General features: G+C 51.6%; 10 protein-coding genes. All 10 read left to right on the top strand.

Annotated features, from left to right (window positions below; translation table 11 throughout):
• On the top strand, window positions 1-4,270 hold a 4,270-nt coding region (locus tag PBN151_RS29440; RefSeq protein ID WP_072732143.1), incomplete at its 5' end, for a non-ribosomal peptide synthetase.
• Window positions 4,267-5,535, top strand: coding sequence for an ACP S-malonyltransferase (fabD, locus tag PBN151_RS29445; RefSeq protein ID WP_072732144.1), 1,269 nt, complete (start codon window positions 4,267-4,269; stop codon window positions 5,533-5,535). The genes PBN151_RS29440 and fabD, both read left to right, overlap by 4 nt.
• A gap of 15 nt (window positions 5,536-5,550) precedes the next feature.
• Window positions 5,551-9,444, top strand: coding sequence for a type I polyketide synthase (locus PBN151_RS29450; protein WP_072732145.1), 3,894 nt, complete (start codon window positions 5,551-5,553; stop codon window positions 9,442-9,444).
• A complete protein-coding gene (locus PBN151_RS29455) occupies window positions 9,432-17,432 on the top strand; it encodes a non-ribosomal peptide synthetase (protein ID WP_072732146.1) in 8,001 nt (2,666 codons plus the stop codon). The genes PBN151_RS29450 and PBN151_RS29455 overlap by 13 nt, the downstream gene beginning before the upstream one ends.
• 16 nt (window positions 17,433-17,448) lie before the next feature.
• Window positions 17,449-23,232, top strand: a complete 5,784-nt coding sequence (locus tag PBN151_RS29460; RefSeq protein ID WP_072732147.1) for an SDR family oxidoreductase — start codon at window positions 17,449-17,451, stop codon at window positions 23,230-23,232.
• Window positions 23,233-23,327: 95 nt separating this feature from the next.
• Complete coding sequence (locus PBN151_RS29465; RefSeq protein WP_072732148.1) at window positions 23,328-25,001, top strand: carbamoyltransferase family protein; 1,674 nt, start codon at window positions 23,328-23,330, stop codon at window positions 24,999-25,001.
• Window positions 25,002-25,042: 41 nt separating this feature from the next.
• Entirely contained in the window at window positions 25,043-25,993 is a 951-nt protein-coding gene (locus PBN151_RS29470) for a GNAT family N-acetyltransferase (protein ID WP_072732149.1), read from the top strand.
• Window positions 25,990-29,742, top strand: a complete 3,753-nt coding sequence (locus PBN151_RS29475) for a non-ribosomal peptide synthetase (RefSeq protein ID WP_175560832.1) — start codon at window positions 25,990-25,992, stop codon at window positions 29,740-29,742. Before PBN151_RS29470 ends, PBN151_RS29475 begins: the two co-directional genes overlap by 4 nt.
• A 40-nt stretch (window positions 29,743-29,782) precedes the next feature.
• Window positions 29,783-33,559, top strand: coding sequence for a type I polyketide synthase (locus tag PBN151_RS29480; protein ID WP_072732151.1), 3,777 nt, complete (start codon window positions 29,783-29,785; stop codon window positions 33,557-33,559).
• The coding region (locus PBN151_RS29485; protein ID WP_139295456.1) for an aminotransferase class III-fold pyridoxal phosphate-dependent enzyme at window positions 33,556-41,738 on the top strand (8,183 nt) is incomplete at its 3' end. The genes PBN151_RS29480 and PBN151_RS29485, both read left to right, overlap by 4 nt.

Genomic DNA, 41,738 nt, shown 5'->3' on the forward strand with positions numbered 1-41,738 from the left:
GTGCGCATATTATGTGGCCGACGGCGACCTGGAAGCCGGTGAAGTAAGAACGTATTTGGCGGAGCGGCTGCCCTCCTACATGGTGCCGGCATACTTGGTGGCACTGGAAGCAATGCCGTTGACGCCGAATGGGAAGCTGAACCGCAAGGCGCTCCCGGCGCCGGAGGAGAATGTAGAGCGCGAGGCGTATGTCGCTCCGCGAAATGAGCTCGAGCGGCAGTTGGCAGCCGTCTGGCAGGAGGTGCTCGGACTCGAACGAATCGGCATCGACGAGCGCTATCAGGACATCGGTGGTGATTCGATCAAATCGATTCGCATCCTCTCCACGATCAGAAAGATTTGTCAGACAAACCTGCAACTGTTGGAGTTTTATCAGCACTCTACAATTAGGGAATTAGCCGGTTTCCTGGATCGTCGGAAGTACGAGCAGGAGAACGGTAGGATTGTGGCTGCGAAAGTAAAGCTGGAGAACTGGCAGCTGGGACTGCTGTCGTCGGCCGCCGGCACTTCCTTGCATAACGAGGAAATTGAAGATTTCTTTCCGCTCAGCGATATCCAGCAAGGCATGATCTACCATTCCGTCAGCCAACCGCACGATCAGCTGTATCATGAGCAGTTCGTGTATGAATTTCAAGATACGGCTTTCTCGGAACGGATATTCGAACAAGCGATGGAGCACATGATTCGCAAGCATGCCATTTTGCGAACGACGTTCAATCTGAACGATTTCCCGGCGCCGGTGCAGCTGGTGCACCGTTCGGTTCCTATGAACCTGGAAGTGATCGCGCTCGATCATCTTACGAGGGAAGAGCAAACGGCTTACTTGAAAGCGTTCTTGGAGCAAGACCGACAAAAGCCCTTTTTCCGGGGGACACAATCTTCAAATCCGATGTGGCGGCTGCGAATATTCCGGCTGGACGAGCGCAACTTCTGCTTAGCGTGGCTTTACCATCATGCGATCATGGACGGGTGGAGCAATGCTTCGTTCATTACCGAACTGACACGGGTGTACTTCGGATTAAAGCGGGGCATCACGGCGTTAGAGCCGCTTCGTCATAGTTATAAAGATCTGTTGATCGAACAATGGAGCATCCAGGATGATCCCGGAGTGAATGCATATTGGCAGGAGGAGCTGAAGGATTACCGCCGATTCGAGCCGATGTTCGCCCCGGAGGAGAACCAGCCGGAGCCTTTTATCCGTAAGGAGTTTGTTTTGGATGGCGAGTTGGAGAAATCGTTGCTTGTGCATTCAGCGAAGTTGAACCGGGTGTCCGTAAAAACCATGCTCTTTACTGCCTATGTGTGCATGATGAACACATACGATGCTGAGAACGATTTTGTCGTCGGGCTCGTCGAGAACAATCGTCCGCTTGTGGAGGACGGAGAGAAGATTCTGGGCTGCTTTCTGAACTCCATTCCCGTGCGTATTCGGATGAACGAATTGATCAATTGGCGGGATCTGCTCCTTGCAATGGATAAGAAGCTGGCGAAGGTGCAGCAGTTCGGACGGCTTTCACTGGCCCGTATTCAGCAGGCCGTCGGCGAGAGTGCCGTCTATGGAAACAAGTTGTTCGATAATATTTTTAACTATGTGGATTTGCACGTTTATGAAGGCGTTTCTCGGGAACAGCGCAGCCATCGGTCGCTGGGCGATATCGGCAACTACGAGCGGACGAATGCGCTATTCCAATTTGATTGCTTTATGGAAGATGAACGTCTGCATATCGTGGTCGCTCATGTGACGGGTGTATATCCGAAAGCGGATGTGGCGCGCATGATTTCGATCTACGAACGGATTTTGAAGCAAATGCTCCACCGGCCGGAAGCGATAGTCAGCAAGACGTCGCTCCTTGACCCCGAACAGCTTCGCCTATTACAGGAGAGAGCAAAGGAAGGGGCGTTGCTCCTGCCGGAGGAGAAAACGATTGGTGGGCTGGTTGAAGAGCAAGCGAAGCGGACACCGCAGCGAACGGCGCTTATCGGTCGCTCGGGAAGGCTAACCTATGCCGAACTTAACCGGCGGGCCGATCGGCTTGCCAGACAGCTTGCCGATCGAGGCGTCAGGGCAGGACATATTGTCGGTCTGATGGCCGAGCGTTCGCCCGGAATGATCGTCGGGCTGTTGGCGATCTTGAAGGCTGGGGCCGCATACTTGCCGATTGATCCGGATTATCCGGATGAACGAATCCTGCATATGTTGGCTGACAGCGGAACGTCCTTGCTGCTGACGCAAAAGCAGTATAGCGGGCGAACGACGTTTAGTGGCGAAATGATCAATCTGGCCGATGAGGAGCTTTACCGAGAAAAGGCTGAAGGCGACAGTGCGCGGCCTCCTGTTCGAATGGACGATCTTGCTTATTGCATTTACACGTCCGGTTCTACAGGACTTCCGAAGGGAGTACTGATTGAACACCGCGCGGTAGTTAATTTACTGGCAGGCATCACGGAACTAATCGATTTTCAGGCGGACAAGACCATTTTGTCTGTTACGACCATATCATTTGATATTTTTGTATTGGAGACGCTGGTGCCGCTGATGAAGGGCATGTGCGTAGTGCTGGCGGACGCGGAGGAGCAGTTGGATCCGGCTGCTCTCGGACGATTGATGCTTCATCACGGTGTACACATGCTGCAAACTACGCCTTCGCGATTGCGCCTGCTTCTGGACGACGATACAGCTGTCGAAGGATTGGCGAAGCTGACGGATGTCATGATAGGCGGAGAGGCGTTCGGCATGGATCTGGTTCAAAAGCTTCGCGAGTGCTCGCATACTCGAATTTACAACATGTACGGGCCGACGGAAACAACCGTATGGTCAATGGTGGCTGATCTTACGGAAACTAAGGATGTAACACTCGGGCAGCCAATCGCCAATACGGAAATCTTACTTCTGGATCAAAACGACCAGCTACAGCCTTTCGGAACGGCGGGCGAACTGTGTATAGCCGGAACGGGGTTGGCGCGTGGCTATCACAACCGTACGGATTTAACGCAGGCCAAGTTTGTCACTCACCCGCTTGACCCGGGACAGAGGATTTACAAGACGGGCGATCTTGCACGGTGGCAAGCGGATGGGCGGATGACGTATATCGGACGCCGGGATCACCAAGTGAAGATACGGGGATATCGGGTGGAGATCTCCGAAATTGAGCAGGCTTTGGCAGGCTATCACGGCATCGCAACCCCGCTGGTTGCGGCCCGCGAGCGGGACGACGGAGAAGTTTATCTCGTCGGTTACTATTTGGCGGACAACGAATTGCCGATCGCGTCTTTACGCGAGCATTTGGCCGATCGGCTGCCCCCTTATATGATTCCGGGTGCATTCGTGCGTTTGGGACGCTATCCGCTGCTGCCTAACGGCAAGATCAACCATGCGGCGTTACCGGAACCGACCTTAACCAGAAAGGCCTTGGTTGCGGAATTCCGAAAAGCGTCCAATGATACGGAACAGCGGCTGGCGGATTTGTGGCAGGAGATCGTTGGGCTGGAGACAATCGGCATGGATGACAACTTTTTTGAAGTCGGAGGTAGCTCCATCTCGCTAGTGCAATTTCACTCAAAGCTTGAAAAGATTTACCCGAATCGAATTGGCGTTACAGAACTGTTCTCTTATCCAACGCTCGGCAAGCTTGCTGCCAGAGTAGAGCGAACCGCTCAAAAGAGGCAGATTGCAGTCGATACGCTGAAGCTGCCGGGCAGCTTCCTGAATCGGAGTGGCGGGGAGAACGGGGATTCGCTGCGGTTTCATCTGAGCTCGCTATATCAGCTTCACGGATTGGCTCGGCAGTATGGCGTAGAGCCGGATGATATATTGCTGACGGCGGGTCTTTACTTGTTTTCAGAGATTACGGAACTATCGGCGATCACTGTACAAGCGATGGCGCGTAAAGAGAACGAGTTAATTCCCCTCACGTTGGACATGCGGGAGATCAGCGACTTTCCGCAACTTTTTCAAAGAGTTAATCGGATGCGGACTGAGGCAGCAGACGCCTACGGTTTGGAGGACATCCGTCCTCTTGCTATAAGGGGAGCGGTTGGCGAGATCGCTCCTTTGTTTTATAAACACGAACTGGATACGTCTCGTGAGCGCTTGAGCGATTTGTTCGGCTTTACACTTGGATATTCAGTCGAAGCGGACAAGATCGTGTTCACATGTGATTATGACAGCGGCGCAATTCGTCAAAAGTCAATGGAAGAATGGGCTGCCGGCTATGCGAGACTGCTCCGTGTTCTTACGGATCAATTTTTGAAGGAGGCTACGCAACAATGAGAAGAACAGCGCTAGTGTTCCCGGGACAAGGCTCGCAGTACACAGGAATGGGAAAGGAATTGTACGAGCAGTATCCGATTGCCAAAAAAACGTTTGAAGAGGCTGACCAAGCCCTTGGCTTCGATTTGACCTCACTGTGCTTCGAAGGTCCGGCAGATCAGTTGCAGCAGACGGAGTATACCCAGCCGGCGATTCTGACTTACAGCGTTGCGGCATACCGGGTTTTCATGCAGGAAGAAGGTATCCGGCCGCATTTTATGGCGGGCCATAGTCTTGGCGAGATTACCGCGCTGACCTGTTCGGGGGCGATTCCGTTCGCCGATGCCGTACGGATTGTGAACAAGCGCGGACGGTTCATGCAGGAATCAGCCGCGATCGGCACAGGGGCGATGTCCGCCATTTCCAGAGTGAGCGCTATCGAGGTCGAACGGATCTGCCGAGAAGTGAGCACCGAGGAAGAGCTGGTTGCAGTTTCCAACTACAACTCGCCCACCCAGACGGTGATCTCGGGTCATGTCGGGGCAGTCGAAGCTGCGGAACGCAAATTGGCGGGAATTGGTGCCGACTTCATACGATTGAAGGTAAGCGCGCCGTTCCATTGTCCACTTATGAAGCCGGCGGCTTTCCAACTTGAACAGGAATTATTGAAAATAGATTATGCCGAACCCCGGATTCCGATTATCGCCAACTACAATGCTGTGCCGTATGCTGGTGCGAACCGGATCGTTCAAGCTCTGACAATTCAGATGACCGAACCGATTCAATGGGATGCCACCATGCAATTTTTGAAGAACCAAAGCGTCAATGTCGTTGTGGAGTTGGGACCGGGTACGGTACTTCGCAATTTGATGAAAAAGAGTTCCGGAGACATCTACAGTTATTCGTATGACAAAGAGGAGGATCGTTCGAGTCTGAGGAAACTGATGTTCTCCGAAGAGCTGGAATATCCTTGCTTCGTCTCCCGCTGCTTGGCCATTGCGGTTTGTACCCGCAACCGTAATTGGAATCAGGAGGAATACCAGACAGGGGTCATTGAGCCTTATCGCCGCATTCAAACGATGCTGGCCGAAGTTGAACAGAACGGTCATAAGCCGACGCTGGAACTAAAACAGGCGGCACTCAGTATGCTTCAATCGGTGTTTACAACTAAACAGACTCCAATGGAAGAACAGCAGGAGCGGTTCGCGCAGCTTTTCGAAGAAACAAATACTCGCGACTTGTTTCCCGATGCACCAGCGAATCCACTGACGTCCTTTGTAATTTAGACAGGAGGGTGAGCAGTGGGGAATTTATTAGGTTTTTCGATCATGCAAAAGAGCACGGATGAGCCTGAAATGCAGATGGAGAGCTTGTCTAAGAAAAGCATTGCGGTCATCGGAATGGCTATCCGGTTTCCTCAGGCGGACAACCCGCAGACATTTTGGCGCAATCTCGCGAACGGATCGGACGCGATCCGCGACTTTCCGCTTTCCAGAAGGAAGGATACCGATCCGTATTTGCAAGGGAAGGGACTACTGCATCAAGACTTTTCGTATGTCAAAGGGGCTTTTCTGGAAGAAGTCGACCGCTTCGATTACCGCTTCTTCGGACTTTCCCACAGGGAAGCATCTTTGATGGATCCCAGCCAGCGATTGTTTTTGGAGACAGCCTGGCAAGCGATTGAGGATTCGGGGTATGGCGGCAATTGCCTCATCGGTACGAACACGGGAGTTTATCTCGGGTTCAGCAACGACTTTGACACCGAAACAACGTACAAACGCTACATTGCCGACTTGGAGCCGGAATCAATGCCGCTTGCCGTAACCGGTAACATCAAGGCTATTATCGCCAGTCGTCTTTCTTATCTACTTGATTTGCGCGGTCCAAGCATGCTCGTGGATACGACCTGTTCATCCTCGCTCGTTGCCATCCACACGGCTTGTCAAGCGATTCGCAACGGGGAATGCGATATGGCGCTGGCCGGAGGAATCGAACTGCATCTGTTGCCGCTCAAGGTTATGGACCGGGAGAAAATGGGTATCGAATCGTCAGACTATAAAACCAAATCGTTTGACGACAGCTCCGACGGCGCCGGCAATGGCGAGGGCGTGGCGGTTATCGTGCTGAAGCCGCTTGACCGCGCGGTTCGAGACCGTGACCCGATATATGCAGTAATTAAAGGAAGCGCGGTGAATCAGGATGGCAGCTCGATAGGGTTGACCGCGCCGAATGCCGCCGCTCAGGAGCAGGTGATTTTGCGTGCTTGGAAAGAAGCGGGCATAGACCCGGCTCAACTTTCGTATGTGGAAGCGCACGGCTCGGGCACGCCGTTAGGCGATCCTATTGAGGTGGCCGGATTGACGAACGCCTTTGCGCACTTTACCGATAGAAAGCAGTTTTGCGGTGTCGGTTCGGTCAAAACGAACCTGGGTCACCTCGGAAACAGCGCGGGTATCGCTGGCTTCGTCAAATCGGTGCTTGCCTTGCAGCATAAGAAACTGCCGGCATCTCTGCATTTTCAAAGGCCGAACCGCAAAATCAATTTCAAAGGCTCGCCGCTTTATGTCGTGGACGAACTGACGGATTGGCCGGCGCAAGACGATTCGCCCCGGCGCTCCGGGATCAACTCGTTCGGGCTTAGCGGTACTAACTGTCACATAGTATTGGAGGAAGCGCCGCTTGCAAGAAGCACTTCCGGGCGCTCTATTGCAAGTGGAGGCGTGTTGCCGCTTTCGGCCAAAAGCAGCTGGTCGCTCCAGCGTCTGGTCGAGAGCTATGACGAGCTTTTGTCGGAACCGAGGGAAATCGATCCGGCGGATCTTTGCTATACCGCCGCAATCGGACGCGGTCATTACTCCCATCGTTTAGCTATCCTGTTTGACGGACTTGCTGATTTGAAAAAAACCGTCCGCAGGCTTGCAGAGCAAGGAGTAGAAGCGGCGGAACCCCCGCATGCCGTTTACGGTGTACAAAAGAGCACGACAGGTGGTTCGCATATAAACAAAGAATCGCTTGCCGAAGAGGAAGGGAAGCAGATTAGCCGCAAGGCGGACGCTCTGCTCACAGAGCCTGGCAAGTTTGATTTGTCTGAGCTGGCAGGGCTGTATGTAGCGGGGGCGAATGTCCGGTGGCAACGCCTATATCCGCAAGGAAATCGTGTTCGGATACCGGTCTATCCTTTCGAGCCCATACGTTGCTGGCTGGATGTCCCGGCCTATCATGATTCCTATTATCATGCCATTGAATGGAAGCGTTTTAATGACAAGCAAGTTGATGAAACCGTGGCAAACGGAGCCGGCACCGTCCTGCTGCTAAAAGACAAGCACGGCCGCGCGGATCGTTTGCGTGAGATGCTTGAGCGCAGTGGAACGCATGTGATTGAAGCGGCTATCGGAACCGAGTATAAAAGGCTCAGCGAGACCTCATATGTCTTGGGCCATAATCAAGCGAGCTATGACCGGCTGCTCGGAGAACTCTCGCAAGTTACGGTCACGCAGGTCGTCCATTTGGTGGCTTTGAGCGGCGGACAAGTTCTGGAAACGGTCGACGAACTGGAAGAGGCTCAACGGCGAGGCGTCAACAGCTTGTTTTATTTAACAAAGGCGATTTTGCACAATAAATGGAAGCATCGCATTCATTTGCTGCTTCTCGGGCAAAACGTCCATGAGGTGACGAGGAACGAGGCGGTCTTGTATCCCGAGGCAGCCGCGTTAATGGGTCTGGGCAAAGTCGTGTCCCATGAGTACCCGCACATCGTATGCCGCTGCCTGGACATCGACGGAGATACAAGCGACGAGCAAATTGTCGCCACATTCGGAAGAGACCAGCTTCCGTACACGCTTGCTAGCAGGGGGGGCCAGTTGTATGCCGAAACGCTGAAACCGTTCGATCCGCAGGCGTCTGGACAGCAACAGATCGTGCTCAAGAGCGGCGGTGTGTATTTGATTACGGGAGGATCGGGCGGGATGGCGCTCGAAATTGCCAAGTACTTGTCTGCGCAAGGTAATTTGAATATGGCTTTTCTCAGCCGTACCCCGTTCCCGAACCGTCATTCATGGAAAAGGCTGCTGGCGGAGGGCACGACGAGAAAAATGCGCGAAAGCATTCTTTGCCTGCAAGAGATCGAAGAGAATGGCGCCAATGTTCGATTCTATGCCGTAGATGTTGCGAACGAGAGCAAAATGGCCGGTGTTATAGCCGATTTGAAAAAGGAGTTCGGACGAATTAATGGGATCGTGCATTGCGCGGGAGTGGCCGGCAACGGCTTCCTGGTGCGTAAGGAAGAGGCGGTGTTCGAAGAAGTATTGGCGCCGAAAATTCGGGGAACGTGGGTGCTTGACCGGCTCACGAAGGACGATCCGCCGGATTTTTTCGTGCTCTTCTCATCGATTTCCACCTTAATATCCGCCGTCGGGCAAGGGGACTACACGGCGGCCAACGCCTATCTCGATGCATTTTCCCGCGCACGGACCAAACAAGGGCGGCGAACGTTAAGCTTGAATTGGGCGATGTGGAAAGAAACCGGTATGGCGCTCGATTACAACGTCCGCAACGATTCCTGTTTTCGAGAGCTTCATACGAAAGAAGCGCTGCTGGCATTCGACGGCATTTTTCACACGGAAGCTTCCAATGTGATTATCGGAGAACTCAAGCATGAGGAAGTGCAGGAACTGCTGACCGGAGATACGTTCGGCTATCTCTCGCCGGAGCTTAGGGATCGTATCGTCAAACGTGCGCCGGCAAACACGGGTATTCCGGCAACCGGAGAACGTCCGGTTCGTCCGGTTCAAGCGAACACGATAACCAACGTTACGCTGAAAGGCAAGGAAGAAGGAAGCTTCAGCGATATAGAGCAGAAACTGGCCTCCATATGGTCGAAACTGATGGGCATGGATTCGATCAGCATTCACGATAATTTCTATGACATAGGAGGCAACTCGATTTTGGCGACGCATCTGCTGCGTGAGCTGGATGAGGCGTTTCCGAATCATTTCGATATTACAGACATTTTCTCCTATCCTACCATTTCTTTGATGGTCGAATATTTAGATAGCCGGCTGAATGTCGCGAGCGACACGGAGCCACCAAACTCGTCCTTGGATGAGCTGTTGGATCAGTTGTCAGAGGGGAAACTTTCGATTGAAGAGGTGAATGAACTTATGAAATCGGTAGGTGAAGACCAATGGAAAACGTAAGAAACTATATTTTTAAGCAAGTTGCCGCAAACAAACTGCCGAAGGAGGAAGCCAAGGCCCTCCTCAAAGAGCTCTATCAATCGAATGCGGACGAATCGAAGAAGTCCAGCGGGGACATTGCCATCGTCGGGATGGCCTGCAAATTACCTGGCGCAGAAAGCTTGGAAGCTTATTGGAGCAATTTGGTGTCGGGCGTACGTACGATGGGAGATTTCCCGTTCAATCGCCGCCGCGACACCGATCAGTTCGTCAGCAGTGGCATCGAGTATCGCAAAGGCGGTTATCTCGATCAGGTGGATCGGTTCGACGCGCCGTTCTTTCGTATTTCGCGCCGGGAAGCAGAGGCGATGGATCCGATGCAGCGGCTGTTTTTAGAGACAGCTTGGGAAGCTATGGAGGATTCGGGTATTGGCAGTGAAAAACTGAGCAACACAAGAACCGCTGTATATGTTGGCCAGGAGACCAATTATAACAACGAGTACAGGAAGCTGCTCGCCGAAGAGGACGAGCTGTCAATGACTGGATCCCATACTGGAATCATCGCCAGCCGCATCCAGTACTTGCTCAATTTGCGGGGGCCGAGCCTTGTCGTGGACACGGCTTGCTCATCCTCGCTCGTGGCGCTGCATCTTGCTTGCCACGGCTTACGGAATAACGAATTCGACTATGCGCTTGTCGGCGGCATTTCCGCATTCTTTTTCCCGGCGGGCCAAAGTCTCGTCATGGAATCGGGCACTGCTGAAATTCGCGCTTTCGACAAAGGCGCGAACGGAACGTGCTGGTCGGAAGGTTTCGGCGTTGTCATGCTCAAGCCGCTAGACCGTGCACTGCATGACCATGACTACATCCATGCGGTTATAAAAGGGAGTGCCATGAACAATGACGGAACATCGAACGGCATTACGGCTCCCAATGCGGATTCGCAGGCCGAAGTTCTAACGGCGGCGTGGGATGCGGCAGGCATTCCGCCGGAGTCCATTTCCTACATTGAGACGCACGGAACGGGAACGCCAATCGGTGATCCGATCGAGATCAAAGGGCTGACAAAAGCGTTCCAACGGTATACGAACAAACGCCAATTTTGCGGCATTGGATCTGTTAAGACCAATATCGGACATGCGGTCGCCACATCCGGAATCGCGTCGCTGATGAAGGTCGTGATGGCGATGCAGCACAAGAAGCTACCTCAGACGCTCGCTTTTCAGGCGCCTAACCCTTATATCAATTTTGCCGATTCGCCAGTGTACGTCAATGACTGCTTGCGGGACTGGGACGAAGGTTCCGGGCCAAGACGATCCGGTGTATCGGCGTTTGGATTCAGCGGAACCAACGTGCATGTCGTGCTCGAGGAAGCTCCTGCCCGGCCTGCGCGCATCCAGTCAGGAAGCGGCCCGGAATTGTTCACCGTCTCGGCTCGTACGGAAACGGCGCTGAGGAGTCTGCTGAGAAGCTATTCCGATTATTTACGAGATCATCCGGACGTTTCGCTGACCGATCTTTGTTATACGGTGAATACTGGCCGCAGGCACTACGCAATCCGATTGGTTTTTCGAGCCCATACGGCTCAAGAGCTTCTGCACATGTTACAGCAAGCGTTGATCGGTAATCTGGAGGATATACCGGGGAGAATCCCTAACAGCCACTTCGGCATGTACAAGCTGATTTTCCACAAGCAGGAGAAAAAAAACGGCGAGCTGACGGAGCATGATGTTCTTCGGCTAAGTAATGACATAAACGAAAGATTGGCCGGAATGCTGATTTCCGGCTTATCGGACAACTCGGCGGAGGAGATTGGCCGTGCGTACGTCTCAGGCGCCGACGTCAATTGGAGCTCCGTTTATAAACAGACGGAATGCCGGTCACTTCGCGTGCCGACCTACCCGTTCGACAGACTTCGGTATTGGGCAAGCGGAGAGCATCTCTTGCAGCAGAAGGATGCATGGGGACAACTCGTGAACGCGCCGCTGCTCGATCGCTGCATGTCGTTAACAACAAGCGAGGGTGTTTATGAGACGGATTTCGACGTCGAAAAACATTGGGTGCTGAGCGAGCATATTATCAGCGGTCATGCTGTACTGCCTGGAACAGCATACGTGGAGATGGCCTTGGAGGCAGGAGAGCATTATTTGGGCCTGCCACCAGGGGGTATCGAAGAAATTCAATTCCTGTCCCCTTTTGTCGTGGAAAATTCGGAAATCAAGAAGCTGCGCATTGCTATACGCGAGGAGGAGCAGCGCTTGTATTTCACAATTAGCGGCCCTCAAGGAGAGCAAAGAGAGGAAGACTGGATCGTACACGCCGTCGGGGAATTGATGCGTGCCGACACGGCACAACCAGCATCTTACGACCTTGCTGAGATCGCCGTCCGCTGCCCGCAAGCGGCATTGACTGAGGCTCCGGATTCTGTTCCGTCCTCCAGCGAGCGATCCATCGTATTTGGGCCTCGCTTTCGGAATATCGTCGGTTTGCAGGCTGGGGAACAAGAGGCGCTTGTGGAATTGGAGCTGCCGGCGGAATTCGCTTCGGAGGCAGGCGTATACCGGCTTCATCCGGCGCTGCTGGACAAAGCGACCGGCGCGGTTTCCGATCTGCTGGCGGGAGAGGGCGATTTGCTTCTAGCTTTCGCTTATAGCCAGCTTCGTATTATGGAGAGCTTTCCGGAGAAGGTGTTCTCGTATGTGAAAAGATTGGATACTTCTTCTCGGGAGATCCTCACTTATCAAGTAACGATCATGGATAAGCAGGGGAAAGTTTTGGCGGAAATCGACAAATTCACCGTGAAGAAACTTCGTGGAAGTTCGCAAAAATTATTAAATCAAGACGAAAAAGTTCCGTTCTTCTACGAAACCGGCTGGCGAGAAATCGCAGAGCTGAAGCCAGGCTCGTCGGGCAGACCGGAAATCATATGCGTATTGAAAAACCAGTTCGTACCGGCGGACGATTTTGTCGCCAAGCTGCGGAACGGGGGTCATTCGGTTCTTCAAGTGGATGTTGGGGACGCGTATGGCCGATTTGACGATTGGCACTATGTCGTCAGCGGATCGGAGGAAGATTATATTCGGCTGCTGGCGGATATCCGGAGCGTGCCTTTTACGAAATGGATTCATTTGTCCGCGTGGTGTCAATCGCAGGCTTCGAATTACGACGAGCTGAAAAGTCGCGGGCGGAGCGGAGTATACGATCTGTTTCGTGTGATACGCGCGCTGGCCAAGAGCAAAAGGCCGGAGAAAACCGAAATCGTACTCGTTGCGGACAACGCTCGGGAAGTTACGTCGCGGGAAACGACGATAAAGCCGGTTAACGCCGCCCTGTTTGGGCTGGGCAAAGTCGTCGAGTCCGAATATCCGGATTTGAGCTGCCGCTGCATCGATCTGGACGAAACAGCCGGTGCTGAAGAACTTTGGCGGGAATTGCAAACAGAAGGTGCCCCTTACGCAGTAGCCTACCGGGAAGGAAAACGTTATGCAGAGGAAATAAGACCTCTCTCATGGGAAACGGAGCAGCAGCAAGAGGTCGAACTGCGAGAGGACGGGGTGTATGTTCTGTCGGGCGGCACGGGCGGCATCGGGTTGGAGATTGCGCGGTGGCTCTCCGCCAGCCAAAAAATTAAGCTGGTGCTTTTGCATCGCTCATCGTTCCCTGAGCGTTCCCGGTGGGATGCCTTGCTGGCAGATGACGCCGATGCCAAACTGTCGGGCAAACTGCGCTTACTTCAAACGGTTGAAGCAAGCGGCTCACAGGTGCTGCTCGTCCAGGCCGACGTGACGCAGCGACAATCGCTGCAGACCGCACTTGAGGAGATCCGCCGACTGCATGGCCCCGTCCGGGGGGTCATCCACAGTGCAGGCGTTGCGGGGGACGGGTTCCTGATCCGCAAGGAGGAAGAAACCTTCCACAGCGTTTTGGCTCCCAAAATCGAAGGTGCCTGGTTGCTTGATGAGCTAACCCGGGAGGACAAGCCCGATTTCTTTTTAATGTTCTCTTCCGTGACTTCGATTCTGGCCGGACCTGGACAAGGCGATTATACGGCAGCCAATGCTTTCCTTGATTCGTTCGCCGCTTATCGTATGAAACAGGGGAGCAGGACGCTGACGATTAACTGGCCTTCCTGGAAAGAGACCGGAATGGCTTACGATTATGGCGTCAACCATGACGGAATCTTTAAGGCGTTGTCCACTTCCGATGCGCTATCGGGATTAGGCGCGGCGCTGCAATGCCCGACAAGTAGGGTGATCATCGGCGAACTGAATTACGATCTGATTCAGGATGCCGATCAGGCCCCATTGCTATTGTCCGAAGAGATTGTCATGGAACTCAAGCGGCGGGCACTGAGAACAAAGCGAAAGCCGACAGTCGAAAATAACGCCAACACCTTCGTATCGGTCTTACTTGAAGGACGGTCATCAGGTATTTATTCTGAGCAAGAGCAGCAGTTGGCTGCGATTTGGGGAGAAGTGCTCGGAGTTCAACAAATCAGTATCCAGGATAGTTTCTACGATCTTGGCGGCGATTCGTTGCTGGCAATCAAGATTTCCAATCTTATTGAGAAACGAATGGGGCAAAAAGTCGATATCAGCGATCTCTTCGAATATTTGACGATTTTCGAATTGGCCCGGGTATTGGGAGGCGAAATACCGGAAGTAGCCGGCACAGATTCAGCGGACAGAAAAGATCCGAAACCGAAGCAGCCGGGAGAGGAGCGGATGTACAGTCTCTCCAACGCACAAAAACGAATCTGGTTCCTACATAAGCTGAATCCGGAACTGCACGCGTATCATTTGCCGCTCACGTTCGAAACGGATTCGGCACCGGATCGGCATGCCTTTGAAGCGGCTCTGCGGCTAATGACAGAAAGGCACGGCTCGCTACGTACCGTTATCCGTGAAGAAGGCGGTGAGCCCAAGCAGGTTGTTCTTCCTTACGTGGATGTCCAAGTGGTGTGGCAGAGTCCGCTGCCCGATACGGATAGCCGAGAGTCATATGGAGACCTGGTTCGGGAAGAGCTTGAACGTCCCTTCGATTTCGGAGAACGATTGTGGCGAGTCAAGGTGTTTCAAAGAAACGACGGACGCTGCCTAATCAGCCTAACCGTTCATCATATGATTTCCGACGGATGGAGCATGATGATCTTCAAAAACGAGCTTCTACAGGCGTATGCCTCGTTGTTGGCTGGTGAAGATCCTGGATTTCCGCCGCTTCAGGCGGAATACGGAGATTGGCTGGAGCAAATGGAAGTGCGGGATCGAAGCGAGAATTTCCTCCAGATGGAACGCTACTGGCTGAAAGAACTCAGCAAGCCTCTTCCCGTGCTTCAGCTTCCAGTCGATTACCCGAGGCCGACCATGCAGACTTACAACGGTAGTTATCTCATCTTTGAGATCGATGAGAAGCGAACCGCACGGATCAAGGAGCTCGCGAAACGGCACAAGGCTACTTTGCACATGGTTCTGTTGTCGAGTTATTTCTTGTTCCTGAATAAGCTGACGCAGCAGGAAGAGCTTGTCGTCGGTTACCCGATTGCAGGACGCGAGTCGGAGGAATGGGAACCGGTGTTGGGATTGTTCATGAACCTTGTCTGCATGCGCCTCTCGCTGTCGGAGAAGCGGACGTTCGAAGAGTTTGTTGCCGATGTTAGGCAAAAAAGTTTGCAGGTTTATAAGAACGGCAGCTATCCTTTCGATCTGCTCGTATCGAAGCTGAACCCGGAACGGGATATGAGCCGCAGTCCGGTATTCCAGACGTTGTTCCAGTTCTATGAGAATTACCAGCAGAATGAGCACCACAGCTTATATGAGCTGTGCTTCTTGTGTAAGGAGATCGGTGACAAAATCGAGGTGAGGCTTGAATACAATACTGACTTGTTCGGTAGCGCGACCGTTGAGCGCTTCTCTCGGCAATTCCTGAACATGCTTGATCAGATCATAGCAGACGAGAAGCGACCGATCGCAGATTTCAGCCTGCATAGCGAGCAGGAGGCGGCTGCGCTTCTTGCAGAGTACTCCAACGAGCAACCTGAATTATTGCCGGATAAAACCATTACCGAATGGTTCGAGCAGACAGCAGCCCGCTGGCCGGAAGCTCTAGCGGTCACTTGCGGAAAGGAAAGCATCACTTACCGTGAGCTTGAACACCGGTCGAATCAAATTGCGAATTTGCTTTCCGGCATCGGCGTAAAGGCGAATGACCCTGTCGGACTGATGGTAGGCCGTGGCCTGTCCTTAATCGTGGGCATGCTCGGCATTCTGAAAGCCGGTGGAGCTTATGTGCCGCTCGATCCAGACTATCCAGCCGAACGAATCAGTTACATGCTTACTCACAGCGAGGCACGGGTGCTGCTAACTGAAGCCACTTATATGGAGGGTGTCGCAGCTATTGTGAAGCCGGATGGCGTGTTATCGGTTGTCGTCGATCTGACCGGGCGTGAAAACCGTCATCTGGCGGGTATCGCGCACACCTTTCATTTGGACGACATCGAGCGTCAACCGTGCCAACCGCTACCCGCGCAATCTGGGCTTGACGATCTGATGTATTTGATCTACACATCCGGTTCAACAGGACAACCGAAAGGGGTCGCCGTTTCACATGCCAACACCGCCAATTTTCTAAAGTGGAGCATTGCAGACGGAGAAATTGGATCGGCTGACCGAATGGCGCTGTTTACGTCGGTCAGCTTCGATATATCCGTATTTGAAATTTTCGGCGCGCTTTTGAGCGGAGCTGGACTGTATATATCAACACGGGAGCAGTTGCAGGATCCCGCGGCCATGCTCGCTTTCCTGAATGAGCATGGAATTACTGTGTGGCATTCCGTTCCGACGCTAATGCGTCAGCTCCTGATTCATCTTCGCCATGTGCCGGATCAGGTGATTCAGCCGGCTGCTACCGTTATCCGTAGGATCATGATCGGCGGAGAAGCGTGGAATGCCGAAATTGCCAGAGAAATTCGAAGCGTCTTCCCTCATGCGGAACTGCTGAATATGTACGGACCGACGGAAGCGACAATCTGGGTGTCCAGTAGCCGCGTCGGGGACGATTCGCAGGAATGGGGCAATTTGGCGATCGGCCGGCCGATAGTCAATAACAAGCTACTTATCCTTGACGCCAAGGGCAGGATCTGTCCGGTAGGCGTTCCGGGAGAGATCGCGATAGGCGGCGTCAACGTCACCCGTGGCTATTACAAGGACCCGGAAAGAACGGAAAAAGCCTTTGTCCGTTTTGAGCCGACGGGGGAAAGGATTTATATGACCGGCGATTACGGGATGTATTTGCCGAGCGGCGAAGTTCGTTTCCTCGGACGAGAAGACGGTATGGTCAAGGTGCACGGCTACCGTATCGAAACCGGCGAAATCGAGAGCGTGCTGCTCCGCAAGCTGGAAATTGCCGAAGCCGCCGTCATCGCGCATCCAGAGCTCGGGACGCATAAGCTGGTTTGCTATTACACATCCCGATTCGAGATACTGCCCGGAGATCTGCGCAACCAACTGAGGGAATACTTACCATATTATATGATGCCTGCCCATTTTGTATTGCTGGACGAGCTCCCAAAAACGTCGAATGGAAAAATCGACCGTAAGCTTTTATCAAAGTTGCCATTGCAGGAGTCGACGGGGGGATTGGGCAGTTACGTAGAACCCGTTACGGAAGTCGAACGGAAAATTGAGGAAATCTGGTGCGAATTGCTGGGAATCGGACAGGCCGGCATGCATGATAACTTCTTTGAAATCGGGGGCAACTCATTCCTTGTCAGCCAGATGCATTATCAGATTGAAAGGCTGTATCCGGGGCGCATTAGCGTGGTAGATATTTTTTCCTACCCGACAATATACACGCAGGCTGGTTTGATTAGCGGGACAGCGGCTTCGGACGAGGAGCCCGGCCGAATGTCAGACACGAGCGAGGCGGAACTGGAAAAGGAGCTATACGACATGTTCGAGGAGATCGCTTCCGGGAATGTTTCGGTAGAGGAAGCAGTGAAAAAGTTGATCTGATGAGGAGGGAGGCCAAGTGAGCGGCGTATATCAATATGTCATTGAAAAAACAGCTTCGGGAAGCATAGACAAGGCGATCGGTGTCGAGATTTTGAAGCATTTGAAGCGGGAGGATAAGGGAAGGTCTCGCCAAGATATCGCCATCATCGGAATGGCGGTCGAAATGCCGAATGCAGAGGATTTGAGCCAGTTCTGGAGTAATCTTCGGAACGGAATCGATTGCGTAGCTCCTTTCCCCGATTCGCGAAAGGCCGATCTCCATGAGATTAGGCAAGCAGGGCAGCTTGGGGATGACCCCAAGTATGCAGAAGGCGCGTATTTGCGGGATGTTGCCCATTTTGACCCCGCATATTTCAAGATCTCGCCTATGGAAGCCAAACTGATGGATCCGCAGCAGCGTCTATTCCTTCAGAATGCATGGAAAGCGATGGCAGACGCAGGATATGGCGGGAACCGGCTGTCAAAATCACGTACTGGGGTTTACGTCGGATTGTCCGGAGATTTCAACGATTCGTATCAAGAGCTGATCGCGGCGATCAATCCCGATCAACTGCCGCTCTCTGTTACGGGCAACATCGCTTCCATTATCGCCAGCCGTATTTCTTACTGCCTTAATTTGAGAGGTCCGGCGATGCTCGTGGATACGGCGTGTTCCTCCAGTTTGGTGGCCGTTCATCTGGCTGCGCTCGGTCTTCGTAATGGGGACTGCGAGGTGGCGATTGCGGGGGGAGTAAAGGTCAACTTGCTCCCGCTCAAGGAAAGGATGCATCCGCTCGGCATCGCCTCTTCGACGGGAAGAACCCGAACATTCGATGACGGCTCGGACGGGACAGGATTCGGAGAAGGCGTAGCAGCGATCGTGTTGAAACCTCTTGAACAGGCTTGTAAAGACGGCGACCGGATTTACGCCGTCATCAAGGGCAGCGCCGTAAATCAGGACGGCAGTTCGAGCGGAATAAGCGCACCGAACGCTCTGGCTCAGGAAGATGTGCTTATTCGTGCTTGGGAGGATGCGGGCATCGAGCCGGAAACCATTAGTTATATGGAGGCGCACGGCACGGGGACAAAGCTTGGCGATCCGATTGAAATCGACGGAATCGCCAAGGCCTTCGCTCATTTTACAACTCAAAAGCAATTTTGCGCCGTCGGTTCGGTGAAGTCGAATATCGGCCATCTCGATCATTTGGCGGGCTTGGCCGGATTGGTGAAATCTGTCCTGGCCTTGCAGCATGGCGAAATACCGCCCTCGCTGCATTTTCAACGTCCCAACGGGAACATTCCCTTCGAGAGTTCGCCCGTATTTGTGAACGACAAGCTGATCCCCTGGATTGCGGAGGATACGCCTCGCAGATGCGGCGTCAGTTCGTTCGGACTAAGCGGCACCAACTGTCATATGGTACTGGAGGAGGCGCCTTCCTTCAAGGTGGAAGCGGATGCAGCAAATACGGGGCGTCCCCGTGTGTTGATGCTTTCCGCCAATACGAAGGAAGCCTTGCGGGAATTGGTGCAAAGCTACCGGTTTCATTTGGAGAGAAAGGCTTGCTGGAATCTTGACGATTTGTGCTATACGGCAAATACAGGCAGAGGACAGTACAGCCACCGACTCGCGCTGCTATTTACGGACGAAGTCGAATTGAAAGCCAAAATCTCGCGCTTGGCTCGATCGGAAGAGTGGAGCATCCTCGAAGAAGAGAATGTTTATTACGGGGAAAACAGAATCGTTTCCTCGCAAAAAACAAACAGACAGGCCGGGGAATTAACGGAAGAGAGCAAACGCCGACTTACCGCGCAAGCCCGCTCGCTGCTAGTGGCCGGCGGCCAGCTTGCGGAATTGGCCCGACTGTATGTCGGCGGGGCGGATGTAGAGTGGACGACACTTTATAGGGATCGAAAGTACAGTAAAACGGAATTGCCGCCCGACCCGTTTACGCAAAAGCGCTTTTGGGTTGAAGCGGCCGCAAACAAGCAGCGGATCGAGCCGACCATTCACGGGAATGCGCAACCACTTACTTCGCTTATCGACCGACAGTTGGCCGATACGATGAGCCTTCGGATATACGCCAGCGAATTCCGGTTTGAAGAGAGATGGGTGCTGTCGGAGCACAGGATTGGCGACAACGGCATTGTGCCGGGAACAACGTATCTCGATATGATTCGTCAACTATCCTTGTTGCATTATCCGGGCAAGGAGAGCCACCTTGAGCAAGTAACGTTCCTTTCGCCGCTTTACGTTTCCGAGGGAGAAGCGCGGCAGATGCACTTGTTTCTTGAGGAGGAAGGGGAAGACCGCCTTCGCTTCACCGTCATTAGCCGGGACGAGGACGAGCATGTTTGGGTAAAGCATTGCGAAGGTAGGCTGCTTCCGGCCGTTCCACGAAACGACCGTTCATTTTCACATCAGGAAGTGCTCGATCGGTTCGCGGAATGCGAACCGATCGAGGTTCAGGAACAGTATCAAGGAGAAATCCAATTCGGCCCAAGATGGCATAACGTCAAGCAGATCCGGGTTGACCGGATGGGGGTGCTTGCTCGTATTGCGCTTCCGGACGCATTCGCCTCTGACGGCCGCGAGCATCAATTGCATCCGGCGTTAATGGACAATGCGATGAACATCGCGATTTCACATATTGGAGAAGGTTTTTATCTCCCGTGGATGTACAAGAAGCTTCGGGTATACGAAAGGATGCCGAAGCAATTTTTCAGCCTGATCTCGCTTAAACAGGAAATTCGGCAGGATGCGGAGACCGCAGTCTTTGACGTCACCCTTTTCGATGAGGAAGGCCGTGTAATTGCCGAGGCGGAAGATTATGTGATCAAAAGAGTGAACAAGCAAGGCGTGGTTTACCAGGGATTGAAGCCTGCGGATTCTTTTCGGATGACGTGGGTGCCCGAACCTGCTGCGCCTGCGGAACCGGCGGTGAAGCCACACGGATCGGTGCTTCTTCTCAGCAATGACAGACAGGCCGCTGCATCGTTCTCGGAACGTTTTGCCCAGGCGGGCTGCAACGTGATCGAGATCGAACTTGGTGGCCAATTCCGCAAAGTCGGGCCTGATCGTTTCACCGTATCCGCCGACGTCCATGATTTCACTCTTGTATTGCAGGCTACGGACACGGAACAAATCGGGCAAATCGTCTATCTCATGCAGGAGCCGCCGAAAGGCGATGAAGATTACGAGAGGTTCGATGATCTGCGGAAGAAGAGTGTTGAGGGTCTGTTCTCGCTCATCCAATCTCTTCTGCACAATAAAGTTTCGCAGCCACTGGATTTCATGCTGATGGCTCCGAACGCACAGAGCATCTCGGGGGAAGAAAGCGGGCTACAGCCAATGTTCTCCGCGCTGTTTGGCCTTGGAAAAGTCATTCGCGAGGAGTATCCGACCCTACGTGTTCGCTGTATTGATTATGACGAGATGACTCCGTTCGATACGCTATGGAAGGAAATCGCGGCTCAGCCGTCCGTATATTGTATCGGCTATCGTCAAGGTGTCCGCTACTTGCCTCAACTGGTGCCGCTTGAACAGGATCAAACGATCGAACGTCCGCTTGAACTGAAAACCGATGGTGTTTACCTTCTTACGGGCGGATTAGGAGGGGTGGGGCTGGAACTCGGCAAACATTTTGCCGCTTCGCTTCCGGGCATCAATCTGGCGTTCCTGAATCGTACGCCTCTGCCTCCGCGGGAACAATGGGCGAACCTGACTGATGATTCCGGGAACGGTCGGACGGAGCGGGCTATTCAAGCATTGTTGGAGATGGAGCGGCGCGGGGCGACCGTATGGAGCTATTCGGCAGACGTCTCGAATCCGGATGATCTTGAACGCGTGCTTCGTGAGTTGCGGGCGGAGCACGGCAGGATCAATGGGATCGTGCATGCGGCCGGCGTAGCGGGTAAAGGTTATCTGTTCAGTAAAGACCCGAAGGACTTTCGAACCGTATTGGCGCCGAAGGTTGGCGGCACCTGGCTGCTCGATAAGCTGACCGAAGAAGACAATCCGGATTTCTTCGTTCTGTTCTCCTCTGTTGCCTCCCTTATGGGAGGCATCGGACAGGGCGATTACGCGGCTGCAAACGCTTATCTGGACGCATTTGCGGCGGATCGGAGCAGGCGCGGTAAACGCACGCTAGCGATCAATTGGCCTGCCTGGAAAGAGACGGGGATGGCGGTTGATCACGGCGTTCAAGATAATGGCGTCCTACAAGCGATACGCACCTCATCCGCTTTGCAGGCTTTGGATCATTTCCTGATGCAAGAGCATGTGCAGGTGATTGTCGGAAAATTGAACGATAGCGCGGCCTCCGTGCTGTCCAATTCCTTTTTGTTCGGCCTTGCGCCTGAGCTGGAGCGGAAGATTGCCAGAATGAACGCTGCCCGGGAGCGTCGCATGCAGAAGGATGAGCCAGTGGTTTTTGCCGAAGTGGAGTTGCAAGGCAAAACTGCATACAGCGAGACGGAAATCAAGCTGGCCCAAATATGGGCGGGCGTCATGGAGCTGGAGCAGATCAATGTCTATGACAGCTTTTACAGTCTGGGCGGCGACTCCATCATCGCGGTTCGGATCGTGAGCAACATGGCCGATCATCTTGATGTGGAAATTGGAGTCAATGAGCTGCTGGATCACGCCACGATCGAGGCATTGGCGAGCCATTTGGATAACCTGGCAGGTCGTAATCCGGAAATTAGGCATGCCTCCTCTGAACAGATTTTGACCAAGTCGGGCGGCACGGGGCAGGTTTTAGAAGATCATGGGACAACTGCGGACGCTGTTGCGGAATTGCCGGATAAAGCAATCATTAGCCTGTCGTCCTTTGAACGGGTTCAAGAGCTGTCTTGGCGGCAGTTGAATTGCTATGATAGAGGTTTTGCCATCCAATTCGGCGATGAGAACGCCTATTGGATTTCTTATTTTAAGCTGTTTCTAGGCCTAAAGCGGGGATATGATCTTTCCGCACAAGGCTATCCGTACGCGCTTTCGGATCAGGAAGAAATTTTCGGTTATGCGACTGATCACCAAATTCTGGGGAAGTTCGGTTTCGCCATCCGGCAATTGCAGGTCGAAGATGCTTCCCAATTACATGAAACGATTTGCCGCCTTGTGGAGCAGAAAAAGCCTGTAATGGTTGCATTTGACGAGTTTTATACTTTCTATACCCCCTTCTACTTGAAGGAGCATACGGATCACTTGACCGTCATTCACGGGTATGACCGAAGAAACAAAACCTATTCCATTGTGAATCACAATCATTTGCAGATCCAGGCAAGGCATGAAGTATCTTACGGGCATTTTACGACACCGTTCGCCTTGCTAGAGGAAATATACGGCGATCTTCCTGCGCAATCGAGAACTGTGATTACGCTGGAGCGCATACCTGAAGCGGTAGTAAATGTGAATGCTCTAAGGAAAGAGTTGCTTCACCTGCTGCGTCAGCTAATGGAGGACGATCAAGCTGGAAGTGATATCGAATTGATTGCGAATTGGGAATCGCACAGTGAGGAGAGCTTGAAGCAGAAGATGAGAGAGCTGTATATCATGCTCGGAGGAAAAGAACTGTTCGTCGATGCGCTAGTGCGGGATTTCATAGAAGAGCCTCAGAAGACTGCCGTCAGAGAAGCGGCTGATGTCATAGTCAACAGATCCTCCCAGTTGGTAACCAAATTCATCACCGGGATTTTCCGAAAACGCGGTGTCACTTCCGAAGAGCTTGAGCTTGAGCGTACGCATATCCGACAGAAAACGCGCGAGTTCCTTGATCTGGCTGTGAAGGCTCTGGAGAGAATCCCGGATCGGCAGGAGTCGTAAGCCTGCCGTAGCGACCGAAAGATTCCATTCAGGATTCGAGGACTGAGCTGCCCAAGATTGCCGTTGAGGCATAAAAAAAGGTTTGGAGGACGCATATGTATATATTGGGAATTACCGGTCCGTTGGGACACGATGCGGCGGCATGCCTCATGAAGGAGGGCCGCATTGTCGTCATGGTCGAAGAAGAACGTTTGTCGCGCATACCTCACTCGCCTGGTGGACAAATGCCTTATTTGGCAATCGAGCATTGTTTGAATCAGGAGGGCATTACGTTGGATCATGTGGACTATATCGCGCTTAGCTGGGATAAGTCGTTGATTCCTGAGACGAAGATTCCGCTGCCCGATGTTTTTGACGATGTCGAGAGTCTATTTCCGAAGAGCAAGTTTCCCCACAATAAATTGCCTAAGGTGGAGGTCGTAGATCATCATTTAGCGCATGCGGCCAGCGCCTATTATTTTTCGCCTTTTGGCGAGGCAGGCGTCCTTGTGGCCGATGGCGCCGGCGAAGATTGCAGCACGACTCTCTATCACGGAATAGACGGGCGCTTGAAGAAGCTGGATTCGATCCATCACAACGAATCGCTGGGCGAGTTCTACGCGACGGTGACGGAATACGTTGGATTCGACTGGAACGATCCGGGCAAAACAATGGGTCTGGCTTCCTTCGGTGAGGCGATCTACGATTTTCCACGTATCGCAACCGATCCTGTGAAGGGTTATTCCATGAAAATCGACCACTCCCTTCATATGACGAAAGTGGAGAACGTATGGAAACGCGAAATGTTTCGTCTCGGCGTCATACCGAATAAAGGGGTTAGGCGCTACAATCCGATTACATATCGGATTTCAGAACATTTGGAATTCGATTCCACTCATCGGAACCTTGCAGCCTCTGCACAACGCAAGCTCGAGGAGTGTTATCTGAGCCTCGCAAGAGCGCTCGTGGACCGGACCGGTTCCCGCAATCTTTGCCTTGCCGGGGGAGTGGCGCTGAACTGCGTAGCCAACGGCAAGTTGAGGCGTTCCGGCTTGGTCGATGATTTGTTCATACAGCCTGCCGCGAACGATGCGGGTGCGGCAATTGGAGCGGCGGCGGAGATTGCGGCGCGTCTTGGCTTCACGATTGAGAAGCTCTCGGGCAATTATTCCGGACCGTCATTCACGAACGATCAGATCCGGGCGACATTGAACCACTTGGGACTAAAATATCGGACTGCCGACGATGCGGCCGAACTGGCAAGCGATCTTCTGGCCGAGGGTCGCACGGTTGGGTGGTTTCAAGGCCGTTCCGAATACGGACCGCGTGCGCTGGGCAACCGAAGCATGCTGGCCAACCCTTCGGTTCCAGACATTCAAAATCATATGAATCGTAATGTGAAATTTCGTGAAGGGTTTCGGCCTTTTGGTCCTTCCGTACTGGAAGAAGAGGCCGCAGACTTTTTTGAGCTAATGAGTCCTTCCCCATATATGCTGCAATCCGTTTATGTAAAGCCGGACAAACGGAGCCAAATCGGAGGGGTTGTACATGTCGACGGGTCTTCCCGCCCGCAGACGGTCACGAAGGAAACCAATGCTCGTTACCATCAACTAATTACCCGCTTCCGGGCGAAAACCGGTATTCCGATGGTGCTGAACACCTCGTTCAACTTGAGAGGCGAACCGATGGTAAACTCGCCTTATGATGCGATTCGCACCTATATGTCCGGGGCCTTAGACGCACTGATAATGGAAGATATTTTACTGGTCAAAGATGGTATTAACCAGTAAGTGGAATACGAGATGAGATGATCATTAGGGAGGCTAATGCATTGAGCAAGATTACCGTTTCGAGCTACGATCCTTTGTTTTTAAATGAAATGGCATCAATTGAGAGGGAGACAAAAGAGCGTTATCCAGATTTCCCGAGCTGGGCTACGTGGATGTATGAACACAACCCGGAGCTAAAAAAAGATAACATTTTTATAGCCTTCGAATCGGACAAGTTGGCAGGCTACGGGCACATTATCCCGCGCCCAGCATATGAGAACGACCCGTCTCAAGTTCCACATACCATTTATTTGGACTTTAATGTGTCGGTTGATGCTAAACAGCCTGCAAGCGTACGCGATGCACTCTTTGCAGCTCTATGTAATCGAACCGCTGAACTGCTTAAAGGATACCCCGATCGCAAGACGGAACTATGCGTTCAGCACTATTCTGCATTGGAAGAAATGATCGAGGACATTAGCGCAAGAGGGTTCCAGCGCGTGGAAAGTTATTTTCTCATGGAACGGGATTTGCGGTTGCCGATTCCGGATGCCCCATTGCTCAACGGGCTTGTTTTGCGCGAATGGAAAATGGAAACGGCCGAAGAGAAGAAAAAGTTTCTGGAACTCAACAAATTAGCGTTCCCTGACGAATCGCCAACGCTTGAGAAGCTTGAAGGAATCATGGCGATTCCAGGCTGGACAACTTATGCTATTTTTACAGAGGTAAATGAAGTGGCCGGACTGATAATGTTTCGTTCAGACAGCCCGACTCATGGGTATATAGACGATGTTTTCGTACTGCCGGAATGGAGAAGACAGGGATTGGCCGATGCACTGGTTGCGGTTGGTCTTCATCATCTAAAAGAAGGAGGGTTTTCGGGTGTATACCTGAATGTGGCTCGCTCAAGTTCTAGCGCATGCAACTTGTACAGCAAAGCCGGTTTTCGTGCCATAAAAGAACAGCAGGAATTGCGGTTAGAGTGGAGAGGGGAGAAAAGGAGCGATTCATGATGAGCACAAATCATCCTATCGACAAAGCAAACGTAGAAGATATTTTGGCTTTAAGCCCTCAGCAGCAAGGGATACTCTTTCATTATTTGAGAGATCCGAAGGCTTATTTTGAGCAACTTTCATTCCGATTGTCCGGATTCGGTCAAGTGGAGATCGTGAAAAGAGCTTGGCAGAATGTAATGGAAGCCAATCAGATGCTGCGTACCTGTTTTCGGTGGGAGAAGATGGAATCTCCGGTGCAGATCATACTTAAAAAGTACATTATCCCTTTTGCTGAATACGACCTCACGAAGGAGTCTGCTCATCGTCAAAGTGTGTTAATTGAAGAGATCAAGGCTGAAGATAGGAAGCGGGGCATCGATATTCGAGGCTCCGCTTTTCGATTGACGGTATGCAAGCTCTCCGATACCGAACAGGAAATGATCATAAGCTATCACCACATTTTGTTTGATGGCTGGAGTACCAGCATATTGCTGAAGGAGTTTTTTCAAGCCTACCGGGAACTGTTGGTACATGGCGAAACGCAAATACCGGTCAAGTCCTCTTATAAAAGCTATATCCTCTGGCATAAAAATCAGGAGATATCGCACCAGAAGACGTTTTGGAAAAAATATCTGGAGGGATTTGACAACAAAACGCCATTGCCGGCCGTTCGCAAGCATATTCAGGGATTGAATGCGAGCCTGAAGGAAAATCATGTTTTCATTCGCAAGCTTACGTCTGACCAACAAGAGCAACTACATAAGTTTGCGATTGAAAATGAAGTCACGCTAGCAGCTTTAATATACACGGCATGGGGTTTAGTTTTGCAGCGCTACAACAATACCGATGATGTGTTATTCGGATCTACAGTTGCCGGGCGTAAGGCGAATGTAGCGGGAATCGACAAAATGGTTGGTTTATTTACCAACACCTTGCCGCTGCGGGTTCGGACGGAAGCAAACGATTCGGTAAGCCAACTGGTAAAGCGCGTAAACCAATTTCTTGTGGAGCGCGAGGAGTTTGAATCGACACCGCTTAGCGTCGTCAACGCTCTTCATGAAATCGGGAAACATGAACAATTGTTCGATTCTATCGTAGTTATCGAAAATTATCCGGTCGATCAGATGCTCTCTCGCCATGAGTCGGGTTTAAAACTTGAACTATCCTCTATCAACAAGAGTATTAATTATCCTTTGGCTTTAGGAGTATATCCATTTGATGGGATGGAAATGGAAATAAACTACGACAATGAATTGTTTGATAGAAATTCGATCGAGCTTTTTGCGTCCCATTTTATCCAAATATTAACGAATATCGCTGCTAACGGAGATACCAACGTTGCCCATTTAGAAATGTTATCGAAAGAAGAACGCCAAAAAATTCTCGTGGAATGGAATTCAACCGAGACGTCGTTTTCCAAAGCGTCTTCCGTCTCCGAGCTGTTTGAACAGCAAGTTGCTAAATCTCCCGATCACGTTGCCGTAGTTTTGAATGAACAAAGCTATACTTTTCAACAATTAAACGACATAGCGAACCGGTTGGCACGCACGCTGAGGTCGAACGGCTTGAAGACCAATCAAGTGATAGCTTTGCTACTTGATAAAAGTTTGGAAATGATTGTTGCAATTGTTGCCGTCTTAAAAGCTGGCGGCGCTTATCTTCCTATCGATCCGAATACTCCTGCGGAGCGCGTTCGGTTTATGCTGGAAGACAGCGATGCGACAATGGTCCTTATGAAAAGCCAATGGAAAGATAAGCTTGATTTTACCGGACTCGTGCTTGATATGGAAGATCCGGCGGTATATGCAAATGATTCAAGCGGTCTTCCGACAATAGCAAGTCCCAATGATTTGGCTGTCATTTATTACACTTCCGGTTCCACCGGCAATCCCAAAGGCGTCATGATCGAACACCATGGGATTGCGAATGTTCAATCGTACTTTCAGAATGATTTGAAAATAAACGAGCACGATCGCATCGCTCAATTCGCTAGCTTCGCTTTTAGTGCTACGATCTGGGAAGTTTTTATGGGTTTGCTTACAGGGGCTACACTTTATCTATTAACTCCTGAACTGATAGCTGACAAAAATAAATTCACCAGCTACTTTCGGGATAACGAGATTACGACAGTTACAATGGCTCCAACTTATCTTAGCGAACTTGACCCGGCCAACTTTCCCTTGCTGAAACGGTTAATAACAGCCGGCTCGGAAATAACGCATGAATTGGTTGAAGTCTGGGGAGTGGATCGAACATACATCAATGCGTATGGTACGACGGAGGTGACTAATGCAGCGCTAACCTGGATGCATGAACAAAACATGAAGATCCCTGACCCTGTCCTGATTGGCCGGGCTTTCCAAAACAAATACGCCTACATTTTGGATCGAAATCTCGAGCTTATGCCAGTTGGAGTCGTAGGAGAATTGTGTATTTCAGGTACAGGAATTGCAAGAGGATATATAAATCAGCCGCAACTGAGTGCCGAAAAGTTCGTTCCCGATCCCTTTAGGCCTGGAGAAAAAATGTTTCGAACCGGCGATCTCGCACTCTATATGCCTGATGGCAATGTGCAGTTAATGGGCCGAGCGGATCGGCAAGTAAATATCCGAGGATTTCGGATCGAGTTAGGAGAGGTAGAAGCAATTCTGCGCAAGCATCCTGCAGTTCGTGAGGCTGTAGTCGTCGCACGAGAAGACCACCTCTGTGCGTATCTGGTTTATGAAACGAATGCTGATTCGGGTCATGAAAAGTTTTCGTCGGAATGGAAGTTATTTTGCTCGGGCTATTTGCCTTCGTATATGATACCGTCGCATTTTGTTCCCATCGACACATTGCCGCTGAATTCAAGCCGCAAAGTGGACATTAAACAATTGCCGGATCCGATCGAGTATGTACAGGAACATCGACGGGTTGAGCTGCCAAATAATGAAATTCAAGTGCAGGTGGCAGCAATTTGGCGCGAGGTGCTTAGTTTAGACGTTATTGGAATTTACGACAATTTCTTTGATCTTGGCGGCAACTCTATTTTACTGATGCGTCTTCATTCGAAATTGGATAAAAAATTTCCCGGAGACATCGAAATTACGGATCTTTTTACCCATACGAACGTGTTTGATCTGGCTGAGTTCATAGCCCGAAAGCGGAAAGAGACAGAGACTGAGCCAAGAAAATTGCAAGAGCTTCGTTTCCCAGGCGAAACGCTGACAGATATGGGCATACAAACAAGCGGTTATGAATGGGTGCTAGATCGAACATTGTATGATTCTTTACAAGAGATAGCCTTAAGGGAAAATACGAAGGTTGACGTCATTCTTGTCTCTATGCTGATGCATCAGTTGTCGGAAATGACGAATGAAACGAGCGTTACGCTGGAAACAATGATTCGATCTTTCAATACAAGCGTACAGGTCGATATTCACCTGGAGTATATAGAAGATTTTAGCTCCCTGTTCCGCGAAGTTGACCGCAAAGCGGGAGACGTTGCGGCAGGATACCCGCTGGATGAGCTTGATCGTTGTATCAAGACATTGGACGGCAAAGGAATCTTATTATTCCTATACAGGAAGGATCGCTTAACCGTTCCGACCAATCTGTTTCATGTATTTGATCTTCTGTTGGGGTTCTCCGAGGAGAATGAAGAGGTCGTTTTCACGATCGAATACAAAAAGAACAAGTTAAGGGACGAGAAGGTTGAAGAGCTCATTCAACAGTACGCAACCAATCTCCACCTTCTTGTGAATCAGTTATCTGCTCAGGCAAGGTAATGTTTCTGTTCCATTCACCTCTAGAAAGGAGCAATGATCTGTGTTAAAAAAACGGTTGCAACTTGGCAGCGCAAATTTGGATCCGACAGTGGCTGCAACGCAGTCGATAAGAAAAATCAATCAACGAGACATTGCAATAATCGGCATTGCTCTCCAATTCCCGTCAGCCAATGGAACAGAACAGTTTTGGGGAAATCTGAGCAACGGTTTGGACTGCATGAAAAAACTTCCGCAAGCTAGGTTAGCGGACATACAACGTTATTTTTCATTCAAAGGTTTGCCGATTGACGAAGTTGATCTATTGAAGGGAGAAGCGGGATTTCTAGAAGAGTTGGACAAATTCGACTATGGCTTCTTTCGATTGTCCCCGAAAGAGGCCCAGTTTATGGATCCAAATCAACGCTTATTTTTGCAAACTGCCTGGTCAGCGATTGAAGATGCCGGATATGGAGGAGACCGATTGAAAGGGTCGCGAACCGGCGTATTTGTAGGTTTTAGTTCGGAAGCGGAGTACAAACGGATGGTCGCCGAAGTGGATGCCTCCGATTTGACTGCCGCGATGACGGGGAATCTTAATTCGATGCTGCCGAGCCGTATTTCTTACTTATTGAACTTGCATGGGCCGAGCATGTTAATCGACACCAGTTGTTCTTCCTCTTTGGTGTCCGTTCACCTCGCCTGTCAATCGATCAGGAACAATGAGTGCGATATGGCATTGGCAGGCGGGGTTCAAACCCATATTATTCCCATTCGTCAAACGAAAGTCGGCATCGAGTCTTCGAACAATCGAACGCGTACGTTTGACGAAAGTTCAGATGGAACCGGCACGGGGGAAGGGGTAGCGGCCATTCTGCTAAAACCGTTGTATAAAGCAATGAATGACCGTGATGTGATTTATGCGGTTATTAAAGGGAGCGCGATTAATCAAGACGGCAACTCCATCAGCCTGACTGCGCCGAATACGGCAGCTCAGGAAGATGTGATCGTTCGTGCTTGGCGCGACGCAGATGTTGATCCAGCCACGATTTCGTATATTGAGACGCACGGCACGGGTACGAAATTGGGTGATCCCATCGAAATTGAAGGTATCCGACGAGCTTTTTCCCGGTACACTGACCGCAAGCAATTTTGCGCTGTGAGCGCGGTCAAGTCCAATATAGGTCATCTGGATAATTCGGCGGGAATTGCCGGCCTAATCAAAGCTGTTTTAGCGCTGCAACACAAAAAATTGCCTCCGACACTGCATGTCCGAAGAACGAATCGTAACATTGCTTTTGAGGACTCTCCCGTTTATGTCAATGATCGTTTAACGGAATGGGAGTCGGAAGGTGTGCGTAGATGCGGGGTCAGCTCTTTCGCAATTAGCGGGACGAACTGTCACATCGTCTTGGAGGAAGCACCGCCCAGCAAGCCAAACGCAACGGAACATGGCAAGCAGATTTTTACGCTGTCTGCCCGTAGTCTGACATCCTTGCGGAGAGGGATCCTAAACTATCAGACTTTATTGACACAGCGTCCGGACATTTCGCTTGCGGATCTCTGTTTTACGGTCAATACAGGCCGGAGCCACTGGGAATACAGATTGGCGCTAGTTGCTGAAAACATAGAAGAGTTAAGGAGCAAATTGCAACTAACGAGCACACAGGACAGCCTGAAAACAATGGGAGGGGAAAGCATTTTTTACGGGGAGTGCAGGTTGAGCTCTCAAGCGGAAAAACAAATGGTTAAAGCGGATCTGGGAAATGCCTGCAGAAATTACGTAGAAGGAGCAGATATTGATTGGGGATTTTTGTATGAAGGAAAATCAAACAAGCGTATCCCGTTACCGACATACCCATTTGAACGAAACCGCTGTTGGCTGGAAATTCCAGAAACGCAAGAGCCCTTCTATTTTGAAACCCGTTGGCAAAAGAGCGCTGCTACCTATCGAAAAAAAGACATTCCGTTTGGCATAACCCTTATTTTGCATGACAACTCTTTGAAGGCAACGGAATTGATCGATTTTTTACGTTCAAAGAACGAACGCATCATTGAGGTTCGGGTAGGGGATCAATTTTGCCAAATTGATGCCGATCAGTTTGTAATCGGACATGACGAAAAGGATTACAGCAAATTAATGGAAAGCATGCTGCTGTCGAAACTTGGACGCGTCATACATGCCATGACCCTGAATCCCGAACATGAAATAGAAAGTCTGGAAGATTTGCAACAAGCACAGGAATTGGGATTTTATAGTCTGCTTCATCTCTCCAAGGCATTATCTTTGTCTGCTTTGGGACATCAGGTGGAGCTGGTAATATTGTCTTCCTATGCGCAGCACGTACACGAAAAGCAGCAGTATTTGCATCCGCATCACACAGCACTGTTTGGACTGGGGAAGGTCATTCGATGGGAAGAACCGATGTTACAGTGTCGTTGTATCGACATCGATATGGCGACTTCCATCTCTCAATTGGCAAACGAAATGGAATCTGATGAATCAGAGTTCCAAGTTGCCTATCGTTCCGGCGAACGATTCGTGGAGCGATTGGCGGCACTTGCAGACAACCAACAGGCGATTGAGGAAATAGAAATCCGAGAAAACGGCGTATATGTCATAACCGGGGGGCTTGGAAATTTAGGCTTGAAAATGGCCCGGCACTTGGCTTCCAAAAATAACGTGCATTTGGTTTTGATCAATCGTTTCCCTATCCCGCTTCGTTCGGAGTGGGAGAAGCTCCTTTCGAAAGGTAACGATGTAAAACGATGCAAACAAATTAGTGCGATTCAGGCTATTGAAGCTCTGGGCTCGCACGTACATGCATTCGCAGCGGATATTACCGATTATGAGCAACTAGAAAAAGTGCTTGCTGACGTAAGGGCACAATACGGCAACATTACCGGATTGATTCACTGTGCGGGCATTGGCGTCGGTATGTCCGGCATGCCGATCCGTGAAGATAGTCGCATTAGTTATGAAGCTGTAATGGCGCCCAAAGTGCAAGGCACTTGGAATCTGGCGCGTGCGACAGAGCAAGATGAACTGGATTTCTCGCTGTTTTTCTCTTCCGTCATTACCTTAATCGGTTCTGTCGGCAGTGGTAGCTACACAGCGGCCAACGCTTATTTGGATTCGTTCTCCGCTTTTGCCCGTCGTCGCGGAAGGAAAGCGATTACTGTTAATTGGCCGTATTGGATAGATCAGGAAAGGCAGGGAGAGGGCTTCCATGAAGAGAAGGAGCTGTTCCGTTTCCTGAAGCCGGACGAGGCGTTGATGGCATTGGACAGGATTCTCTCCAGTCGCATCGATCGCGTAATTGTTGGCAGACTCAACGATCAGAGCAGCTTATTCCGACTAGGAGATTACCTTCCGCTAAAGTTATCGGAGGACTTGTGCGCTTCTTTGCCGAAGGCCGGGTTGCAGCCGGGCGCACGTCCGTCCGCCAATAGAAACAGCGTCAGGCTAAAAGGCACGACAAATCCGGAAACAGTCGAGATCGAAAAGAAGGTCGCATCGGTCTGGCAGGAGGTGCTGGGATTTGACGAGCTAAACGTAGTCGACAACTTTTTTGAAATCGGAGGCGATTCGATTCTGATAACAAAGGTTCATGCCTTGTTGGAGGAAGAGTATGCCGGTGGCATCCGGATATCCGATTTGTTTGCTTACCCAACGATTGCCAAGCTTGCTGCATTTTTGGCTTCGCAGCAATCGATAGGGGAGGACAAACCGGAGGAAATGCGAGAAAGCATCCTTCGTTTGGTGGAACAAATGGAGCAGGGGAAAATGAGCTTGGAGCAGGTCGTGAAAGAATATCACTTACTCGAGGTACAAACATGATGGACACATCAGCATTTATTTTCGAGCAGATTGCATCTGGAAAATTTGAGCGGAACGCCGGCGTTGAGCTGTTGACGCGTCTAAAGCAAGCCAAGTCGACAGATGTGAACGAAATTGCAGTGATTGGTATGGCAGTCAAACTGCCGATGGCGCCCACTTTGGAGCAGCTTTGGCACAATCTTAAATATGGGATCGACAGCATTGGCCGATTTCCAGCATACCGACGTGCCGATACCGACCGTTATTTGGCATACATGAACCAATTGAGGCCGGATACGGACTATTCCCTTGGAGCATACCTTGAGGAAATCGACAAATTTGATTACAAATTTTTTCGACTGACTCCAAAGGAAGCTAGCCTCATGAGTCCAGCCCAACGGCTGTTTTTAGAAGCCGCGTGGGAGACGATCGAAGAAGCAGGTTACGGGGGAAACAAATTGTCGGGAAGTCGAACCGGCGTATATATCGGCTACAGCTCCGATACGCTTTTTGAATACGTTCGATTTATCCAAGATGTCGAACCTTCCTCTCTCTCGATGTCTGTGTCCGGCAACTTGAGTCCAATCGTGGCGAGCCGCATCTCGCATATGCTTGACTTGCGCGGTCCGTCTCTCGCTATCGATACGACTTGTTCCTCTTCCTTGGTCGCCTTGCATACCGCTTGTCAGTCCATACGAAACGGAGAATGCGAGCAAGCGCTAGTAGGCGGCATTCGGATTAACTATATGAGACTGTTGAATCAATTCGACATCGGTATTCAATCCTCGGATGGAAAAACGAAGTCGTTTGACGATTTCTCCGATGGAACCGGCAGCGGTGAAGGGATAATCGCCGTTTTGCTGAAACCGCTCCATAAGGCGGTACGTGATGGCGACCAAATTCATGCGGTCATTAAAGGCAGCGCCATTAATCAGGATGGCAATTCGATCGGATTAACAGCTCCGAATGGACTTGCTCAAGAAGAAGTGATTGTTCGGGCTTGGAAAGCGGCTGGTGTGGAACCAGAAACCATCTCCTACATTGAAGCGCATGGAACGGGTACGAAATTGGGCGATCCAATTGAGATCGAAGCGATACAAAATGCGTTTCGGCGCTATACACCTAACCGGCAGTTTTGCGGGGTCGGCTCGATCAAAACCAATTTCGGACATTTGGACAATGCGTCGGGGTTGCTCGGACTAGTGAAAACGATCCTGGCACTTAAACACCGCGAAATTCCGGCATCTCTTCATTTTCAAAAATCGAATAGGGAAATACGTTTCGAGGATTCACCGGTCTACTTTATCGACCGCTTGACTCCATGGAGGACTAACGGCCAACCACGACGGGCAGGCGTCAGCTCGTTCGGTCTTAGCGGGACCAATTGTCATGTCGTATTGGAAGAAGCGCAAACACCCGAACCTACCGGGACGGACAAACCAGGAGGATATCTGTTGCCGCTGTCGGCCAAATCCGAGGAGGCGCTTCGAAACACGGTTGAGCGCTATTTGGCGTGCTTACAAAACAATCCGTGTCTAAATCTAGCAGATGTTTGTTATACAGCTGGCACTGGCCGAGGCCATTACGCCTTTCGATTGGCCATTCACGCACATGACGTTTCGGAGTTGCAGACCAAGCTTGGCAAGCTGCTGAAGGAATGGCCTTCCGTCGATTACCCGTCGGAAGGTATTTTTTGTGGCGCGAATGAGATGGGGCGGCAGCCGGAGGAAGGATGGCCCGTTACTGCCGCTGTTGAAAAGCTGTACAGCCTGTCCGAGCAGGATGGGAATTCGCGTGCTCAGCTTTTGGCGGAGCTAGGCTACTGGTATGTAAGGTCAGCGGATATTCCGTGGGAAGCGCTTTACTCGGGAGAACGGCGGCGGAAAGTATCCCTGCCTTCCTATCCGTTCGCGCGATCCCGCTGCTGGATTTCGATAACGCCCCAACAAAATCCGATAAAGGAGCAAACGACTGTCATGAACGTTGCGATTGGTGGCGGAGCCTCTTTGCATCAACGAAAATTTTTGAATTTTCTGAAGCAGGCGCTGCAAGAAATTTCGGGCATCCCGGAAGAAGAAATCCGGGACGAAGATAACTTTTTTGAACTTGGACTTGATTCTATTCTTCTTTTTCAAATAAGCGAAAAATTGAAAGATCACTATGGAATAGAAATATCTTTGAGTCGGTTTTACGATGAGCTGTCTACACCCGGGGCGCTGGCCGAATATTTGGCAGCACTTGTGCCGGAAGAATCTTCCCTACCGACTGCTGCATTGCCGGCGACTCAGGAAACCCCGGTTCAGACTGCAGCTTCTGCTTTCAATCACGAAAACTTGCCGATGCACGAGCATGCGACCGTAACGCGGCCGGGATCCAGATCAGAGATGGAAAGGCTGGTCGCACGGCAGTTGGACATTATGAGCAAACAGTTAGAGCTACTGCGCGAGGATCGAAATGCAGTTCTGGGTATGCCAGTGTCGTCCAGTGTGCCCAGCAATCAGCCGGAAGCAGACTCGGCCAAGCGAGCAGAAGCGATGGCGCGAACGTCGTCGGTTTCGGAGGCACGGTTGTCCTCTGATGACGGTTCTCTTGCCTCTCGGACGCAGGAACCAGAAGTGTTCATCCCGTATCAAAAATTAAATTTGCTCGCAAACACGAATTTATCAAATAAGCAAACGCTCCATATTGAAGAGCTAATCTGTCGTCTCGACGAGCGGTTCAAGTTGACCAAGAAACTGACGCAGAAATATCGCAATGTGCTGGCCAATAATCGAAATGTAGCCGGCTTCCGGCCGGCATGGAAAGAAATGATCTTCCCGGTCATCGCTAAGCGGGCACAAGGTGCGCGGATATGGGACATGGACGAACATGAATATTTGGATATTTCTATGGGTTTCGGCGCATATTTGCTCGGTCATGCTCCGGCCTTTATTACCGATGCCGTCCGTGTAGAGCTGGACAACGGCATGCCGATTGGGCCGATGAACCCGCTCGCCGGAGAAGTGGCCGATCAGATCGCGCAGTTCACCGGCTGCGAACGCGTCGCATTCTTTAATTCCGGCTCGGAAGCGGTCATGGTTGCGCTCCGGTTAGCGAGGGCCGTCACGGGCAAGTCCAAAATTGCGCTGTTCGAAGGAGCCTTTCACGGAACGTTCGACGGGGTTTTGGCAAGGCGGCATATGGCTGGACGGGACGGCAACTCCGTACCTATGGCTCCCGGAATCACCGATAATCTTGTTGGCGATGTGCTCGTTCTTAAATACGGCGATCCGGAGGCGCTGGACGTGATCAGTCGCCATGCAAACGAACTTGCCGCCGTTCTGGTAGAACCCGTCCAGAGCCGTCGTCCCGACTTGCAGCCGAGACGATTTCTTCAGGAGCTGCGTGCGATCACGGAGAAGCACGGTACGGCGCTGATCTTTGATGAGGTCATCACGGGCTTCCGGATAGGACCGGGAGGCGCACAGGAATGGTTCGACGTGCAGGCGGATATTGCCACTTACGGCAAAGTCATTGGAGCGGGCCTGCCAGTTGGCATTGTCGCGGGGAAGTCCAGGTTCTTAAATGCGATTGACGGCGGATGGTGGCAGTATGGCGATGCTTCTTATCCAACAAGCAGCAGCAACCGCACGTTAGTCGGTGGAACCTTCTGTCATCATCCTTTGACGATGTCGTCGATTCTAGCTATGCTCAAGCATTTACGGGCGGAAGGGCCGCGGTTACAAGAGCGGTTGAACGAACGGACGAGACGGCTGACGGACACGCTTAATCAGTATTTCTTAGAGCGGCGGATACCGATTTCTATGGTTCATTTTGGCTCTCTCTTCCGATTTGTCCTGAACGGAGATCTGGAACTGTTGTTCTACCATTTGCTCGATAAGGGCATCTACGTATGGGAAGGGAGAAATTGTTTTCTTTCGACTGCGCATACGGACGAGGATGTCGACCTGATTATCCGCGCGGTCATCGAAAGCGTGGAGGATATGCAAGCCGGCGGTTTTTTTCCGGAGATGCCCGCGACGCCAGCGGAGGTTAAATCGAAGCGCGACCCAAAGGTGGATCTTCATCGGGAAGCGATTGTTCCGATGACGGAAAGCCAACAAAATCTCTGGCTTCTGACCCGGGATAGCGAAGAGCAATCGATCGCTCATTGCGATTACCTCATGCTTGAGCTGCATGGAACGCTAAATCTTGGCGCGATGCAAGTGTCCATGCAACGGATTGTGGAACGGCATGAAATATTGCGCACGATCCAAGTGGACGAGCGTGGCATGCTTCCCGAATCGACGCTGCCGATGGAAATCCCGCTGATCGATTTTACCAACGATGAGGAAGAGGAACAGAATAGACGGATTGAAGAGTGGCTACGTATTGAAGCGGAAAGGCCGTTTGCAATCGGTCTTGAGCCGCTGTTCCGTATGTACATGCTCAAAGTTTCGGATGTACGGCACCGATTTGTGATCGTGCTTCACCATTTGATTGCTGACGGCTGGTCGACAGGTGTGATGCTAAATGAGCTGGAAACGTTCTACACGGCGGAGTGCCGCGGCGAAATTGGTGAGCTTCCCCCTGCTGTTCCTTTCCGTAATTATGTGGAATGGCTGTCAAACAAGATGGAGGAGGGCGACGAGGCTATTCGTTACTGGTCAGAGAAGTTCGCCCGTTCGATTCCTTCGCTTGCGTTGCCAAACGACTATCCGCCGCCTCCAGGCAAGTCGTATGCCGGGGCTCGGGAGCATTTAAGGGTGGACGAGGTATTCACGAAACGGTTGAAGAGCCTCAGCCGCAAGCAAGGCTGTTCGCTTTTTGTAACCTTGCTAGGGGCCTACCAACTTTTTCTGCACCGCTTGACGGGACAAAACGAATTTTCCGTCGGCATTCCTACAGCGGGCCAATCGGACATGGGCGTCAGCCATCTGGTAGGACAGTGCGCCAGCATGCTGACCCTTGAAGTCCGTATTTCCCCGGAGGGAACGTTTGCAGAGCATTTGAAGGAAGTGAAGCAGAATTTCTCGGATGGAATGAAGCACCGGCATTATATGATGGTGGATTTAGTGAAGGAGATGAGCAAGCGCCAGCAGCAGCCGGCATCGGAAATACAGGCGACCTTTAATCTCGACAGAAGCGTGAACCTGCCCCGATTCGCGGATTTGGAAACGGCCTTCACCGTCTATCCGATCCGATATGTGAAACATGACTTGAGCCTTAACGCGGTTGAAACGGGCGGCGAGCTTCAATTCGATTTCGATTACAATGCCGACCTTTTCAGCCGTGACACGGTGAGACGCTGGATGAGGCAATTCCGCTCGCTGCTCGAAACCGTTGTAGAGGAGCCGGATGTTGTCCACATGCTGGTAACCTTGGCCGCTCCTGATGAAGGAACAATTTTCCCGACGGCATTGGGCGGGTATCCGGAAGCGGCAGAGGCTTCTGATTCTGACTTGGCAGAACAATATGCTCATGCGCTTGCCCAAGCATTCGAGCTAACGAGCGGACAGGAGGTAATCATCGACAGTCAGCTGCCGAATGTCGATCGATACGCGTTGAGCTTGGCGGGCAAGTTGTCGGGAGCGCAAGTACGGATTACGGAAAACGTCCTGCTTGAATTGGACAGCAAAGCGGCATTGCTGTTTCTGTCTGCGGCAGCCTGGCGGGAAATCATTCGGGAAACGCACGAACGGGATTCCGAGGCAGGCGCGACCATCCGGGTCAGCTGCGCCGTTATCGGCGATCAGCCCATTCTCGCCGAACAGGTGCGCCGTTATTGCCGCAAGAGCGGGGGGCTAATGCCTCTGCGGTTCGGATTTCGCCCTGCAGGACTGCCGGCCGTGCTGACGGTGTTTGATGCGAACGAACAGGAGGAGCGCAGGCCGCTGAGCGCGTTGCCGATCGGTCTCCCCTTGGCTAATACGGTCATGTTGCCTCTGGAGGCTTCCGGCAGACCGGCTCCTGTCGGCGTTTACGCCGAGCTTTACGCCGCTGCGCCGTGGTTGAACGGCGAGGGGGGAGCCGGGGCGGCGGGAGGTAGACCCGACGGTCTGATTGCGACCGGCAGAATCGGACGATATTTATCGACGGGTATGCTGGAGCAAATCGGTACGCTTAAGGAGCAGTTGACTGTCCGTGGCCATCGTGTTGATCCGGCTTATGTTAAAACAGTATTTTCCCTGTTGCCGCAGGTGGAGGAAGTGGTAATCGCAAAGGCTGACTCCAAAGGCAGGGATCCCGTGATGGCCGCCTATCTGACGCTTGGAGCAGGAGTGAAGGAATCTGTCGATGGCTTGCGGCGTTCTTTGAAGGAACTGCTGCCGGATTTTATGATCCCGGCACGTATTCGGGTGACGGAGCGCCTTCCGTTGACACCGGCAGGGACGATGAACCTTCAGGCATTGGCAGAGTTGGAGCGAACGGTATCGCAACAGGAATCGACTGCCGGAAGTTTGCAAGACGATATGGAACGGAAACTGAAAACAATTTGGGGGGATCTGCTTGGGATCGAAGAGGTTGATCCCGGTGACAACTTTTTTGAATTGGGGGGTCAATCCTTCCATGCGATGCTTCTGATGTTCAAAATTCAGGAAGAATGGGGCGTTGAGCTTCCCTTGACAGACATTTTCGAAGCCCATTCTCTTTACGAATTATCGCAGCGTATCGGCGAGGCAAAAAGAGGGGACAAGCCGTCCATTCCAAAGGCGGAACGGAAAGCATATTACCCCGTATCATCGGCCCAGAAACGGCAATATGTTTTGCAGCAAACCGACCCTTCAAGCACGGCATACCATTTGAACAGTTCTTTTTTGCTGGAAGGACGGATTGATCGCGAAGCGCTGGAAGAAGCATTCCAAAAGCTGATTCACCGCCATGAAGCGCTCCGAACCTCTTTTGCCTTGGTGGAGGGCGAGGTCGTTCAGATCGTACATGAAAACGTCGATTTACCCTTGCTAGCGGACGATTCGACCATTCTCGCCGACCGATTCGTTCAACCGTTCGACCTCGGCCATGCTCCTTTGTTGCGAGTGCGATTGCGGAAGGAATCCGAAGAGAAGCACTTGATTGAGCTTGAAATGCACCACATTGTTTCGGACGGGATTTCGATGAATGTTCTGTTCCGCGATGTGGCGGCATTTTACCAAGGGCAGGGAAATGCTCTTCCTACTCTTGAATATCAATACAAAGATTATTCCGAATGGCAGCTTAAGCAGCTGGACAGCGAGCAAATGCGAAGACATGAGCTTTACTGGATTGAGCAGTTCGCCGAGGAACCGCCCAAGCTGCAGTTGCCGACCGATTATGCTCGTTCGTCTGTCAAAAGTTTCGAAGGCGGCAGTCTCTTCTTCTCATTCGATGAGAACTTGCTGCACGATTTGAATCTGTTGGCCCGGAGATCGGGCGTCACGTTATATATGGTTCTCTTGGCCGTCTATCAACTTCTTCTGAGCAAATATTCAGGCCAGCAAGATATCGTCGTAGGCTCACCGACAGCCGGTCGTCCCGGTCTTGAGACGGAAAATGTCATCGGCATGTTCGTCAATACGCTGGCATTGCGAGCTCGGCCGACATCGGATCTAACGTTTCTGGAATTTTTGAGACAGGTCAAAGCATCCACGTTAGCCGCTTTGGAGCATCAGGCATACCCGCTCGACCGGTTGATCGATAAGCTGGCGCTGGAACGAGATACGAGCCGAAATCCTTTGTTTGACGTTTTGTTCGTGTTCGACAACAACATGAATGAATCCCTCATTGCTGCAAAAATTGACGGCATTCGACTCGTACCGCTTCGCCGGGAATCGCAGACCGCGCAATTTGATCTTGCTCTTCACGCGGTGGAAGAAGGCCGGACGCTACGGTTTACATTGGAGTATGCCGGTAAACTGTTCGCGAAGGAGACGGCTGAGAGATTGACTCGGCATTTTGAACAGCTTGTCAAACAAGCTGTGCTTCATCCGGGGTTAAAACTGGACGAGTTCGAGATGACTACGGTAGAGGAAAGAGAGCAAATCGAAGCCACCTTCAACCGGACGGAAGCGGAGTACGATCGTAATCTGACACTGCACCGGCTGTTCGAGGAGCAGGCGGCGCGCACGCCGGAGCGGATGGCGGCCGTGTTCGGCCCGGACGGCATGGAGCGGCTGACCTACCGCGAGCTTAACAAGCGGGCGAATCAGCTCGCCCGGACGCTGCGGGACAAAGGCGTGAAGCC

This window comes from Paenibacillus sp. NAIST15-1 (assembly GCF_001894745.1).
Taxonomy (GTDB): domain Bacteria; phylum Bacillota; class Bacilli; order Paenibacillales; family Paenibacillaceae; genus Paenibacillus_B; species Paenibacillus_B suaedae.

Bases quoted from the DNA above. Each gene is read 5' to 3' on its own strand.
- PBN151_RS29465 (WP_072732148.1), top strand. From the start codon at position 23,328: ATGTATATATTGGGAATTACCGGTCCGTTGGGACACGATGCGGCGGCA.
- PBN151_RS29455 (WP_072732146.1), top strand. From the start codon at position 9,432: ATGGAAAACGTAAGAAACTATATTTTTAAGCAAGTTGCCGCAAACAAA.
- fabD (WP_072732144.1), top strand. From the start codon at position 4,267: ATGAGAAGAACAGCGCTAGTGTTCCCGGGACAAGGCTCGCAGTACACA.
- PBN151_RS29475 (WP_175560832.1), top strand. From the start codon at position 25,990: ATGATGAGCACAAATCATCCTATCGACAAAGCAAACGTAGAAGATATT.